The organism is Gemmiger gallinarum (assembly GCF_014982805.1).
Classification (GTDB): Bacteria; Bacillota; Clostridia; order Oscillospirales; family Ruminococcaceae; genus Gemmiger; species Gemmiger gallinarum.
The window spans coordinates 401,128-457,413 of record NZ_JADCKC010000003.1; the positions used below are offsets into that span (position 1 = coordinate 401,128).

The window sequence follows — 56,286 nt, forward strand, 5'->3', positions numbered from 1 at the left end:
TTTTCTGGCTGGCGGCGCCGTACTGCAGCACCATCTGGCTGTTGGTGATATCGATCTTCTCGGCAAAGTCGTCCACCATCTTCTGCTCTTCGGGGGAAAGCGGGGTATCCTCCACCTTGACCGGGGTAGGCTTTTTGGCCTCCTCCACCACCTTTTCGTCGGCGGCAGGGTCCAGAGTGAGAGAGGGAGCCGCAGGCGCAGCGTCCAGCGTCAGGCTGGGCGCGGCCTGGGTATCGAAATCAAAATCCTTGTCATTCATGCTGATGTCCGTCCTTTCCTGTATTCAGACTCCCGGCGGCTTGTCACCGGTTCACTGGGCAAGATTCTGGCTTTTCAAAATATGATCCAGCACCTCAATGTCGGTGCTGATGTCCATGGCTTCGGCGGAATAAAGGCTGTCCAGCTGGTTTTCAAAGGCTGTGGCCATGGTGGCGGCGTTTTCCCGGACTTCCTTCTGGATCTGGTCCGCATTGTCGCCGCGGATGCCGCCCTGTTCCATCCGGGCATAGGCTCCCATGATCTTGACCACCTCGGGCAGATAATACCGGGCAAAGCGGTCGATCTGGGGGGCCTTGTCGGGGGCGGCCTCCACCGCCTTGAGGATGCCCCGGCCCGCCCGCTCCATGCGGTCCATCTCGTTGGAGAGCTGCGCGTCGGGGATGGCATCGTTGAGGGCATGGAGGGCATCCAGATTTTTCTCGATGCCTGCCAGCATGGCGTCCACATCCTCACTGCCGGTGGCGTAGGGGATCTCCCGGTATTGGATGCGGTCAGGGCACAGCCTGGCCGACACCAGATACACCGCCAGGCTCAGGACCGCCGTGGCTGCCAGCCCCCAGAGGGAGTAGACTGGAAACAGCAGCGCCCCCACCGGCCAGGCCAAAGCCGCCAGCCACAGAGGGAGAACCGGCTTTTTGCGAATCTCCTGCAATTTGCTCATGGGCATCCTCCCAGCAAAAGCTTATTTCTTACATTATATAACATGACACCGTGCCATGCAAACACAAAAACGTTCACAGCCAGGGGAAGAGGGCGGCTCCCCAGGCCTCGGTCAGGCGGGGCATGGTACAGGCCGCGTTGGCCGGGCTGGTGGAGGGCAGGCAGAGGGCTGCCATGCCGGTGTCCTTCTCCAGCCAGCGGGCATACAGCCGGGCGGAGGTCCCGCCGTTGCAGACGATCTGTTCCACTCCCAGCCGCCGGGCCAGTTCGGGCACGGCGTTGGGCTCCACATCCCGGATGGAGGCATCCGACGCCCCCACAATGGTGCAGCACCGCACCACATCCCACACCGCCAGCCCGTGGTCCACGATCATGGCCCGCTTGGCTTCCAGGTCCTGCCAGGCCGGCACCGGGCTGCGGGTCAGGGCGGCCATCAGCGGCCAGAAGCGGTTCTGGGGGTGGCCGTAATAGAAGCCCTGTTCCCGGCTCTTGGGGCTGGGGAAACTGCCCAGGATCAGCACCCGGGCACGGTCCCCGCACAGCGGCGGCAGGCCGGGACCCACGGGGCGGGGCTCAGTGTTTTTCATGGTCGAAAGCCTCCGGCCACAATTCCCGGCAGAGCTGGGCCACGCCGCATTCGGCGGCGGGAGGGCAGGTGCGGTCGGCGGCACGCAGGGCAAGCTCGCTGCCGCCCTCCACGCAGACACCCAGGCCCGCCCGGGTCAGGATCCGGCAGTCGTTGGAGCCGTCCCCCACCGACACCACCTGGGCCGGGTCGATGCCTGCCGCCGTGCAGATCACATCCAGCCCCAGGGCCTTGTCCTGCTCGGGGGTCAGAATATCGCAGCCGTCGTCATCGCCGTAAAACAGGAAGCGCAGGCCCAGATAGCCGTACTTTTTCTGGAAATCCGCCACCGCCTCATGAGGCAGCCGGCCAAAGGCCGAAAAAGGCATACTCTCCAGATGCCGGTCCTGGTCCTCTCCGTCCCTGGCGTAGACGATGCCGCCCATTCCGGCTTCCCGCTCCCGCTGGAGGTCATAGTTGACATAGACATAGGGTCCGTCGTCAAAATTGAAGCCCAGCATATATTCGTAGTCCTCAAAAAAGTCCACCAGCGCATACATCTGCTCACTGGTCATGGCCAGGGTGCTCAGCGGCGTGCCCGCAGCATCCAGTACCTGGGCTCCCGCGGCGCAGATCCAGTAGTCGGGCCGGATGCGCCCCAGCATCTTGTCCGGAATGCCCATGCGGCAGCGTCCCGTGGCGATGGCCACCTTGACCCCCGCCCGCTGCACGGCCCGCACGGCCTCCACATTCTCCCGCGGGACCACCCGCTCCCGTCCCGGGCGCAAGGTCCCGTCAATATCCAACGTCAAAAGGCGATACGGCATATCGCTCTGTCCCCCTGTATCCTTCAGTATTCCCTGTTTGTTCTGCTGCGCCCGCGGGCGCCGTTGCGAGTATTATAGCAAAGCTTCGCCCAAAATAAAAGCCGGGGAGCCGCCGGGCAGGCATGGCGGCAAGCTGCGCGGCATATTTTGGCCTGTGGGTGTTTTTTGGGGAAGGGGTGTTGTGTCATGCGGGACAGTCTGGACTTGTCGGTCCGGCGGGTCAGCCGCCGGGGAAGGCTGCGCAAAAAGGTGTTCATCGGCACGGCGGCGGTGGTCTGCGCGGCGCTGGCTGCTGCGGCGACGCTGCGCTTTGGACCGGGGGCGGTGGCCTGGCTGGCCGCATTGCCCCAGCAGGCGGACGAGTTCATCGGGTCCCGCCTGCTGCCCCGCTACACCGGCAGACTGGAAGCTCTCCAGGCCGAGAACGCCGCTCTGCGCGCCGAGCTGGCCGAGACCAGCAGCCTGCAGGCGGAGAACGCGGCGCTGCGCACGCTGCTGCAAAGCCCCCGGGCCGCCGCCCTGCAGGGAGCACAGCCCATGCAGGTGGCCGAACGCTGGCTGGACGGCTTTGCCCTGGCGGGCAGCGCCGAGCCCGGCAGCGCCGTGCTGGACCCTTACGGCCGGTTTGCGGGGCGGATCGCGAACAGTGACGAACAGACTTCCCCGGGCATCCTTCAGGTGGCAAGTGCCGAGGGCACCCCCTGTCTGGCGGGGGGCTACTGCGGCGTGCTGACGGTGGAAGGCGGTCAGTGGTATCTGGACGGCCTGCCCCGGCACTGCGGCCTTGCGGTGGATACGGTGGTGACCACGGCGGACGGCTACTGGGTAGGGCGCCTGGCCGCCGTCCCCACAGAGGATGAGACGGGGCTGTGCGCCCGGGCGCTGCTGGACGATGTGGCGGAAGAAAGCAGCTCAGTCTATTTTGCGATACAATGAGAATTCTTCACGTCTTGCTTTACAAAAGGCAGGCTGCGGCGTATACTGTTAGGCAGAATGACCGGCCGGGAGGGTGAGCAATGAACAAGCGCGGCGGAAAAGGCAGAGTGACGGCACTGCTGGTACTGTGTACGGTGGTGTTCGGTCTGTTTCTGGCGCGGCTGGCCTGGATGCAGTTTGTCCAGGCCGATTACTACGCCCAGCGGGTGGCCGAGGCCTCGACGACACGGTACAGCTATACCGTACCGGCGGCCCGGGGGGACATTGTGGACCGTGACGGCGTTGTGCTGGCACAGGATACCCCCGTGTGGGATGTCTACCTGCGGTATCCGGGCCCGCCGGGCAGCGACATCACCCACACGGCAGAACGGACGTTAGAGATACTGGAGCTTACAGGCGGCGAGGATGTGGAAACACAGCTCGCCGCCTTTTGTTCTGAGGTTTCCGCAGGGGAGTTTCTGCTGGCGTCGGGCATCGGCGCGGCCAGAGCAGCCCTCCTGTACGATGCAGGGCTTATCCAGAGCGGTGCGCTGCGCCTGGTCCCCCGTGGGGAGCGCATCTGGCCGGAGGGCACTCTGCTGCCCCACGCCCTGGGCACAGTGGGGCCCATCACCGCCGAGCAGTGGGAAACTCTGTCCGGCACCGGCATCGCCATGAATGCCCACATCGGCCAGAGCGGGCTGGAAGCTGCCTACGAGTCGCTGCTTCACGGCACCGACGGCCGGGTCCGGGTCACCGCCGGGGAGGAGGGCGCCGTCTCCGAGGAGGAGACCGACGCCCCCCAGCCGGGGGCTACTCTGGTGCTGGCCCTGGATGCAGAATTCCAGTGCACCGTCCAGACCGCCCTGAACGAGTATCTCCACACTCTGCAGACTACCAAGGCCGCCGGGTCGGGGCGGGAGGCCAACGCCGGGGCTGTGGTGGTGGTGGATACCAACACCGGCGGCATCCTGGCCGCCGCCAACTCTCCCTCCTATGATCTTTCCACCTACCGCACCGACTACGCCGCCCTGGCCGCCGATACCGCTGCGCCGCTGCTGGACCGGGTGGCCCAGGGACTCTATGCGCCGGGCTCCGCCTTCAAGCCTGCCGTGGCAGCCGCCGCCCTGTCCTCGGGACTTATCACTCCGTCGGACACGGTGCGCTGTACCGGAACCTACCGCTATTATTCCGACTATCAGCCCGGCTGCCTGCAGATCAGCCACAGCGGCGCCATCAGCCTTGTGCAGGCGCTCAAGTACAGCTGCAACATTTATTTTTATGATGTGGGACGGCGCCTGGGGGTGGATGCCTTCTCCCAGGCCGCCCAGCATCTGGGCCTGGCCGCCGACACCGGGGTGGAGACTGCCCAGGCGGCGGGCAGCCTGACCTGGACCACCGACGACAACTACCGGGAAGGCCTGACCTTGCAGGCGGCCATCGGCCAGGGCAACACCGCCGTCACGCCATTGCAGCTGGCCTCCTATGCGGCGTCCCTGGCCAACAACGGCACCCGGCTGCGGCTGCACTATGCCGACCACGCCCTGGACGGCACCACCGGTCAGGTGGTGTGGCAGGCGGAACCCGAAGTGCTGGACACCATGCCCGGGGGCGAGGCCGTCTTTGGGCCCATCCGGGAGGGCATGGTCCAGATGTCCCAGACGCTGGGCGCTCTGCGGGGGCTTTCCATCCCGGTGGCCTGCAAAACCGGCAGTCCCCAGCGCCCCGACACCATGCCCGGAGGCACCCACTACACCAACTCGGTGCTCATCGCCTATGCCCCCGCCGATGACCCGCAGATCGCCGTGGCCATCGTGCTGGAATACGGCGGAGGCGGCGCCAACGCCTCTCCCCTGCTGCGCACCGTGCTGGATGCCTGGCTGGCCTTGTAAGACAATATCATTCTTATTTGCTGTTAACACTTCTCTCTGTTTTGTTCCGTTTTTGCCGCTGCCGTGCGTTGTAACTTATTTGTAAATCTGTGTGTTTTTTATAGAAAAATCTGTTGCCCCTCCCGGAATACTGTGCTAAAATAATAAATGGGATAGTTTAGCCGCATTGTACCTTGCGTCAGGCGGCAATTCCGGCTGTTCCGCTTTTCTAAGGAGCATCGAGTGAAGACACAAACCATCATGGCCTGTTCCGGCAAGGGCGGTACCGGCAAAAGCACGGTATCGGTTTTGGTGGGCGCACGGCTGGCCTCGCTGGGCAAACGGGTCCTGCTGATCGAGCTGGACTCGGGCCTGCGCAGCGTGGACATCATCGCCGGTGTGTACGGGCGGACTGTCTACGACATTGAAGACGTTTTGTGCGGGCGCTGCGACGGCGACAAGGCCGTTGTGCAAAGTCCGCTGTATCCGGGGCTCTCGGTGATCAGCGCCCCCTATGAGGGCGGCATTGTGCGCACGGCGCCTTTGTCCCGGCTGACCGCCGCCATGTCGCCGTATTTTGATTTCATCCTCTTTGATACCGCCGCCGGCATGGGTCCGGCGTTCGAGGCGGGGGCGGCCATCTGCTCCCGCGCTTTGGTGGTACTTACGCCCGATCCCGTGGCTCTGCGCGACGGCCGCATCGTGGCCGACCGCCTGATTGCCGACGGCCACCCCCAGGATGCCCTGCGGCTGGTCATCAACCGGCTGATGCCGGATTCCTTCGGCAAGCATGCCCCTGTGTATGATCTGGACGAGTGCATCGACACGGTGGGCATCCAGCTGCTGGGCGTCCTGCCCGAAAGCCGGGAGCTTCAGCGCTGCGCCATGCTGGGCGAGGCTCTGCCCGAGGACTGCATGGCCTCCCTGGTGGGTTCCGCCATGGCAGGGCGGCTGCTGGGGCAGCGGATACCGCTGCTGGTCTGACCGTTGACCGCGGTCAGGACTGCATACATTTGAGTACCGTAACAGTAACAGATATATCGCCGGGCGGGTACGTCCCCCCGGAGGAAGTGGGGTCTTACATGACGATTGCGTTGGTCGCACATGACACCAAAAAAGAGCTGATGATCCAGTTTTGCATTGCATACTGCCAGATTCTCAGTCACCATCACCTGATTGCGACAAGCACTACCGGCCGCCTGGTTGCCGAGGCGACCGGCCTGAATATCCAGCGGTTTTTGCCGGGCGGACACGGCGGCGACCAGCAGATCATCTCCCGCATCGCCTGCGACGAGGTGGACATGCTGCTGTTCTTCCGCGATCCCATCTCGGCCAAGCCCACTGAGCCCAACGAGATGAATCTGCTGCGCATCTGCGACGTGCACAACATTCCCGTGGCCACCAACATCGCCACCGCTGAGGTGCTGATCCACGGGCTGGAAAATGGCGACCTGGACTGGCGCACCATCCTCAACCCGCAGGGCCGCTGACCGGCTTTCTGCGGCATTTTGCAGTTCCCGGGCCAAACTGCGCCCCTTCGGCTCCCGCTGCTCATGGGAAAACGCCCCCACCGTTCTCCCATACTGTGCCGCGGTGCCGGACACTTTCCGTCAGTAAAAGAACCTCCGGCGATCCCTCGCCGGAGGTTCTTTTTTGTCTGTACGCCGCAAAAATCAGCAGACCGGTCCCATCAGCTGCACCTGGGGAAGAAGCTGCTCCACCGTCTCACGGTCCGGGGGACGGGTGCCCCGGGTGGTCACCGCCCCCGCCGACACCGCCATGGCCAGGCGAAGGCAATCCTCCACCGGCAGCTCTTCCTCCACACCGCAGGCAATGGCCGCCACCATGGCATCCCCCGCCCCCACGCTGGAGCGGGGCGTCACAGGCAGGGCCGGCGCACGCCAGACCCGCTCCCCCTGCACAAAGCAGGCGCCCTCCCCGCCCATGGAGATGCAGACAAGGCCAATGCCCCGCCCCGCCAGAGTACGTCCCAGCCGGATGAGCTCCTCCCCCGCCGGGATGTGGTCCAGACCAAAATACTGCCCCAGTTCAAAGGCGTTGGGCTTGATGATGTCCGGCGTCGCCTCCAGAGCCCGGGCAAACAGAGGACCGTCGGCATCCACAAAGACTTTTGCCCCCTTTTGCCGCAGCCGCAGGGTCAGGTCACGGTAGAGTTCCGGCGGCACTCCGGGTCCCACGCTGCCCGCCAGCACAAACAGAGTGCCGGGAGCGGCATAACCTTCCAGCTTTCGGGCCAGAGCTTCCAGATCGGCCGTGGAAAGGCGGGGTCCCTGCTCGTTGAGTTCGGTCAGCGCCCCGCCCGGTTCCACCAGCTTGAGGTTGGTGCGGGTCTCCCCGGGAACGGTGAGAAAGTCCGGCCGGATCCCCCCGCCGGGCCAGTTTTGCAGCGTCTGCCCGATGCTCAGCCCGGTCTGCCCGGCCAGAAAGCCGCAGGCCACGCTCTGCCGTCCCAGCGCCGCAATGGTCTTGGACACATTGATGCCCTTGCCTCCCACATCGCTAACCACGCCGGCCAGCCGGTTGAGTGCATGGGGCCGCAGGCAATCGATCTCCGCCGTCTTGTCCATGGCCGGATTTACCGTCACCGTCACGATCATATGGTTTTTCCCCGCTCTCCAAATTTGCCCCGGCCTGCTCTGGGCAGAAACCGGGGCATTTTCTTGTTTTGTTTTATTGTACCGCACAGGACGCTCCGGGGCAAGCGTCAAAGGCTCACCGCTGCCACATGGTATGGAGCAGACCGGGGACTGCATCCCCGTCAATGATGTCCCGGGCGGCGGCGCCCTCGCCCTCGGTCTTTGTGGCAGCATTCACCTGCTCCCACTCGTCCCAGCGGACGTAGCAGACCGCCTCCGTCCCGTCCAGCAGATCGTTGAACAGCATGGCCTCTTCCCCGTCGCTCCAGCCGTCCTGGAACAGGCTGGACCACAGGTCCACATACAGGGTGAACAGAACGATCTCCTTCTCCTCCCCGCCGGTGCGCAGGGTGCGGTAGGACGCCGTAAGGCCCGTCCAGCACTTGCCGTCCTGCATGGTAACGCGGAGGGAATTGTCCTCCTCCAGCGTCACGGCGGCGATGTCTTCGGTGGGGATGGTCAGCTGCACTCCCATGGCATACTTGCGGAAGCCCAGCACTGCGGCGGCCAGCACCACCACCGCGGCAAGGCCCACCAGCAGAGCGGGCAGCACCCGCTTTCTGCGCAGGTCGCTTCGGACTTTGTGCAGAGCCGCTGCCGAAGCCTGCGCCTTTTCCGCCTGCAGCTGGGTCTCGGCCCCGGTGTCGGCGTCCATCCCGCCCAGCGCCGCCCGGCAGTTTTCACAACCATCCAGATGTTCCCGCACGTCGGCGGCGGTTTGCTCCCCGCAGACCCCGTCATGGTAGAGGGGCAGCAGATCCTGTACCAGATAACACGGCATTTTCATGTCAGTTCCTCCCTTAACTTGGCCCGGGCACGATGGTAGGTCACCCGCGCCCAGCTCTCGGTCTTGTCGAACAGGCCGGCAATGTCGGCAAAGCTCAGCTCACCGTACACCCGCAGCCAGAATACCTCCCGGTAGGGGTCGGGCAGCCGGTGCAGCGCCCGGTGGATCCGCAAAGCCGCGTCCCGGTCCTCCAGCGCCGCGCCCACGGGCTGTGCCGGATCGGAGGGCTCGGGGGCGGCGTCGTCAGGCAGTTCCCGGGCGTGTCTCCGCTTTGCGTCGATGAGGGCATTCTTGGCGATGCGGCAGAGCCAGACATTCACCGGGCATCTGCCGTCAAAGCGGTCCAAAGCTTTCAGCGCCTTGAAAAAGGTCTCCTGGGTCAGCTCAGCAGCCAGGTGCTCGTCCTGGCAGAGCGTCATGAGATAGGCATACACCGCCCGGTAGTATCGGGTATACAGACTCTCGAAATCCTCCACGCACCCACCTCACTTTCCTTTGTTTTGTCCGCCGGAATCCCGGCGGGAAAGCCGCTTTCATCCAACAGACGGCCGAGATGCCCTTTCGTTACAAGAAAATCCGTGTTTTTTCAAAAAAAGGCGGCCCCGCCGGAGATGGTTCCAGCAGAGCCGTCTTGTCATTGCATGTTCGCAGGTTCAGACTGCCCGACAGCGATTATTCCGCCTCGGAAAACTGGTCCTTGCCGACGCCGCACAGCGGGCAGACCCAGGTATCGGGGACATCTTCCCACTTGGTGCCGGCTGCGACGCCGTTATCGGGATCGCCGGCTGCCTCGTCGTAGATGTAGCCGCAGATATCGCAGACATAACGCTTCATGGTAAAATACCTCTCTTTATTTTGAATTTTATATTACAGGACCGGCACACCCTAGGGTGGGGCGATCTCAGTAATTCATCAGTTCCTTGACCGTGCCGGACATGGAAAACAGTTTGGCCGACAGATGGTCCAGATATACAATGCCCAGCTTGTTGCCGGTCTCCTCATTGTACAGATCGGCCAGCTGAGGCATCTCACGGAAGGCGGCAGCCTGTGCCTCGGGGGTGTTGTCGAAGTTGGCAGTGCCCTGCACCCGCAGCCATTCGCCGCGGTCATTGGCCGCACAGATCTCCAGGTTGGTGTTGTCCAGCAGCTGCTTGTACGCCGCCTTGTGCTTGCCGATGGCCAGGCATAGATAGCCGTTATACCACATGGCAAATCCCAGCGGGCGGACTCTGGGCAGATAGCCGTCCACCGTGGCCAGATAAAACACCGGATTTTCCTTCAGAAACTTCATGATCTCATTCATGCTATGTACCCCCTTCTTTTCCCAGGCTTCCGCCATGTGCTTATTTCAGCGTGGCAAGCGCTTTCTTCAGGCGGTCGGCCGCCTCCACCGTCTTGGCCGCGTCGCCGAAGGCAGTCAGGCGGAAGTAGCCCTCACCGCAGGGGCCGAAGCCGGAACCCGGCGTGCCCACCACGTTGGCGGTCTCCAACAGCCAGTCAAAGAAATCCCAGCTCTTCATGCCGGCGGGGCAGCGCATCCAGACGTAGGGGCTGTTCTTGCCGCCGCAGTACCAGACGCCCGCCTCATCCAGGGCAGCGGCGATGACCGCTGCATTGTTGCGGTAGTAGTCCAGGTTGTGCTGGATCTCCTTCATGCCTTCCTCAGTAAAGACGGCCTCGGCGCCGCGCTGCACAATGTAAGGCACGCCGTTGAACTTGGTGGTCTGACGGCGCAACCACATCTTGTTCAGGCTCTGACCCTCCTGCTCAATGGCAAAGGGCACCACGGTGTAGCCGCAGCGGGTGCCGGTGAAGCCTGCAATCTTGGAGAAGCTGCAGACTTCCACCGCCACTTCCTTGGCACCTTCCACCTCGTAGATGCTGCGGGCGCAGCCTTCCTCGCTGACAAAGCACTCATAGGCGGCGTCGTACAGGATGATCGCATGATGCTCCCTGGCCCACTTGACCCACTGGGCCAGCTGGGCGGTGGTGTAGGCAGCGCCGGTGGGGTTGTTGGGGCTGCACAGATAGACGATGTCGGCGTCGGTGGCATCATCGGGCATGGGCAGGAAGTTATTCTCGGCGTTGGCGGCCATGTAGCGGATAGTGCGGCCCGCCATGACGTTGTCGTCCACGTAGACCGGGTAGACCGGGTCGGGAACCAGCACCGTGTTGTTCACGTCAAACAGGTCCAGCAGGTTGCCCAGATCGCTCTTGGCGCCGTCGGAGACGAAAATCTCCCCCAGCTCCAGCCCGACGCCGCGGCTCTCATAATACTTGCGGATGGCTTCCCGCAGAAAGTCATAGCCCTGCTCGGGGCCGTAGCCGCGGAAGGTCTCCTTGTTTCCCATCTCGTCCACCGCCTTGTGCAGTGCCTCGATGACCGGCTTGGCCAGGGGCAGGGTCACGTCGCCGATGCCCAGACGGATGATGTCCTTGTCGGGGTGGGCGGCCTGGTAATCCGCCACCTTGTGTGAAATGGTACTGAAGAGATAGCTCTCGTTCAGCTCGGAATAATGCTTGTTCAGTCGCATACTGGTATCTCCCCTCCCGGCGGCCGGGGCCGCCGTAAACATAAGCAGTTCTGGTTTGATTATAGCACAGTTGCCCCGCCGGGAAAAGTCCCGCCGGTTCAAAACTGTGCCAGCAGCCGGAGCAGAAGGTCGAGGTTGCGCTCGGTCAATTCCAGGATCAGCAGGTCACAGCCGGGATCGGCGGCTTTCTCAGGGGTCAGGCTGTCCTCCGCCGTCAGCCGCCAGCTGGCGGCAAACCGCTGCTGCAGATAGGGCATGTAATACTCGCTGAAGCTGTCCCCCAGCACCCCCACCGTGCGGGGGTCCTGCTCATACAATTCCCCATAATTTTCCGCCGTCCAGGTGGTCTCGGCGGGCATGATGGTGTAGAGGGCCGAGACGTTGGCCAGGTCGCCGGTCTGGGTGCCGGTCTCCACAAATTCATAAGCGCTGAAGTCGACTGCATCCATTCCCGCCGCCTGCAGCACGCCGTCCAGCCCCAGCACGGCGCCCATGCCGTTCCAGTGGGTATCGGTTTTGAAGTAGAGCAGCCGGTCGGGGTCGGCCAGGGCCTCGGCCCGGATGGCCTCATACTGCCAGCTCACCGGAGTGGCAGAGTTCTCCCTCAGATAAGCCACAAAGCGGTCGGTGCGGTTTTCAGTGTTGACGATGGGATAGGCGTCGGGCATGTACTCCTGATAGACCCGGTCCTTGGACGGGGTGATGTCCAGCACCAGAGTGCAGCCGTGTTCCGCCAGGGTGGCCGCCAGCCGGTCCAGAGAGGCAGCCGCCGCGGCCAGGGTCTCCTCACTGTCGAAGGTCTCGGGCAGGCCCTGATAGTTGGCCACCGGGCGGGCGGCATCGGGGCCGTCCTTGTAGAAGAGCCAGCCGTCGCTGCCCGCCAGCACCTGGTCGCTCTCGCTCTTGCCGAAGAGCAGATAGTTCAGGTTGGCATTGAGGGAGACCAGCTGATACCGGAAGGGGGAATTGTCGGCCAGGAAGTTGTCCAGCTGGTCGGGCAGCTGGGCAAGGGGGCTTTGCAGCACCTGGGGCAGGCCGGTGAGCAGGCGGTTTTCGTGGTTATCCCCCGAAAGCTGCTTGCTGAAAATATTGAAGATGAGAAAGCTCAGCCCCAGCACCCCGCAGAAGAGGGCGATCCATATTTTTTTAAGCATGCCGCCCTCCTTAGAATTGGGTGTAGATGAAGGCCTGATAGTTGCCCGCCGTCACCTGCACGATGCTGAAAAAGAGCAGCACCGCCAGCAATGCCACGGTGAGGGGGCGGGGATTGCGGCCGTCGCGCGCCCAGCTGCGCAGCCGGGGGAAGAGGACCTGCAGCGGCCCGCAAAGCAGCACCGCCGCAGCAAAGAGCAGCCATTCCTTGGGTCCCACAAAGGGGGCCAGGGTCATGCCGGCATCTCCTGCCTGCAGGGTAATGATTCCCCACAGGGTTGCCAATGCCTGGCGCAGGCCGTTTGCCCCGAAAAAGACAAAACCGATCCACACCGCCGCCACCAGATAGACGTGGCTGACCCAGGCGGGCAGCTTTTCCAAACGTTTGGCAAGGCCCAGACGCTCGATACAGGCAAGGATGCCGTGCCAAACGCCGAAGGCCACATACTGCCAGGCCGCCCCGTGCCAGATGCCGGTGCAGAGAAACACCACAAAGAGGTTGAGACAGGTGCGTCCCATACTGCACCGGCTGCCCCCCATGGGGAAGTAGAGATATCGCCGGAACCAGGCGCCCAGGGTCATGTGCCACCGCCGCCAGAACTCTCCTACCGTGCGGGAGAGGTAGGGGTAGTCGAAGTTTTCGGGCATGGTAAGGCCGAACATCTCTCCCAGACCCACAGCCATATCGCTGTAGCCGGAGAAATCATAGTAGAGCTGAAAGAAAAAAGCTGTTGCCCCGGCAAACAATACAGGGGCAGGCATGGTCTGGGCGGGGGCAGAGGTCACCGCTCCATAGACCGAGCCCAGAGGGTCGGCCAGCAGGGCCTTTTTGGCAAGGCCCAGGGTGAACCGCTGGATGCCATGGCAGAAGCGGGCGGCATCCACCCGGCGCGCAGGGCCACGGGGGTCGAGGGCCGCCTCCTGGTCGCTCCAGCGCAGGATGGGCCCCGAGCTTACGTGGGCAAAGAAGGCCATGTAGAGGAAGAAACGCAGGGGATTGCGGGTGGGGACGATATCCCCCCGGGCGGCGTCCACACAGTAGCTGATGCCCTGAAAGGTATAGAAGCTGATGCCCAGGGGCATGGCCACCGATAAAACCGGCAGGGTCCCGGGCAGCAGGGCGTCGATGTTCTGGGTGACAAAGCCCGCATACTTGAAAAATCCCAGGGCCGCCAGGTTGCAGACCACCGCCGCTGCCAGCAGCGCCCGCTTTTGGGCCGCCCGCTCAAGCAGCAGGCCCGCCGCCCAGTTGAAGGCGGAGAAGGCCAGCAGGATCGCCGCGCCCCGCCAGCCCGCCCACAGGATGAACACCAGGCTGAACACCGCCAGCACGGCGTTGCGCCCCCGGGGCGGCAGCAGGTAGTAAAATGCCCAGGCCAGGGGCAGAAAGGCAAAGAGAAACTGGACCGAGGAAAAACTCATGGGTCACTCCCGTTGTGTCAGAAAGAGACGGGGCGGAATCAATCCACCTCCACCTCACCGGTGAAGGCCGTCTCGGCGGGGCCGGACAGCAGCACATGGTCGTCGCTGCGGACGGTAATGTTCAGCTTGCCGCCCAGCAGCTCCACCTCCACGGGCACATCCCGGGGGCAGACGCCACGCAGCACCATGGCGGACACCGAGGCACAGGCGCCGGTGCCGCAGGCCATGGTCTCGCCGCTGCCCCGCTCCCACACCCGCATTTTCAGGTGGGTGGCGTCCCGGACATAGATGAACTCGGTGTTGACCCCCTCGGGGAAAAGCTTGTTCTTTTCAAAGTCGGGGCCGATGGCAGCCAGGTCCATGCCGGTGGGCAGGTTTTCATCCGGCCACTCCACCACGCAGTGGGGGTTGCCCATGCTGACGCCGGCGGCGTCCCAGCTGCGGCCTGCCGCCTCTACCGTCATGTGGACCAGGGGGCCCTCCCCCACACCCACGGCGGGCAGGTCGGCTGCCATGGCCGAGAAGCAGCCCATCTCAGCCTGCCACTGGCCTTCCCCCAGGCGGCGCAGCGTCTTGCGCCCTGCCAGGGTGTCGATCTCCAGCGAGTCCTTCTCCGCCCCGTGGGTGTAGAGGAACTCGGCCACGCAGCGCACACCGTTGCCGCACATCTTGCCCTCGGAACCGTCGGCATTGAACATCCGCATGGTGGCGTCCGCCCCGGGGGTAGAGGGCGGGCAGATGCAGATGATGCCGTCCGCCCCCACCGAGAAGTGCCGCCGGGACAGCTTTACCGACCAGTCCGCCACATGCTCGGGCAGGCCGGTCTGCCGACAGTCCAGATAGATATAATCATTGCCGCATCCGTGCATTTTGGTAAAGGAAATACGCATTGGGTTGCCTCCTGTATTCGCATCGGGGCGCCGTGAATGAGACGCCTGTGGTCATGAGATACTGACCTTATTATAGCGTGTGTCCTACCCCGAGACAAGAAAAAACCGCTTTGGACGGCAGAGGCACAAAAAGTTCCTCTCCCCCGCCCGGCCAGCCCTTGACAAGCGGGTATGGATACGCTATAAAATTTAGTAGCAATCATCTTAAAAGATGAGAATATGCCGCGCCCGCGGCGTGGCGGACGGACAAAAGGAGAATGCACGAATGGAATCCGAGGTTTTTGAGCGCATCCGCGAGTATCTGGCCGACCAGCTTGACGTTGACCCCGAAAAGATCACTCCCGACAGTGACATTGTGGAAGATTTCGGCGCAGACAGTCTGGACGTCGTGGACATGATCACCACCCTGTCCGATGAGTTCGGCGTTGACATCCCCGATGAGGAGATTGAGAATTTCCACACCGTGGGCGACGTCGTTCAGTACGTTGAGGATCGGATCTGAAACGGATTCCCCTGCGGCGTAAGACGCTTGCAGGGGCCTTTTTGTTATATCTGCACAGTCTGCCTTGCCGGGCATTGTGCATCATCATGTGAGGAGTTTTGAATCATGGCAAAGGACAAGAAGAAACTGGTCGAGGCGATCACTGCGCAGGAGGTCGACTTTGCCCAGTGGTACACCGACATCTGCAAGAAGGCTGAGCTGGTGGAGTATTCCAGCGTCAAGGGCTTCACGGTACTGCGCCCCTACGGCTACGCCATCTGGGAGAACATCCAGCAGGACCTGGACGCCCGCTTCAAGGCCACCGGCCACGAGAACGTGGCCATGCCCATGCTGATCCCCGAGAGCCTGCTCAAGAAGGAGGGCGAGCTGGTCAACGGCTTTGCCCCCGAAGTCGCCTGGGTCACCACCGGCGGCTCCGAGCCTCTGGAGGAGCGCCTGGCGGTGCGTCCCACCAGCGAGACCATGTTCTGCGATCACTTTGCCCGTGTGCTGCAGAGCTACCGCGATCTGCCTATGCTGTACAACCAGTGGTGCAGCGTCGTCCGCTGGGAAAAGACCACCCGGCCCTTCCTGCGCACCCGCGAGTTCTGGTGGCAGGAAGGCCACACCATCCACGAGACCCAGGCCGAGGCCGAGGCTGAGACCGAGCAGCAGCTGAACTGCTACGCCGATTTCTGCGAGCACGACCTGTGCATCCCCGTCATCAAGGGCCGCAAGACCGACAAGGAAAAGTTTGCCGGCGCTGAGGCCACCTACACCATCGAGGCCATGATGAAGGACGGCAAGGCCCTGCAGAGCGGCACCAGCCATTACTTCGGCGACAAGTTCAGCCGCGCCTACGACGTGACCTTCACCGGCCGGGACAACACCCTGCAGTATCCCTTCCAGACTTCCTGGGGCTGCACCACCCGCCTCATCGGTGCCATCATCATGACCCACGGCGACGACGACGGCCTGATCCTGCCCCCGGCCATCGCCCCCATCCAGGTGGTCATCGTTCCCGTTGCCGCCCACAAGCCCGGCGTGCTGGAGAAGGCTCAGGAGCTGGCCGAGAGCCTGAAGTCCGTGGCCCGCGTCAAGCTGGACGACAGCGACAAGGCCCCCGGCTGGAAGTTCAGCCAGTGGGAGATGAAGGGCGTGCCTCTGCGCATTGAGGTCGGCCCCCGTGATCTGGAGCAGGGCCAGTGCGTGCTGGTCCGCCGGGACAACCGGGAGAAGCAGTTCGTCAAGCTGGAGGACCTGCCCACCGCCATCCCCGCCGCTCTGGAGGCCCTGGCCAAGGCGCTGTACGACCGCGCTCTGGAAAACCGCGAGGCCCGCACCTTTGCCGCCACCACCATGGACGAGGTGCAGGAGCTGGTCAAGACCAAGACCGGCTTCATCAAGACCATGTGGTGCGGCGATGTTGCCTGCGAGGAGGCCATGAAGGAGAAGGCCGGTCTTTCCAGCCGCTGCATGCCCTTTGCCCAGGAACATCTCTCCGATGTCTGCCCCGTCTGCGGCAAGCCTGCCAAAACCATGGTAGTCTGGGGCATCGCCTACTGATCGACGCCGGTTTGTCCGCCCCGGCTGCCTGAACTGCCGTGAAGCGGCGGACTGTTGTGAATGCCTTATCCGGCGCACCGGCAGGGAGTGTTTCCTTCCGGTGCGCCGTTGTTTTTACCGGGATATCAACCCCCGCGGAGGATGTAAAAATCATGATCGTCTTTCTGGCCTTTGTGCTGTATCTGCTGGGCATGGTGCTGGCCGCCGTAGGCAGCCGTCTGGCAGGGCGCTGCGCCACCTGGTGCTTCGCCCTGTGCGGCTTTCCTCTGTGGGTGGTCAGCGCCACGGTGGCCTGCCTCTGCATCGCCCTGCCCCAGCTGATGCTGGCCTTTCTGGCATCGGGACTGTCGGTCACCTCTCTGGCGGTGGGCACTGCTCTGGCCGGTGCCGTGGCCGATGTGGGTCTGGTACTGGCCGTCTGCCTGCTGCGCCGCCAGAGCGTCATCGTTGACCGGGGCGAACTCATCCGCAAGTGCCTGATCCTGCTTTTCGCCTGTGTGGTGCTACTGGTCTTTGTGCGGGACGGCCTGCTCAGCTACACTGGCGTGGGGCTGCTCATGGCCCTCTTCGTCCTCTTTGTCATGGAGAACATTGTCTATCAGCACCGCATGATTTACGAGGAGGAGATGGACCTCATCACCACCCGGGACCCTGCCGCCATTTCCGCCCTCCGTCTGCGGGACGACGGCACCGTCCGCTTTCCCGCCATGAGCGTCAAAAACTCCCTGCGCAATCTGGGCGGGGTGCTGCTGGGCATGGCCGTGCTGGTGGTGGGTGCCTATTCCCTGCTGTATGCCTCGGTGGTGTTTGCCAACCTGACAGGCACCATTCAGGCCCTGTGGGCGGCCACACTGCTCTCCCTGGGGTTTTCCCTGCCTCTGCTGGCCGAGGCCTTCCACCACCCTCTGGGCTCGGCCTGGAAGCGTTTTGCCGAGCGATGCCGCATCTATCCCGACAGCAGCTTTCCCATGAACCTGCTCAACGCTGCCATCCTCAACATCACTCTGGTGCTGCCCCTGGCCAGCCTGATGTACCGCAGGCGTCTGCCCGTGGGCGAGCAGTTCCGCACCTACGAGGTCCCCGCCTGTATCGTTATGGCGCTTTTGCTGCTGCTGCCCGCTCTGTTCAAGCGCAGGCTGTACCGCTGGCAGGGCGCCGCCTGCCTGACTGTCTATTTCTGCTATCTGGCCGCGGTGCTGTTTGCGCCTCTGGCAGGTGCCTGATCCGTTTACCCCCTGACTGTACAAAAAGAAATTTCAAAAGCCCTCCTCCCCTGTTTCAGCAGGAGAGGAGGGCTTTCTGTATCGTCAGATGTTTCTTTTTTGTCTGAGGTGGACCTTACCGGTCGAAGGTGGTGGACATGGTGGTGGACCAGCTCTCCCCCTGCTTCAGGCTTGCAGCACAGGGGCGGGACTCCCATTCCAGAGGGCCGTTTGCCTCGCCGGTCAGGCTCTGCCACGGCTCAATGCAGACAAAGCGCAGCGGCTTGATGGGCTTGGACCAGATCAGCACATAGGGATAGCCCTCGATGTCGCAGCTGACGCGGCGGCCGGTGTCCTTCTCCACAATGGCCAGGGACTTGCTGCGCAGGTTGACCATGCAGTGGCTGTCGTTGTCAAAGAGGTCGTCGGTCAGGGGGATGCGGCGGGTATTGCGGGCCAGATAATAATAGTGGTTGCCTTCCAGCAGGCCGTCAGGCAGAGCACTGACGCACAGGGGGGACTCGATCTCATCAAAGCGGAACTCGTAGTCCTCGGTGGTGTGCTTGTCGTCGAAGGGGATGACAAAGCCGGGATGGAAGCCGATGCCGAAGCGCAGCATGGGCTCCACGGGGTTTTCCACCGTCAGCTTGTGGTGGACGGTGCGCTCCTCCAGCGTGAAGGTGGAGCGCAGCACAAAGGCATAGGGCCAGATGGGCAGGGTCTGGCTGTCGGCGTGGAGCTCAAACTCCAGCACGTCGTCGGTGTGGCGGACCAAAGTGTGCTCCACATCGCGGGCAAAACCATGCTGTGGACCCTGGTACTCCAGTCCCTTGGCGATCATCTTGCCGCCGGTCAGCTTGCCGGTGTAGGGGAACAGAATAGGCGCGCGGCGCGGCCAGACTTCCGGGTCGCCGTTCCAGAGCATCTCGGCTCCGGTATGCTTGTTGACGACGCTGTACACCTCGGCGCCCTTACTCTCAACCGTCAGACGGATAAACTCATTTTCAATGGAATACTGCATGGGATGACCTCCTCGGCTCGTTTTGTTTCCCCGGTGGCAGGTTCCGCCCGGCTGCGGGCGGTTTTCTCACCGGCAGACTGCTTCAATATAGTTTCAGTATAACGCAAAAAGAGAGAAATGCAAAGTGGGATATCTTTTCCCCCGCCAGGGAGATTTGCAAAACTGTCACAAAATGTTCAAAAAATCCACATCTTCCAAATATTGACATTTTTGTCAAGAAATCGTATACTATCCACAAGAAGTTGGGCCTTTTACGTCGAAACACCTGCATATTTGGCGATATATCGAAAGCCCAATCCGCCGCATTGAGGGAAAGGAAGGCCACTGACATGAAATCTACCGGTATCATCCGCAACACCGATAATCTGGGGCGCATCGTACTGCCCAAGGAGCTGCGCAAGAGCTTCGGCATCGGGACCGACACGCCCCTTGAAATCTTTACCGAGGGCAACGCCATCATTCTGCGCAAGTACCGTCCCGCCGGAAGCTGTGATTTCTGCGGGGAGGTCACTTCCGACACGGTGGAGTTCCGCGGCCAGCACATCTGCGCCGCCTGCCGCCGGGCCATCAGCATGCTGTAAGCATAAGCAAAACCGCACGGCGGACACCCCTTTCCGGTGCGTCCGCCGTGCGGCATAAAAGTGTAAAATGGTTGTTCTCCGCCCTGTCAGCGCTGCAGGCCGCGGACGACCTCCTCGCTGTTCTTGATGAGGTTGAGCAGGCTGGTGGCATGACGGGGATAATCGGAGGTCAGGCTAGCGGTGGTCATGTCCAGCTGGGAAGCCGCCCGGGCTGCCTGGGCACCGTCCTCCCCCGAAAGCTGGGCCAGAAGATCGCCCTCCGCCGCATGCATGGCGGCATCGGTATAGCCCTGCCAGCGGGCCCGGCTGACCCGGAACATGCTGGCCACATTTTTGGGCGATGCCTGATACAGATGCCGGAACATCCGGTACACCGCCAGCATCAGATAGTTGCTCACCGATGTGACCAGTTCCTTGTCCTTGCAGACGGCCAGCTTGTCAAACAGGATATCCAGGGAGTTCTCGATCAGCTTTTTGTACATGACGGGCAGCACACTGCCGCGGTAGACACTGTCGGCGGAGACTGCGGTGTCCGGCAGATCCTCCACACGGATGGTCTGGCCGCTGCGCTCGGCACTGCGGCCCAGGAGATAATCACACGACACGCCGTAATAGTCCGCGACCTGCACCACAAATTCCAGGCCGCATTCCCGGATTCCCTTTTCGTAATGGGAAAGCTGGGCCTGGGAAATTCCCAGGTCCTGTGCCGCCTGTTTCTGCGTGATTCCGCGTTCTTTCCGCAGCAATGTAATGATGCGATTGAACTCCATCGCCATGATTTCCTGCCGTCCTTGCCCGGGCATGCCCTGTGCGGCGCCCTCCGCAAGGGCGCAGTGGGGCCATGCCCGAATTTGTTCTACGTGCTGTACATTATATCTTTGCAAAAACATTTTGTAAATACAAAATCCGCCAAGTTTTGACGGCTGTTTTTGACATTTTGACGGTCGGCCAAAAAACGGGACAAGATATAGACACATGTGTGGCGGTTTATGTGCAAATATTGTACCCGGAAAAATTATCCAGCAAAACAGCTTTTTATTTTGTAACCAAATTGTAATAAAATATTTGACATTCCACGGCATTTCAGCGTATCCTTTCAAGCTGATGCCGCCGCTTTACTGCAAGGAGGAAGGTTCTTTTGAAATACTATAAACTGCATCTGATCCGCCACGGCCTGACGGCCGGCAACCTGGACGGCCGCTACATCGGCAGCGGCACCGACCTGCCCCTGTGCGATGAGGGCCGTGCCCAGCTTGAGGACCTCAAACGTCAGTTTGCCTATCCCCAGGTGCCGCTGGTGTTCTCCTCCCCCATGCTCCGCGCCACGCAGACGGCGGAGATCCTCTTTCCCGGTGTGAAGGTAATTTCTCTGGACGGTTTGCGGGAGATGGCCTTCGGCGTGTTTGAAAACCGGCCCCTCAACGAGCTGGTCAAGGACCCCGCCTTTGCCAGGTGGATGGACCCCACCAGCCACGATGTGCCGGAGGGCGCCGAGGACCGGGCAGCCTTCTACCGTCGCACCGGCGAGATGCTCATGAAGCTGTTTGAGTATATGTTCAAAACCCACACCGAGGAGGCCGCCTGCATCACCCACGGCGGCGTCATCATGAGCATGCTGGCCCAGCACGCCCTGCCCCAGCGCAAGCCGGAGGAGTGGATGACCGATCCCGGCGCCGGGTACTCGGTGCGCTGCGATGCCGAAATGTGGATGCGTGACAAGCTGGTGGAAGCCTTTGACGTGGTACCGGAAGGCTATCTGGACGGCGTGGAGGAGGAGGAAGGCTGAGCACTCTTCCCCGCCCCTTGCGCAAAAACAGCAACAAAAAAAGAGCCTCCCGCCCCGGATGGTATCCCGGAGTGGAAGGCTCTTTTGGTTTTTATACGCTGTGGAACGTCACGGTCGGAAAGATATTCGGCCTCAGCCCTCGCCGCCCTCGGCGGCGCTGGGGTCGCTCTCCGGCTGCATCTGGGCGGCCAGCTCGGCCTGATAGGCATCGTAGTCCTGCTTGGCCTGGGCCGCGGCCTCGTCGCTGATGCCCGATTCCAGCAGGGCGGGCTTTTCCGGCAGGGTCTGCTCAGTGCCGTCCTCGGCAACCACACGCAGAGCCTGGCCGTAATAGCCGCCCCAGATGCCGATGAAGCTCTTGCCCCGGTTGACCGTCAGGCTGTTGCCCTCGGTATCGGTGAGCACAAGGGGCGCCGTGGCATCGCCCTTGGTCCAGCGGATCTCCTGCCAGCCGCCCTTTGTCAGGTAAAGGCCGGTACCGCCGGACAGATCATACTGCCGGGTATAGCCGTCGTCCTTGACACCGGAGGAGGCATACAGCACAAACACATTGGCGAAGGCTGCCTGCTCCCCTGCGTCGGCGTCCATGGCCTGGGAGCCGTCGGTGTTGGTCTTGAAGTAGACTCCATCGTCCACCGAGTAGTAAAAGCCCTCGGTGTCGCCGTCCGAGAAGGTGATGTGCAGCTCGGTGGCATTGCGGGTCTCGGGGTCCTCCCGGTTGCCGAAGTCAAACAGCTGGAGCGTCTCTCCCTCGGCGGAAGTTCCGTACAGGTCCAGCCCCGCCTTGATAAGGTCCCCGGTGGTGTACCAGCAGTTTTCCTCCCGGTAGCCGCTGGCCTGACGGTCGGCATCAAAGGCGAAGGCCGCCGTGCCGGTATGGTAGCCGTCAATGTCCTGATAGCTCAGCACATTGAGCAGGTTATAGGCATAGACATTTTTGTCGATGTGCACCGGAATGGCGTTGAGGGGCAGGGCAAACTGCAGCATCAGATCCCGGCCGGGCGCCACCGGCCCCGCCTTGCTGATCTGATCCACACTGGAAAACACCGCCAGCATGCCCGCGGTGCTGCCCTCGGTCACACCCTCGATCACCAGGTCGGCACGGGCAATGCCCCATTGGGGCAGAGTACCGTCCCCGGTGCGGATCTGCACCGCTACCGGGCGCTTGCCCCGCAAGGCACCGTCGGGGTCCTCCTGGCCGGTCAGCGGATTGATGCCCGGTTCCGGCGTGGGAGTGGGTTCCGGAGTGGCGGTGGGGGTGACAGTGGGCTGGACCGGGGCAGGCGTGGATTCAGGCGCAGTATTCAGGTAACTGCACCCCGCCAGGCTGAGCGCAAGGGTTGCCGCCATCAAAGCGGCCGGAAATCGTTTCATGGCAAACTACCTCATTTGGGTTTTGGGCAGGGCTTCTTTTCGACAGAATTGGCCTCTGCCCGGAAAATGCAAAAAGGGGAACCCGCCAAAGACCAGCTGTGCGGGCTGTGGCGGTTCCCTTTTTTGTGTTAAAATGCGGAATCAGTCAACGTAATCGCCGACGGAATCGGTAGCGCCCTCACCGGCTTCCACCGCTTCCTCATCCACGACCTGCTCGGTGGTGGCGGCATCGCTCTTGCTCAGATCGTAATCGGCCAGGGTGCCGGTCTGCAGGTTGACGGCCTCGTCCACGTCCACAACAGCGACGTAGCTCTTGCCGATGTTGACGGGCAGCTGCTCATCGCTGCACTGGCCGTCCTCAGTCAGGTAGTACAGGCGCAGAGCCTCCAGCGGGGTGCCCTTCTGCCAGTAGATCTTCTCGATCTTGCCGCCGTAGCAGTAATAGCCGATGCCGCCGTTGCCGTACTCCACGTCCTGAATGTCGTGGCTGTCGCCGGGGTAGGCTTCAAAATCGGTGTAGAGGATGACCAGGTTGGTGAAGGCCAGCTGCTCGTCGTACTCTTCATCGATGGTATCCCGCCAGGAACCGTCGGTGGAATAGTACTGCTGCATCTTGTAGGTGGTGGTGGCCTCATCGTACAGGAAGCGGGTCTTGTAGCTGGCGCTGTGAGTGATGGCCACATACTCGCCGTCCTGGACCACCGGGCCGTACTTGTCGCTGTAGGCGCTATCCGGGCTGTTGGTCAGATCACGGACGGGGTTCTCGTCCCGGTAATCCACAAAGTTGAAGAAGGTGGAATTATAGGTGCGGTTCATGTCCACATCCATATCAGAGATATACTTGGCAATGTTCTCGCCGCTGGTGTACATGGTGTGCTCTTTGCTCAGACCGTTGCCGTAGCTCAGACCCTGCCAGTTGACACGGTCGTAGTCGCGGTAGCCGTTGGCGGCGTCGGTGTTGTTGAGCAGGCCGTACTCGTAGTTCTTGGCGTACTCGGTCATGAAGACGCTCTCGCCCTCATGGATATACAGCGCCTGCCAGGGCAGGATCAGCTGGAAGAACTGGTCACGGCCGGAGCGGACGGGTCCGATCTCCTCAATATCATTGTAGTCGTTGAAGACCGGCATGAAGCGGGTGATGCCGCCCTCGACCTTGATCTCGAACAGCATCTGCGCCTTGGACAGTCCCCGCTGGGGACGGGCCACCGTGATGTTGTTGACCATGACCGCGGTGATGCGCTGGCCTTCGGGATAATCGTCGCCCTTGGGCTCGCCGGTCAGGACGTTGGCCTCGTAGGGTTCCGGGGTCGGCGTGGGCTCGGCGACTTCTTCCTGCTGGGTCGGCTGGGATTCCGGCTCAGAGGTCGTCTCGGTCTTTTTGCACGCGGAGAACAGCATGGTGCATGCCGCCAAAACCGCCAGGATACTTACGAAATTACGCTTCATGGACAGTCCTCTCTTCTTTCTGGATACATAAATTTGCGGCCCCGCACGCCGGGAGCCCCTGTAACCGTGCTGTCATTATTTTCTTTATTCTACTTGCTTTGGGCGGATTTGTAAAGCCGGAACAGGGATTTTTACAAGCATTTCCACCGTGTGTCAGGGCTGCGGCAAAGATTCAGGCCTTTGGGGCGGACTTGGCTCCGGAGAGTTTTCCCCGCTGCAGCAGACGGCAAGCCCCGGTGAGCCCCCGGCAGGCCAGCATGGCAAGGCCAAACCACCCGATAACGGGAAACAATCCCCCCACCAGGCGTTCAAAGGGCAGGGCGGAACAGAGCCATCCCGCCAAAGCCAGGCAGACCATCCTTTTCCGGCCGCCCCGGCGTCCCGTACACAGCCCGAAAAGCAGCGGCGCGGCAGTGGTGTAGACCCCCGCCAGCAGCACCGGCAGCGCCGCCCAGACCGCCCGGGGCCACATTCTTCCCGCCAGGGCCACCGCGGGAGCCGGACTGAGCATAACAGCGGGAAACCGGGTCAGTCCTCCCTGCAGAACCAGCAGAGCCGCTCCAAACATGGTGCAGGCCAGCAGCGAGATCCGGCGGGCGGAGGACTTCCCTCTTACAGTCTGCCCCATCGCCTGCAAAAACGGCACCAGCAGGTAAAAATTGTACCCGGCATAGACCAGCGCCGCCATCCACCAGCTTCGGGCCGGAGGTGCCAGAGCCGGCACAGATTCCCCGTTCGGGCCGCACAGCAGGGCGGCAAGCCCCGTTCCCCCGGCAAAGAGGGCGATGAGCGGCCCCAGTTTTCCCAGCAATGTCGTCATGCGGGTCAGACCGCCCAGCGCGGTAGCCAGGGTCGCCGCCAGCATCAGGGTGCGGCCCAGCCAGGAGGGCAGGCCAGCAGCCGTCTCCAGCAGCGCCCCCGCTCCCGACAGCATAACCGCATACACCCCGAATAAAAACACCGGTGCGGCCCGCTGCAGCAGCCATCCCGCCGGATGGCCGCACCACCGCACAAACACCGGGCCGCCGGGGGCATCCCGGAGCAGCCAGCTGCACCCGGCCGCCAGCACCAGGCAGGCGAGCCCCGCTCCCAGCGCCCCCCGCAGTCCGCCGTAAACGGCAAAGAACTGTACCACTTCCTGACCGCTGGCAAAGCCCGCCCCGATAAGGCAGGCGACAATGGCCCCCGCCCGGCCCACTGTGCTGTACCGCTCCACAGGACCGCCCCCTTTCCTGACACAAACCTATGCGCGGCGGGCCGGTCAGATACCCCCGGCAGACAGCGCAAAAGGCGGCCCGCCCCGTGCAGGGGCGGACCGCCTTGTCAGATTGAACTGTTACGCCTTGGGGAAGGTCACCCGGATGGTGGTTCCAGTGCCCACCTGACTCTTGAGGTCGATGCGGGCGCCGTGCAGCATGGCAATGTGCTTGACAATGGCCAGACCGAGACCGGTGCCTCCGGTGGCCTTGCTGCGGCTCTTGTCCACGCGGTAAAAGCGCTCAAATACCCGGGCCTGGGCATCCTGGGGGATGCCGATGCCGTTGTCCTCCACCGCTACATAGGGACAGCCGTCCCCGTCGGTGCCGCTGTACAGGCAGACATGGCCGCCCGGACGGTTATACCGGATGGCATTGTCGCACAGGTTGGTCACCAGCTCGGACAGCAGATCCCTGCTGCCCATAAGGCTGGCGGGTTCCGTCTTGTATTGCAGCGTCACATAGGCCTTGCGGGCGTTCATGGTCATGTTGACGCAGGTGTCCCGGGTAACGGCCGCCAGGTCCACCGGCTCCGGCTCAAAGGATTTTTCCTTGCAGTCCCGCATGCCGTCCAGCTCGGACAGCTGAAGGATATCGGTGACCAGGGTGATCATGCGGCTGGCTTCCTTGTGGATGCGCTGGGCAAACACCGGCACATCCTCCGCCTTGGCCATGCCGTTCTCCATCAGCTCGGCATAGCCGGAAATGCTGGTCAGCGGGGTCTTGAGCTCGTGGCTGACGTTGGCGGTGAATTCCCGCCGGATGGCCTCGTTGTCCTCCCTCAGTTTGCGGTCGGACTGGATTGTGTGGGCCAGCGGGACCAGCTCCTCATAGGGGACCTCCGCCTCAATGGTGTCGATGTGCTCTGCCATGTGGATGATGGGCCGCACCAGCGCCCGGGTCAGCACCCAGGCCAGCAGGCCGCCCAGCGCCAGTACCAGCACCACACCCAGAATCAGCAAGGGCAGCGCCCGGTTATAGGCCGACCACAGATCCCCCGTCTCGTCCGCCAGGCGCAGGACATTGCCGTCGGCCAGGCGAATGGCATAATAGTGTGTTTCATATCCCAGCGTACGGCTGTGACGGGTATCCGCACCGGAACCGCTGTCCAGCGCCTGCCGGACTTCGGGACGGTCCAGATGGTTTTCCATGTCGGCGGTGCCGGTGCTGTCGTACAGCACATTGCCGTCGGGATCAATGAGGGTCAGGCGCAGGGAGTCGCCCTCATCCAGATAGCTGTCCAGGGAACCGCCGCCCTGGATCTGATAGCCCTGGGCAATGGCCGCTGCCGTACGCTCCAGGTCACGGTCCAGCTGTTTGCCGAATGCCTGCTGGAACAAAAGCGCCGTGCCCAGCGCCGTCAGTGTGACGCAGATCAGCCCCACCAGCACAATGGCCAGCCGGATGCGCCGGGCCATACTCTCAGGTTGTTTCATCGCCGGCCTCCGGGTCACGGCTGGACAGCTTGTAGCCCACTTTGCGCACCGTGCGGATCACGTCCCCCGCCGCACCCAGTTTCTGGCGCAGGGTACGCACATGCATGTCGATGGTGCGGGATTCCAGCAGGTCGTCGGTGTCCCAGACCGCCTTCATGATCCGCTCCCGGGCGAGGACCTCCCCCGGATGCTCCAGAAAATAGTGCAGCAGCGAGTATTCCTTGAAGGTCAGTTCCACCGGAACCCCCGCAGCTGTCACCGTGCGGGACAGATCGTTCATGACGATCTGGTCATAGCGCAGCACCCCCGCAGCCGCCGGAGCGTCCGCAGCCGCACGGCGCAGCACCGCCTTGACCCGGCTGATGAATTCCAGCACGCCGAAGGGCTTGCTGATATAATCGTCGGCGCCGTGATCCAGGCCGCGCACCACATCGATCTCGCTGGTCTTGGCCGTCACCATAATGACAGGAATGGTGCGGGTGGCCGCATCCTCCCGCAGGCGGGACAGAATGGCATAGCCGTCCTCGTCGGGCAGCATAACATCCAGGATCACCAGCTCGGGCAGACGGCCATGCACCGCGTTCCAAAAGCTCTTGCCGTCGGCAAAGCCCTGGACCTCAAAGTCGTTGGTCTGCAGGGCGTACTGCTCCAGCTCCCGTATGCTGGCGTCGTCCTCCACAATATAGATCATTCAATGATTCTCCCTTCCTGCGGACCGCAGCGGGCAGTGTCAGTCCGCAGCGTCTCCCGCACCCGCGGCAGCCGGCGCCGGGGTATTCTCCTCCGGCGCAAAGGTGTAACGGCCGCGGTAACGCTCGTAACGATGTTCAAATTTCTCGCTGGCGCCGCTCTTGACATAGTTCAAATACTCGTGGGTGTCAAACTTGTCCTCAGCCACCTCGATCATGGCCACCGCAATGTTGGAGCAGTGGTCGGCAATGCGCTCGTAGTTGGTCAGCAGATCATCCAGCACAAAGCCGTACTCGATGGTGCAGACCCCCGCCTGCAGACGGGCAATATGACGGGTCTTGACCTCCCGGACCAGACCGTCCACCACCTGCTCCAGCGGCTCAATCTTGGCGGCGGCATAGCAGTCGCCTTTCTGGAAATCATCCACCGTGCGGTTGACGATGTCCTGCACGGCAGCTTCCAGCACATTCAGGTCCTCGATGGCCTCATGGCTGAACTGGACATTCTTGTCCCGGATCTCCCGGGCAGTCTCGATCAGATTGACCGAATGGTCGGAGATCCTCTCGAAATCGCCGATGGTGTGCAGCAGCGTGTTGATGGCACGGTTGTCCTCCCGGGAGAGAGCTTTGCCCGACAGCTTGACCAAGTAGGTGCCCAGCACATCCTCGTAATGGTCGACAGCTTCCTCCTTGCGCATCACCTCGTCGGCAATGGCGTCATCCCACTTGCGGGTGGTGGACATGGCCTGCAGCAGGGCGGTACGGCAGATCTCCGCCATATCGCCGCCGGTCAGCACAGCGCGGCCCACCGCCACAGACGGGGTGGAGAGCAGACGCTCGTCCAGCAAAGTGGTCTGCTCGGGGGAGGCATCCTTGCCGTCGGGGACGGTGAGGATGGCCAGACGCTCCAGCACACGGTTGAAGGGCAGCAATGCCGCCGTGGTGACCACATTGAAGGTGGTGTGAATGATGGCAATGCCGAAGGTAGAGGCCGTCTCATGATAGAACGGGAACTGGAAGATGGCATTGAGAATATAGAAACCGGTCAGGAAAATGACTGTGCCGATGACATTGAAGTACAGATGCACAAAGGCAGTACGGCGGGCGTTCTTGTTGGCGCCGGCCGATGCGATCATGGCGGTGACAGTGGTACCGATATTCTGGCCCATGATGATGGGCAGCGCCGAACTGTAGGAGACGGCGCCCGTCATGCACAGCGCCTGGAGGATACCCACAGAGGCAGAGCTGGACTGGATGACGGCGGTGAGCAGTGCACCCACCAGCACACCCAGCACAGGATTGGAGAAGGCCAGGAACAGGTCGGCAAACCAGGGCTCCTCGGCCAGAGGAGACATGGAGGAGGACATGAGGTCCATGCCGGTCATGAGAATGGCAAAGCCCAGGAAGATGGTGCCGACGGACTTTTTGCGCTCATTGCCGAAGAGGTACATGGCAGCGCCCACAAAGCCCAGCAGAGGTGCCCAGGCGTTGGGGGAAAGCATCTGGATGAAGAAGCTGTCGCCCTGCAGGCCGGTGAGGGAAAGCAGCCAGGAGGTGACGGTGGTGCCGATGTTGGCGCCCATAATCACGCCGATGGCCTGGTGCAGCTGCATGAGGCCGGAGTTGACAAAGCCCACCGCCATGACGGTGGTGGCGCTGGACGACTGGATGACAGCCGTCACAACCAGGCCCAGCAAAAGGCCTCGCACAGGGGACGCAGTCATTTTGCTCAGGATGCCCTGCAGCTTGCCGCCGGCAATCTGCTCGAGGGATTTGCCCATGACGTCCATGCCGTACAGGAACAAGGCAAGGCCGCCCAGCAGTGTAAAGACGTTGAACACGCTCATACCTAGGTACACTTCCATTCTCTCTTATTTTCCAATTTTCGACGCCGCCGTGCGGCGAGGCGGTTTCAAAAACCGCAAGATACCGTTATCTATTATAATGGAGAATCGACCTGCAACGACACCAAAACGCCGTAAAGTATTTGTAAAATCTGTGTAAAGTCGCCCCCGCAGCGCTGTTTTTGCCCACATCCGGGCCGCTTTTGCCCTCTTGCCGCCGCGATGCATTGCAAAAACACCGGCCTCGTGTTACCATAGCCACAAAACTTTGATGGAGAGAAAGGGGGACTCGCACCATGAACCGACTGCTGCCCGCCCTGCTGGCGGCCCTGCTGCTGGCAGGCTGTACCGCAGCCCCCAAGACGCCGGTGCCTTCCTCTGCCCCTTCCTCCGGGACTGCCGGGGCCGAGGCGCAGACCTCCCCCGCACCGGAACCCACGCCCTCCCCCACACCGCTGCCCGCCAACTGGCACCGCATCCAGCCTGCGCAGGACGGCACCGTGACCCTGGCCTTTACCGGGGATGTCAACTTTGCCGATGACTGGTACATCATGGAGCGCTACCGGTCCAGCGGGCGGAGCAGCTTTGCCGACAACTTCTCCCCCGATCTGCTGGAGCTCATGCGCGGAGCAGACATTCTGCTGTGCAACAACGAATTCTGCCTGTCCGACCGGGGAACTCCCATGCCGGGCAAGCTGTACACCTTCCGGGCCTCCCCCTTTGACGCCGTCTACTGGTACGACATGGGGGCCGACCTGGTCTCGCTGGCCAACAACCACTGTGCCGACTACGGTACCGACGCCTTTCTGGACACGCTGGATGTGCTCAAGGACGCGGGCATTCCCTACATCGGGGCGGGACGGGACCTGGCCGAGGCCCAGCAGGCCCAGTACTTTGTGGTCGGGGACCGTACCATCGCCTTTGTGGGCGCCACCCGGGCGGAAAAATATATTCTGACTCCCCAGGCCGCTCAGGATTCCCCGGGGGTGCTTTACACCTACGACCCGGAGGAGACGCTGGAGGCCATCCGCACGGCAGCGGACAACGCCGACTTTGTGGTGGTCTATGTACACTGGGGCACCGAAGGCTCCACCACCCTGGAACAGGCCCAGACCGACCTGGCCACCGCCTACGCCGAGGCGGGCGCCGACCTGATCGTAGGTTCCCACCCCCACATTCTGCAGGGGGCGGGCTGGCGGGGAGATGTGCCGGTCTTTTACAGTCTGGGCAACTTCTGGTTCAACATGGAGACCGAGGACACGGCTCTGCTCTGCGTTACCCTGGAGGCGGACGACAGCCTGACCTGCCGTCTGCGCCCCTGCCTGCAGTCGGGCGGCATCACCTCCCTGATGACCGACCCCGACGACATCGCCTCGGTGCTGGACGGTCTCAGCGCCGTAATGGAGAGCGGCAGCTTTGCCCCCGACGGCACCCTGCTGCCCCAGGACGACTGATTTCCTCCCCTCCTGCCCTTCATCCATGCCGCAGCAAAAAAGCTCCGCCCCGCCCACGGTTCTTTCCGTCGGGCAGGGGCGGATCTTTTCTTTTGTCGGTCAGCCGTAGGGCGCTTCCTCCCGCCAGCGGGCGAGGCGCTCCACCGTCTCGTCATCCTCTACCCAGCCTTCGGTCTCGCTGGGGCGGGCGTTGGGAGCATAGCTCTGCTGTACCCCCGGCACTTTCCCCTGGAGAAAAGCCCGGGCCGACTGCTGGCGGGAGGGCACCGTCCGGTGGAGATACCTTCCCGAGCCGCCTGCAGTATTCTGCGGGGATGGGGCGGCGAAGTGTGCTTCATTTTCGGGCTGCCGGGAAAAATGGGAAGATGGGGATCGTTTCATGGTGGCTGCCTCCTTTTCTGCCGCCGAAAAAGGCGGCGGATGTGTTGCTTTCAGTGTGCGCAGCCGGGCCGCCGTTATACCCAAATCCGGCAAAATATGCTATACTGATAGATGCGCCTGCCGGGTTTGTCCCGCGCCGGGGGACCATCCGGCTGCTGCCGCCAAAGGAGAACTGTTGCCATGGAACTGAACATTAAACGGGTCGTCTATCACATTCTGGATACCGGGGCCTCCGAGCCTCTGCTCTCCGACCGAGAGACCGATCTGGACGCCGACCTGACCGAATATTTTATGACCTGCCTGGAAAAGGCCTTTGCCGCCGACGATGGCCGCATGTGCGAGTTTTTGCCCGACTCCGCCTTTGCCCAGGAGCTTGCCTCCAATCAGGACTTTATCGATCTGTCTCGCCGCATTGCGGGGGTCATCTTTGAGCAGATGCTGCAGTACCCCTCCATCCCCGCGGGCGATCTGGCGGTGGTGGACTTCACCGTAAGCAGCGTGCCTTATCTGGGTGTGCTCAAGCTCAATTACCGTCCCGGCTACACCCACCAGACCCGCACCCTGGGCAACGCTCAGTACTCCGGCATGACCCCCCAGCGCACCCTGCTGCCCGGCACCCCCAAGGCCGACGAGGCCGCCCTCATCGACCTGGCCGCCATGCGCATCCGCCTCATTGAGAAGCGCTACGAGATGGACGGCAAGAAGGACTATTACCTGTCCGGGCGGGTGTTCGGCTGTGTCCAGGCCATGCCCGAGAAAGCCAAGCTCAAGGCAGTGTGCGAGACCGCTGCCGCCGCTGTGCGGGAAGCCTATCCCGAGCCGGAATCTCTGGACGATGTGCCCCCCTTTGACGGCGGCACCGAGACGGCGGTGGACCTGATGGTCTGCAACCAGGCGGTGGACAACACCATTGCTGTGGAAGATGTGCGAGCCCGCATGCGGGAGTGCTATCCCCTGGCTGCCCCCAAATTTGAGCAGGCCTTGGCCGAGACCGGCGTGGCGGAGGACGACCGCGTCACCGTCTCCCCCGCCCGCATGCGCAAAATGTCCAGCCGCAGCTTCCGCACCGAGAGCGGCATCGAGATCAAGATCCCCGCCGAGCTGTGCAGCAGCGACGAGGCGGTGGAGTTTATCCACACCGCCACCGGCGGCCTGTCCCTGCTCATCAAGGACGTGCTGGTGTAATCCTTTCCCAACAGCGGGCCCCCGGGCGGATGTTTCGCAGGGCCCCGGGCAAAAACAAAACAAAAACCGGTCCGGCAATGCTGCCGGACCGGTTTTGTTTGTCTGTGAAGTGCTTACATCAGGCGCTGATCGGCGGTGAGGTTGAGCTCGTTCTCGTCGGAGGAGTCCTCGGCGCTCACCTTGACCATCAGAGTGCCGCGGGCGGAGTTGCCGTCCCGGTCAATGGCCGTGATGTTGATGAGGAAGCTGTCGATGCCCAGTGCCACCGACTCGGCGTCGATGTGGACGGTGTAGGTGTCGTCGGCGCCCTCCTCACCCAGCAGGCTCTGGGCAAACTGGTTGCCGTCGGCCCAGGCCGAGTAGGTGACCATGGTGACCTGATCGTCCGAATCCTTGGCGGTGGACTCAATGTCAAAGCCTTCCTCGGTCAGGTTGATGGCGTTGATGTTGGACAGGGTGGGCACCGTGCCCGAGTAGCTGCCCAGCGTAGTCTCACCGGAGGAAACCAGCATGGTCTGCTTGATGTTCAGGCGGCCGCCGAAGTCATCGTCAGCGGTGAGCAGGAAGGTATACTGGCCGGCCGTCAGGCTCTCGAAGGAAAGCTGATCGGACAGGGCTGCCAGATCGTAGGTGGGCTCACCGGGCTCAGCGGTGGCGGCCTGGACAATGTTGCCGCTTTCGGTCATCACCGTCAGGCTGACACGGGTGATGTTGCCCGGGGAGGTGATGGTGCCGGAAGGCGTAAAGCTTTCACCGGTGTGCAGGCGGCTGGGATAGGAGGCCGCCGTGGCGGTCAGGGCAGGGCCCAGGCCGCTGGAACGGTTGATGTCGCTGGCCACGAACCAGTAGGACGCAGCGTTGGGGATGGAGATGGTGGCCGAGGAGACCGGAATGCGGCCTGCCGGCGCTGCGGTGGAGGGATCGGCACAGTAAAAGGTGCCGCCGGTGTAATCGGTGACCAGAATGGCATGGGGAACGCTGCGGTTATATACCACAATGCCCTCGGGGTGCTCCTTGAGCAGGGAGATCAGCTGATCTTCCACACTTTCGTCCTTCTCAAAGTAGGCGTGCTGGACCTCGATCCCCAGCATGGAGAAGTCATGGGAGAGTCCTACATAGCTCCACGCCACACGGCGCAGGCTGGACTCGGTGATGGAGTCCCAGTTGTCGAGACCATCTAAGTAAGCACGGCGGCGCATCATCATGGCTGCCGACGCCAGCGTGCAGGTGGAGCTTGTCTGCTGCTTTGCGTAAAATTCAGTGATTGAACGCAGGTCTTCAGCAAAGGTGGCCGGTATTGCGGCAAACATCAGGCATATTGCCAGAAACAATGCAAGCAGTCGTTTGTGTGCAAGCAATCGTTTGTGCATGGGCGGCGGTACTTCCTTTCGTAAGAACTGTTGCTGCGGCACATTCCGCAGCGATCCCTCGTCGGGTTAACGCAATTTATAGTTTACAACTTATTTACAGTCCTGTCAATTCGACAACCTGCCGTTTTCATCGGCCAGATTTTGGCACGGGACCAACATTTTGCGCCGTCATGCAGCTTTTCCCCCATCCGCTTTTCACCCTCAAAGCGGGAAATTTCACATCTGTATCCCGCCGGGCCTGTCCCTTTTTTCAAGCGCGGCAGGCGCCGCAGACCCTGCTTTCCGGTGTCTGCGGCGCCCTGGTTCGGCGGCCGGTACTCAGCCCTTATGCGGGCAACCGTTTGCTTTTCTGTCCCGTCTTCCGGCCATCCTTACAGACCGAACAGATCGTTCCAGGTCCGGCGGCCGATCACCCCGTCCTCGTTCAGCCCTTCCACTGTCTGGTAGGCCTGAACGGCTTCCCTGGTCTTTTCACCAAAGTCACCGTCCGCTTCCAGAGAAAGCACCAGAGCCTGCAGCTTCTGCTGGGCGCTCTTGACGGTGGCACCGCTCTGACCCATGCGGAGGGGGATGCCCGGGTAGATGTTGTCCGGCGCGGACTGGTCCGCTGCCGCCTGATACAGCCCGTCCCAGGTTTCCGGCCCCACCTCGCCGTCGCTGTGAAGTCCCGCCACCATCTGGAAGGTCTTGACTGCCATGGCGGTGGCGCTGCCGTAACGGCCATCCACCTTCACCGGACGGATGGCCGTCCACCGGCGGCGGACGCTGTTGAGCCAGGTCTGCACCAGGGCCACGTCCGGCCCACGGGAACCGCTGCGTAAAAGTTTGCCCCAATACGGAGGCTGCGCTGTGCTGGGCATGAAAAGTCAGCTCCTTTCCCCAAAATGGATGGCACGGCAGCAGCCCGGTGCGGGTCCGCTGCCGTGCCATTCCAGCACAGTGTATGCGCGAAGGTCCGTTACTGATACAGGGGGAAGCGCTCCACCAGACCGGCAACCCGGTCGGCGACCTCGGCTTTCTTGCCCTCAAAGTCAAAGATGCAGTCGGCGATGCAGTCGGCAATGACTTTCATCTCGTCGGGGCCCATGCCGCGGGTGGTCACAGCGGGGGTGCCCACACGGACGCCGCTGGTCACAAAGGGGCTGCGCTTTTCGCCGGGGACGGTGTTCTTGTTAGCGGTGATGTGCACCTCGTCCAGGTTGTGCTCCAGCTCCTTGCCGGTGCAGTCCACGTCGGACAGGTCGATGAGCATGAGGTGGTTGTCGGTGCCGCCGGAGACCAGCTTGACGCCCCGGTCGGTGAGGGCGGCGGCCATGGCCTGGGCATTTTCCACAATGCGGCGGGCGTAGTCCTTGAACTCAGGCCTGAGGGCCTCCCCGAAGCAGACTGCCTTGGCGGCGATGATGTGCTCCAGCGGGCCGCCCTGGGTGCCCGGGAAGATGGCGGAGTTGATGCGCTTGATCAGATACTCGTTGTTGGTCAGGATCAGGCCACCGCGGGGGCCCCGCAGCGTCTTGTGGGTGGTGGTGGTGACCACGTCGGCGTAAGGCACCGGATTCTGGTGCTGGCCGCCCGCCACCAGGCCGGCAATGTGGGCCATATCCACCATGAGCATGGCGCCGTAGCCGTGGGCAATCTCGGCCAGACGGGCAAAGTCGATGGCCCGGGGATAGGCGGAAGCGCCTGCCACCAGCAGCTTGGGGCGGACCTTGTTCACCTGCTTGGCAAGGGCGTCATAGTCAATGTAGCCGTTGTCATCCACGCCGTAGGCCACGAAGTTGTAGTTCTTGCCGCTCATATTGACGGGAGAGCCGTGGGTCAGGTGACCGCCCTGGGACAGGTCCATGCCCATGACGGTATCCCCCACGTTGAGCAGCGCAAAGTAGACGGCCAGGTTGGCCTGGGCGCCCGAATGGGGCTGGACGTTGGCGTACTTGGCGCCGAACAGCTCACAGGCACGGGCAATGGCGATGTTTTCCACCTCGTCCACGTACTGGCAGCCGCCGTAGTAACGGTGCGCGGGATAGCCCTCGGCATACTTGTTGGTCAGCACGCTGCCCATGGCGGCCATGACCGCCGGGGAGACAATGTTCTCGCTGGCAATCAGCTCGATGTTCTGGCGCTGGCGGCCAAGCTCCCGTCCCATGGCGGCGGCAACCTCGGGGTCGCTGCCGGCCACAAAGCCGATGGTGTCCATCATGTCCTGATACATACTTTCGTCGCTCCTCTCATATGGTTCCAGAATTTCAAAAGCGGGGCCCCGCCCCGCAGGGTAACAACAGGATTACAGCGCCCCCTTGGTGGACAGCACCCCCTGGATGCGGGGGTCAGGCCTGGTGGCCGCGTCCAGCGCCTTGGCAAAGGCCTTAAACATGGCCTCCAGCTTGTGGTGGTCGTTGGCGCCGTACAACACCTTGAGGTGCAGGTTCATGGCGGCGGAATAGCTCACCGCGTAAAAGAATTCCCGGGCCATCTGGGTGTCCATGCCGCCGCAGGCCGGGGTATCAAAGGCGGCGTCGTAGACAAAATAGGGGCGCCCGCCCAGGTCTATTGCACACAGAGCCAGGGTCTCATCCATGGGCAGCAGGCTGCTGCCATAGCGGGCAATGCCGGCCTTGTCCCCCAAAGCCTGGCGCAGGGCCGTGCCCAGCACGATGCCCACATCCTCGATGGTGTGGTGGCAGTCCACCTCCAGATCCCCATTGCAGTGCAGGGTCAGGTCAAACAGGCCGTGGCGGGCAAAGCCGTTGAGCATGTGGTCGAAAAAACCGATGCCGGTCTGGATATCGGTCTTGCCGGAGCCATCCAGCTCCAGTGTCAGGGTAATATCGGTCTCCCGCGTTTTGCGCGTGACGGTGGCTTTGCGTGACATGTCAGTCCCCTTTCCGGCACACAGGAGATCCCGGGCCGCCATAAAAATGTACGGTTTAACTATACCACCCCCAAACCCCCGGCGTCAACCGCACTTTGCCGGTCCGTTTTTGCCGTAACAGCTTCAAAAAGCGGGCTTTGGGGGATGAATGGCCCCGGGCGGCGGACAGCTGCGGACGGACACGGATTTTTCCAATAGAGTTTACGAATTCGCAACAACTTTTGTTGCTGTGCGCGGTACAATATTTGATGCAAAGATACAAAATCTTTGCCATGCGGTCCGGTTCGCCGCGGCCGTGTTTTCCTGTTTGAAAGGACATGCAGGTATGAGCAAAATCATCGGAATCGACCTCGGCACCACAAACAGCTGTGTCGCGGTCATTGAGGGCGGCAAGCCTGTGGTCATCCCCAACGCAGAGGGGCAGCGCACCACACCGTCGGTAGTGGCTTTTGCCAAAAACGGCGAGCGTCTGGTGGGCGAGCCTGCCAAGCGCCAGGCGGTGACCAATGCCTGCCGGACTCTCAGCAGCGTCAAGCGCAGCATGGGAGAGGACACCCGCTTTTCCATCGACGGGCGGCAGTATTCTCCCCAGGAGATCAGCGCCCTGATCCTGCAGAAGCTCAAAACCGACGCCGAAGCCTATCTGGGCGAACCCGTCACCGAGGCCGTCATCACCGTGCCGGCCTACTTCAACGATGCCCAGCGTCAGGCCACCAAGGATGCCGGACGCATCGCCGGGCTCAATGTCCGCCGCATCATCAACGAGCCCACCGCCGCTGCCCTGGCTTATGGTCTGGACAACGGCCGCACTCAGAAGGTCATGGTCTACGACCTGGGCGGCGGCACCTTTGACGTATCCCTCATCCAAATCGGGGACGGGGTGGTACAGGTGCTGGCCACCTGCGGCGACAACCATCTGGGCGGCGACGACTTTGACGCCCGGGTGGTCGCCTGGCTGACCGAACAGTTCCGCGCCGAGCATGGCATTGATCTCTCCTGCGACACTGTGGCCATGCAGCGCATCCGGGAGGAGGCCGAGAAGGCCAAGAAGGAGCTTTCCAGCGCCACCGTCACCGAGATCAACCTGCCATTCATCACCACGAGCGCCGAGGGCCCGCTCCATCTGCTGGCCACCCTGACCCGTGCCAAATTTGACGAGCTCACCGCTGATCTGGTGGAGCGCACCGCCCTGCCGGTGAAAAACGCCCTGTGCGACGCCGGACTGGCCGCCAACGACCTGGACCAGGTATTGCTGGTGGGCGGGTCCACCCGCATCCCCGCCGTGCAGGCCAAGGTCATGCGGATGATCGATCTGGAGCCGTCCAAGACCCTCAACCCCGACGAGTGCGTGGCGCTGGGCGCTGCGGTGCAGGCGGGACGGCTGGGCGGCGAGATATTGTCCGGCGGGCAGGATCTGCTGCTGTTGGATGTCACCCCTCTCACCCTGTCCATTGAGACGGTGGGCGGAGTGGCCACCCACCTCATCGACCGCAACTCGGCCATTCCCACCCGGTTCTCCAAAATCTTCACCACGGCGGCGCCCTTCCAGAGCACCGTGGAGATCAAGGTGCTTCAGGGCGAGCGGGAATTTGCCCGGGACAACAAGCTGCTGGGCACCTTTACCCTGCGGGGCATCAAGCGCGCCTGGGCGGGCGTACCCCAGATCGAGGTCACCTTTGACATCGACGCCAACGGTATTGTCAAGGTCAGCGCCCGGGACCTGGACACCGGCAAGGAACAGAGCATCACCATTTCTGGCAGCTCCAACCTCAGCGAGGAGGAGATCCGCCGGGCCATGAACGATGCCGCCATGTATGCCGGGCAAGACCAGGCCCGCAAGGCCGCCATCGAGGCGGTCAATGCCGGGGAGTCCGCTGTCTACCGGGTCAACACCGCCCTGGGCTCCAAGACGGGCAAGGCCCTGGACCGGGAGTCCAAGAGCCGCATTAAGGATGCCGAGCGCCAGCTGGAACGCACCCTGAAGCACAAGAAGCCCGAAAAGATGACCCCCGACGACACCGCCCGGATCAACGCCGCCCGGGAGGCGCTGGAAGCCGCCGCGGCCCAGCTGCTCTCCGCCTGGGAGGCGCAGCAGAGTGCTCAGCCGCAAAAATAACCGTAAACTTCAAACTGTCGTCTGACCCGTGTTCCCTTGCCGTCTGATGCGGCGGGAGCACGGGTCCTTCGCAGGTTTGTCCCCCTTTCCCTGCGTGCTGCGGTGCCGTTCAAACCGGCTTTTTGCGCAGGGATGGGTATATTTGTTTTGTCTGGAGGTATGTTGTATGCCGGAACTTCCCAAGAATTCTGTTCTGCTGCTGGAGGGCGGCTCCTTCCGCGGCTGCTACACCAGCGGCGCGCTGGACGTTCTGATGGAAAAGGACATCTATTTCCCCGCTGTGGCTGCCGTATCGGCGGGTGGACTCAATGCCGTCAACTATCTGGCCCGTCAGCCGGGGCGCAGTGCCCGCATCAACCTGTGCTACCGTCATGATCCCCGCTATATGGGCCCCCTGGCGGTGCTGCGCAATCGGGGTGTGGTGGGCTTCCGCTATCTCTTCGGCAGCCTGGCCGAGAAGGAGCCCTTCGATTACGAAACCTTCAACGCCAGCACCCAGCGTCTGGTCTCGGTGGTCACCAACGTCAACACCGGCCGCCCCGAATACTTTGAAAAAGGTCATTGCTCTGACTTTATCCGCGCGGTGATCGCCTCGGCCTCCATGCCGCTGTGCAGCCTGCCCGTCAAGATCGACGGCAAACCCTATCTGGACGGCGGCTGTTCCTGCTCCATTCCCCTGGACTGGGCCCTGGAACAGGGCTTCGAGCACATCGTCGTTGTGGCCACCCAGGCCAAGGGCTACCGTAAACCGGTGACCTCCCAGCGGATGGTGGACCTGTACAGCGACTTTTACGCCTCTCATCCCCGGTTTTTCGCCTCCCTGCTGACCATGGATCTGCGCTACAACGCCCTGATGGACCGGATGGACCAGCTGGAAGCCGAGGGCCGCATCTTTGTGCTGCGTCCCGGCCGTCCCGTGGATGTGGGCCGCTTTGAGGGGGATACCAACAAGCTGCTGACCCTCATCAACGAAGGCCGGGAGGAAGCCCGGGAGGCTCTGCCCGCTATGGGTCGCTATCTGGGAGTGGAGCTGTAAGCTTCATGCCCCGCGGGCATGGCATAGCGGTCAAAACAGGTATTTTACATTGCCGGGCGGCGGGTCTACAATACAGTCAGAAGAAATCATTCCGGCTGTCAAGGAGGCCTGCACCATGGCAAACAAGATCGAGTACGAGGTCTTTCCCCGGGGCGGCGAAAACACCGCCTACGCCCGGTATTTCACCGGCACATCCTATCTGAACATGCTTACCACCCAGGGCGTGTCCATCGGCAACGTGACCTTTAAGCCCGGCTGCCGCAACAACTGGCACATTCACCATGCAAAAAGCGGCGGCGGCCAGATCCTGCTGGTCACCGGCGGCCGGGGCTGGTATCAGGAGTGGGGCCAGCCCGCCCGGGAGCTGCACACCGGCGACGTGGTGGTCATCCCCGCCGGGGTCAAGCACTGGCACGGCGCTGCCCGGGACAGCTGGTTTGTCCATCTGGCCGTGGAGGTTCCCGGGGAGGAGACCTCCAACGAGTGGCTGGAACCGGTGGACGATGAACAGTACGGTGCACTCGACTGAGTTTTTCCCTTTTTCCTTACAGCAAGCTGAAATCACGGCGGGATCGCCCGGCAGGGCGGTTCCGCCGTTTTGTGTTACTGCGGTGGCAGTCCAGGCGGGCAGGCAGCAGCTTTCACAAAAGTTTCGTTTTCCCATGCAGCAGGTTGACCAAGAGTCCTGTTTCATAGTCAATGCGGCTGCCGAAGGCCGCAGCGGCGGCATCTGCGGGGCAGAAGCCTTCCCCGCTCCATAATCAGTCTCCGGGGGCCGGCAGCCAAAATGCACGATATTCCGAGTATTTGTGCGCATCTGTGCCGGGAAGAAAATTCCTGTTCCCGGGCAGGGTGCGCGTTGCGGTTTTCGGCAAAAGCGTATATAATAGAATAAATGCTGCCATGGGCAGAGAGGAGGCGTCGGCATGCCGCAGCAGCGCTGTGCCGGCGGGGTGAGCTTTACCCTCACCCGCCGCCGGGTGAAAAATCTCAACCTGCGGGTGCGGGCCGACGGCAGTGTGGCTGTCAGTGCGCCGTCCTCCATGCCGGTGGGCGTCATCGATGCCTTTGTGGCCCGGCGGGCCGCCTGGGTGCTCCGTACCCAGGACCGGTTTGCCCGCCGCCGTGCCGCAGAGGCCGCTCAGCCTCTGCCCGACAGGGGGGAGGCTCTGGCCGGTATGCGCGCCCTGTGTGAGGCCTGGTGGCCGTATTTTGCCGGCCGCTGCCCCGGCCCCATGCCTGCCGTGCGGGTGCGCGACATGCACACCCGCTGGGGCAGCTGCAGCCTGCGCACCCGGACCACTCCCCCGCCTTCTGGGCGAAGGTCGCCCGTCTGCTGCCCGACTACGCCGCGCGGCGCGCCATGCTGCGCACCGGAGAGACCCGATAGGGAGGGAACATTTTGCCCGACAACAAACGATATTCCACGCTGATGAACAATACCATTCTGTTTGCCATCAGCAATTTCAGTTCCAAGCTGCTCAGCCTCATCAGCCAGCCGTATCTGAGCTATGTGCTGGATGGCCCCGATGTCATGGGCGTCACCAAGCTCATGCAGCAGGTGGCCAATCTGCTCATCCCGGTGGTCAGCCTGGGCGTCAGCTATGCGGTCATCCGCTTCGGCCTGGACAAAGCGGTGGACAAAAGCTCGGTCTTTGTCAACGGCCTGGCCACCATCGGGGTGGGCTTTGCGGGCATGGTGCTGTGCTGGCCCCTGGTGGTCATGATCCCCAATGCCGGGGAGTATATGGCGCTGCTCTATCTCTGCGTCCTCATGAGCTGTCTGCGCACCCTGTGCACCCAGTTCATCCGCGCCCGCATGCTCAACCGGCTGGTGGCCATCGACGGCGTGCTTACCATGGCCGAGCTGCTGGCCGGCTATGTCATCTTCCTTAATGTGCTGAACCTGGGCGCCGTGGGTTACCTGCTGGCCATGGCCATGAGCGATGCTTTGTCCACCGTCTTCGTCTTTCTCGCAGGCGGATGCGCCAAATATCTGGATTTCCGGAAATTCAGCGCCAAACTGTGGAAGTCCATGCTGCGCTACTGCGTGCCCATGATCCCGGCCTCCATCAGCTTCTGGGTCATCAACGCCTCCGACATGTTCTTTGTCCAGTATATGTGCGACGGCATGGACGGCAGGTCGGGCAACGCCTGGGCGGGACTTCTGTCCACTGGCTACTACCTGCCCCAGATCCTGACCATTGTGGGACAGATCTTCTACGAAGCCTGGCAGCTCTCCGCCGTCAGCGAGGAGACCGACCGGCAGGCTTTCTTCTCCAAGGTGTTCCGGGTCTATGCCAGCGTGCTGTTCTGCTGCGCTGCCGGTATCGTCTGGCTCTGCCGTCCCCTCATGCTGGTCTTCCAGCAGAGCTACTTCGATGCCTGGCAGTTCGTGCCCTTCCTGGTACTGGGCTCCATGTGCACCTGCCTCAACCAGTTCACCAACAGCGTTTACGTGGTCTTCAAGCGCTCCTTCAGCTCGCTGTACACCATGCTGGCCGGCGCCATCCTCAACGTGGTGCTCAACTACTTCTTCATCCGGATGTTCGGCCCCGTGGGCGCGGCTGCGGCCAGCTTTTTGTCCCTCTTCCTCGTCTTCATCCTGCGCGCCTACTCCACCCGGGGACTGCTGGAAATCGACTTCCGCCCCGCCTGGATGGCCCTGAATCTGGGCATCGTCCTGGCAGAGATCGTCCTCCTCTTCCTCTTCCCGGAAGAGTCCTTCTGGCTCTGCCTCATTCCCACCGTGGCGGTCATCGCCATCAACTTCCGGGATGTGTGGCAGATGTTCATGATGGTGGTGGGGCGTTTCCTGCCCCGCCTGGCCAAAGGGCGCAAGTAAGGGTTTCCCTTTCCGGGCAGACTCCCGTCCATCAAAAATCCCCCGTTGGGTCCCTCCGCAAAGGCGGAGGTTTCCCATACGGGGGATTTTTTTGGTCAGATGGGCTTTTTCAGAGGCGAGGCATGTTTCTCTGGCCAGAGTGTACAAATTGTATTATTTTCATTTATAATACAGTATTTGCCATTTGCTTTCCTTTTGTCAGGTCGGTACCCGGTCCTGCACAGAGGGGCTTCGATCAAATGAAGTAAAATCCCCAGCCGGGCAGCCAGAGAGTGCTGGCCGCCCACCAGGAGGGCACCGGCAATCCCGAAAGCACCGGGTAAAACCAGACAAACAGCACCGCCGACGCCGCGCACAGGCCGATGGCAATGCCTTTGGCCCTGCGGCGGTTCTTCATATCCGCCAGCACCACACCGATGGCGGCCAGGCAGAACATGGAACTGGGGAAATAGTGATACAGGAAGGTACACCGGGCCACAAATACCCAGGGCACCAGCTGTGCCGCGTAAAGGATGAGCACGGCGCCCCCCCTGCGGCTTCCCCGGCCGGAGAGCTGCCGCCAGGCGAGGGTCAGGATGCTGACCAGCCCCGCCAGCCAGAGCACCGGCCCGCCCATGCCCGCAATACTGCCCCGCATATCGGCAGACAGGGCGCTGTTCTGATAGTACCACACCGGGCGCAGGTCCAGCAGCCAGGTATACCAGCGGCTCTCGAAGGGATGGGTGGCATCCAGGGTGGAGTGGTACTCGTACATATAGACCTGGCAGTTCCACCAGTCCCCGATACCAAAGGAGGGGTCCTTCCAGCAGTAGGGCAGATAGGCCCCCAGATAGATGACGAAGGGCAGCAGCACATAGAACAGCACGCCGCCCCAGGCCGCAGTGACGAACTCCTGCCGGAAGTTGGCCGGTTTGCGCCGCCACCGGGCGTAGAGCACCCCGAAATAGAGGATGGCCAGGCCCACCCCCGCATAGATGCCGGTCCACTTGGCCGCGCAGCCGCAGCCGAAGGCCACCCCGCCCAGAGCCATGGGCAGCAGGGCGTTGTCGATGCCCTTTTCCAGGGCGGTCTGGGCGTACCACACCATGCAGTGGGCGCCCAGCAGGATAAAGAAGGTTCCGTATATATCGATGGTGGCGATGCGGCTCTGGGAGAATCGCATGAAGTCCAGGGCCAGAATACAGGCCGCCGCGGCCGCCACCCAGGGCTTGCGGGTCAGGCGGCGGACAAAGCACCAGGCCAGAGGCACCAGCAGCACCCCGAACAGGGTGCCCGCAAACCGCCAGCCGAAGCCGGTCATGCCGAAGATGGCGATGCCCAGCATGATGAAGTCCTTGCCCAGGGGTGGATGGGTGGTCTCGTAGACGGTCATTTTATGGAGCATCTCGTAGCCGGTGCGGCCGTGGTAGATCTCGTCAAAGTACATGCTGTTGAGCTGGCTGATGGTCTCGGGGACGGCGTCCGGCTCATCGAAGAGGCCTTCCCCGCCGGTGACGGGCAGGGCGCTGCCGTCGGCCCCCCGCAGGGACAGCTCAAACACCTGGCCGCCGGTGAGTTCCGCCGTCCAATGGGTGCCGGTGGAGGCAGGCAGGGCCACCGTCTGCCAGGTGAACACCGCCCCCAGGGTATCGCTGTAGACGATATTGCCCGCCTCATCGGTGATGGTCAGGGTGGAGCCCGAATGGACGCCGGGGTAGATCCACAGGGTAGCCGGTTCCAGGTCGGAGTCGATGGTGAATTCCACCGTCTGCGCTCCCTGCTGTGCGTCCAGAGGATGCTGGGGCGCGGTCATGTCGCCCAGATAGACAAAGTTCACCACCGCCGTGGCCAGGGTCAGAAGCCCCAGTCCCAGCAGTTCCCGGCGGGTCCAGGCAGGCTGTGCCGCCGGGCTTTTCCGTGCCCTGTCAATGCCCGGCTGCCGGGAAATCGTCTGTCCCCGCCGGACCAGGGGCACCGTTGCCCCGTAAACCACAATATCATACACCGCCACCAGCAGCAGAATGCAGCAGACAGTCTCGGCCAGCCCCGCCGCACGGGTCAGCAGGGCGCTGGTGGCGCTGGTCAGCCAGGCATCGTCAGTGTCGTTCTGGGAGTAGACTGCCGACAGATTGACAAGGGCGGTGAAGCTCAGCCCCGCCCCGGCCCCCAGCAGCCGCCGGTCATTCCAGCGGGCGGCGGCCAGCAAAGTCAGCAGCACCCCGGGCACCAGGTAGCGCTCGTGCATGCTGTGGGCAAAAGTGAAGACGCCCACCAGATACCCCGCCGACAGCAGCAGCGGCGAAAACCGCTCTGCCCGCAGGGAAACCACCGCTGCGGCGATCAGCGCCACCGTGAGCAGGACAATGTGGAGATTGCCCAGCGTCTGCCAGGTGACCGGGCCAAAGACCGTGGTGTCCAGCGAGACCCAGTTGCCCCCCAGCGCCGCAAACCAGTTGAAGGCGTTGACGGTGGCATAGGGATAGCTGGAGGCGGTGCCCAGGTACTTCTCCCACAGGGAGGGCAGCAGGTCGGTCACCCCAAAGAAGGGCAGTCCCGCCGCCATAGGCACCGCCAGGGCGATGAGGGCGGACGCCGCCGTCCGGCCCAGCGCCCGCAGCCGACCAAGAACGTCGCTCTCCCGGGTAATGCCCGCCAGAAAGCAGAGGGCCAGCACAGGGCCCGCAATGAAAGCCTGGGGCTTGATGGCCAGGGCCACGCCGTACAAAAGCGCACTCTGCAGCCAGCGGCGGTCCTCCAGCAGAACAAAGCAGGCGATGAGCGGCAGGCTGAAGGCCCCGTCCACCTGCTTCCACACCGCCGTGTCAAACAGCATCATGGGGCAGAAGGCGGCAAACAGTGTCAGCCGCCGGACGGCCGGGGCGTTTTTCAGGTACCGCTCCGCCGTGGAAAAGATCAGCGCCGCGCAGCCGCAGTCGCACAGGGCGGGGACCAGGGCCAGCAGCATTCGGCCCAGGGCGCCGTCCCAGGCAATGCCGAACCCATCCCGCACCGCCGCCACCAGCCCCAGCACGTACATATAGCCGGGGGGATAGTCGGCAAAATAATCCTCGCTGTAAAAATTGGCGGGGCCCTCCGATGCCAGCTTTGCCCCCCAGGCGGTGAAGCAGTTCACGTCGTAGCTGTACCCCTCGGTGGCGGCGGCCATGAGCAGGCGCAGCACCAGCGCCGCCAGCAGCACAAGGTACAGCGCCCGGCGGCGGTTCTTTCGGACGGCGACGGTCTCGGGCATAGGCCTCTCCTTTCAGGTTCGGGAAGAAACGGGATAGACCATGTCCGTCCCTTGCTTCCCGGTATGGTGATATGAGCAGAAAAGCGGCAGCCGCCCTGCGGACAGGGAGCACACTCCGGGTTCCGGAGCAGGTCCCGCCCCATGGCGGCTGCCGCTTGGGTCACAGGCGGTGTCCCCATAGGCGCACCGCTCTGTGCGACGGTCCGCACAGAATGCAGACCCTTGATTCACAATTCAGTTCTGTGGCAGGGAAATACAGGCAGCCCTCAACTGCTTTGTTCTGCACTCCCCTTCCCTGCGTCCTTCCGGACAACAGACAGGCCGCGTCTTACAGACGGTCCACCTTGGGGCCCTGGGCGGTGTCGGTGACAGCCCAGCCCATCTCGGTCAGCTGCGCGCGGATAGCGTCGGCGCGGGCCCAGTCCTTGGCCTTCTTGGCGGCGGCGCGCTCCTCCACCAGTGCCATGACATCGGCGGGGACATCGCTCTTCTTGCGGTTGTAGAGCAGGCCCAGCACGTCGGTCAACTCGTCAAAGGCCGAGGCTGCCTGTTCCAGCGCGGCGCGGGAGGCACCGTCGGACAGGGTGTTGATCTCCTTGACAAAGTCGAAGATGGCGGCCAGGGCGTCGGGGGTGTTGAGGTCGTCGTCCATGGCAGTGATGAACTTCTGCTTTGCCTGCTCTGCCTTGGCCACCAGCTCGTCGCTGTCGCCGTGGGCGTGCTGGATGGCAAAGTCCAGGTTGTCCCGGCAGGTGTAGAGGCGCTCCAGAGAGTTCTTGCAGCTCTCGATGAGCTCGACGGTATAGTTGAGAGGCATGCGGTAGCCCGCCGTCAGCATGAAGTAGCGGATGGGCTCGTAGCCGTATTTGTCGGCGATCTCCCGCACGGTGAAGAAGTTGTTGGCGCTCTTGGACATCTTCTGGTTGTTGATGTTCAAAAAGCCGTTGTGCATCCAGTAGCGGCTGAAGGTGCAGCCGTTGGCGCACTCCGACTGGGCGATCTCGTTTTCATGATGAGGGAAGATCAGGTCCTGACCGCCGCAGTGCAGGTCGATGGTCTTGCCCAGATGCTTGCGGGCCATAGCGCTGCACTCGATGTGCCAGCCGGGGCGGCCGTGGCCCCAGGGGCTTTCCCAGTAGGGCTCGCCGGGCTTGGCGGCCTTCCAGACAGCGAAATCGGCGGGGTCCTCCTTGAGGTCGTCGTCCATCTGGCTGCGCAGGGTGCGGTTGCCGCTCTCCAGGTCATCCAGATTCAGATGGCTCAGCTTGCCGTAGCCGGGGTCGGACTTGACCCGGAAATAGACATCGCCGTTGCGGGCCGCATAGGCGTGGCCGGAAGCCACCAGGTCCTTGACGATCTTGATGATCTCGCCGATGTGCTCGGTGGCGCGGGGACGGACGGTGGGTTCCTTGACGTTCAGGCCCTCGGAATCCTTGATGTACTCGGCCTCGAACTTGCGGGCCACCTCCTGCATGGAGGTGCCTTCCTGCTGGCCCTTGGCGATGAGCTTGTCGTCGATGTCGGTGATGTTGGAGACATAGTACACCTTGTTGCCCCGGTATTCCAGATACCGGCGCAGGGTGTCAAAGACGATCATGGGGCGGGCGTTGCCGATGTGGATGTAGTTGTACACCGTGGGGCCGCAGACATAGATGCGGTATTCGCCGGGCACGGCGGGGACAAACTCTTCCTTCTGGCGGGTCATGGTATTAAAAATCTGCATGGCGGAACTTCCTTCCTGTTTCGCAGCATTATGCGATGAACACTTGTATTATACCCGCATGGCGGGCGCCTTGCAACAAAATTACTTCGCCTGCATAAAACAGCTGCGGTTCTGCCACAGATAGATGCCGCCGGACAGCACCGTGACCACCGCCACCAGCCAGCACAGCGCCTGGGTGATAAGGCCGAAGGCCATGATGTCGGTAGCATCCATGAAGGAGGGCGCAATGTAGTAGTAGATGATGGTGAGCATCTGCAAAACCGTCTTGACCTTGCCCCACATGTTGGCGGCAATGACGGTACCGGACTCGGCGGCGATCATGCGCACCCCCGCCACGGCGAACTCCCGGAACAGGATGACGGCCAGCACCACGGGGTGGCACAGTCCGTCCACCACCATGTAGATGAAGGCGGCGGTGGTCAGCATCTTGTCGGCCAGGGGGTCCATGAACTTGCCGAAGTCGGTGACCAGGTTGTTTTTGCGGGCCAGGTAGCCGTCCAGGAAATCGGTGAAGCTGGCAACGGCAAAGATGATGCCGGCCACCAGCTGGGCGGTGGGATTGTAGTCAGACGTGCCGATGCGGCCGAAGGCGGCGAACACCATAAAGACAGGCACCAGAATCACGCGCAGCAGCGTCAGTTTGTTGGGCAGGTTCATTGTTTATTCCTCCACCTTGTTTTCCACATAACCGTACAGGTCGTAGGTATCGCTGTCGGTCACGGTCACATTGTAAAAGACGCCGGTCTCCAGAGGCACATCCCCGGGGGTCAGCACACAACCGTCGATCTCGGGGCAGTCGCCCTTGGAGCGCAGCAGGTACATGCCGCTCTCCTCGTCGATGCCGTCGCAGACGCATTCCAGCGTCTGGCCCACCCGCTCGGCCTGCCTGCGGGCACTGATCTCCGCCTGAATCTCCATGATATGGTCGGCCCGGCGCTGTTTGGTCTCCTCGTCCAGCTGTTTTTCCATGCGGGCGGCCACGGTGTTCTCCTCGGGGGAGTAGGCAAAGCAGCCCAGGCGGTCAAACTCCACCGTGCGCACAAAGTCGCACAGTTCGGAATACTGCTCCTCGGTCTCCCCGGGGAAGCCGGCAATCAGGGTGGTGCGCAGGGTCAGGTCAGGGATGGCCGCCCGCAGCCGGGCAATGGCGTCCTCGATTTCCCTGCGGCCGCCCCGGCGGTTCATGCCCCGCAGAATCTCGTCGTTGCAGTGCTGGATGGGCAAGTCCAGATAAGGCACCACCTTATCGTTGCGCTGCATGGCGGCGATGAACTCGTCGGTGATGCGCTCGGGGTAGGCGTAGAGCACCCGAATCCAGCGCAGGCCCTCAATGGCGTTGAGCTGGTCCAGCAGCTCGCAGACCGCGCCGGGCTTGCCCCAGTCTTCGCCGTAGGCGGTGGGGTCCTGGGCCACCACAATGAGCTCTTTGACCCCTTCCTCCGCCAGCCATTTGGCCTCGGCCACGCAGTCCTCCAGCGGGCGGCTGCGCAGCGGGCCGCGGATCAGCGGAATAGCGCAGTAATGGCAGCGGTTGTTGCAGCCCTCGGCGATCTTTAGGTAGGCGTAGTGCCGCGGGGTGGAGATGACCCGGCGGCCGCCCAGAGGCATGTCGGTCTTGGGGCCGTAGCTCTCGATCTGGCCGGCGCCGTCGGAGCAGACCCGGCGCAGGATCTCGGGCAGGGCCTTGTTGGAGCCGATGCCCACAACCGCATCCACCTCCGGCATCTCCCGGGCGATCTCGCCCTTGTAGCGCTCGGCCAGGCAGCCGGTCACAATGACCTTGAGGCCGGGGTTCTGCTGTTTGTAGCCGCAGGCCAGAAGGATGTTCTCGATGGCCTCCTCCTTGGCGGACTGGATAAAGCCGCAGGTGTTGACGATGATGGCATCCGCCTCGGCGGGGTCGGCCACCGTCTCATGGCCGTCGGCCAGCAGGGCACGGCAGAAAACGTCGGCGTCCACCTGATTTTTGGGGCAGCCGAGGGATACAATGGCGATTTTCATGGGCAGTTATTCCTATTCTTTCGGTTGTTTGGTATGTAGCAAGCCGGAAGATCCGGCTCACGGCAGGTCGGAGTATTCGTCCTCCCCGGCGTCGGCAGCTTCCAGCGCAGCCCGGATGACGGCGTAGGAAAATCCCCGCCTAGCCAGGGCCGCCATAACCTGGGGGCGTTTGCCCTCGGCCAGCTTGCGGGCGTACTGACGCTCCACCAGGGCACAGGCGGCGGCCAGCTCGGGGTCGGGCCCCTCCTCAGGGGCGTAGAGCTCCTCCAGCACCCGGGTCACTGTCTCCCGGTCAATGCCCTTGGCGGAAAGGTCCTGCTCCACCTCCCGGCGGCTCTTGCGCTTGCGCATGAGCTCGGCAGCCCGGCGGCGGGCAAAGTCGGCGTCGTTCAAGAGGCCCAGCTCCTCCGCTTTTGCCACGGCAGCCGCGGCACTGTGGGGGTCGAACTTGCGGCAGAGTTTCTGGTACAGCTCCCCCGCCGCATGGTCCCGCAGAGCCAGAATGTCCAGCGCCCGGTCCACCGCCTTGCGGGTGTCGCTCCGGCGGCGCAGTTCCTCCAGCCGGGAGGGCTCGATCTCGTCCTCCTCATGCAGGTCGGCGTCGGCAAAGGTCTCAGGGTCCAGGGAGAAGGCAAACTCCCCGTCCACAAACAGGGCAAGCCTCCCCCGTTTGGTCTCTTTGACGGCGGTGATCTGGGGCATCAGTCATCCACCATGATGTCCAGGTCCACCTCGCTGCCCGTGGTCTTGGGGGCGGCGGGGGCTTCGGCAGGCGCCTCGGCGGGTGTGACGGGCTTGACCACCTCAACGGGCTTGACAGCCCCCTTCTTGCCGGCGGCCAGAAGACGGTCTGCATTTTCACGGACGATCTTCTCGATCTCGGCGGCGGTCTCGGGGTGTTCCTTCAGGTAGTTCTTGGCGTTGTCGCGGCCCTGGCCCAGGCGAATATCGCCGTAGTTGAACCAGGCACCGCTCTTCTGCACCACGCCCAGCTTGACGCCCAGGTCGATGAGCTCGCCGGTCTTGGAAATACCCTCGCCGAACATGATGTCGAACTCGGCCTCCTTGAAAGGCGGGGCCACCTTGTTCTTGACGATCTTGGCCCGGGTGCGGTTACCGATGAAGTTGCCGTTGGAGTCCTTGAGGCCCTCAATGCGGCGGACATCGATACGGACCGAGGAGTAATATTTCAGAGCGCGGCCGCCGGTGGTGACTTCGGGGTTGCCGTAGACCACGCCGACTTTCTCGCGCAGCTGGTTGATGAAGATGCAGACGGTGTTGGTCTTGCCGATGATGCCGGTGAGTTTGCGCAGAGCCTGGCTCATCAGGCGGGCCTGCAGACCCACGTGGGAGTCGCCCATCTCACCCTCGATCTCGGCCTTGGGGACCATGGCGGCCACCGAGTCCACAACCACTGCGTCGATGGCGCCGGAACGGACCAAGGCCTCACAAATCTCCATGGCCTGCTCGCCAGTGTCCGGCTGGCTGACCAGCAGGCTGTCGATATCCACGCCCAGGGCGCGGGCATAGGCGGGGTCCAGAGCGTGCTCCACGTCGATGAAGGCCACCTCTCCCCCGGCTTTCTGGGCCTCGGCCAGCACATGCAGGGCCAGGGTGGTTTTACCGGAAGATTCGGGGCCGTAGACCTCAATGACACGGCCGCGGGGCATACCGCCCACACCCAGCGCCAGATCCAGACCCAGGCTGCCGGTGGAAATGCTGTCCACCTGCATGGCCACGTTGGCGCCCAGCTTCATCACCGCGCCCTTGCCAAACTGTTTTTCGATCTGGGCCAGCGCCGTCTCCAGCGCTGCCTTTTTATCGCCGCCCGGCACAACGCGCTTGGCCGGGGTCGCTGTCTTTTTTTCCGCCATGTTGCTCTCCTTTATCTCATGCCGCAAACCCGCGCGGCTGCTGCTTGTGGCCGCAGATCACCCGCCTGCGGCATCTGTATCCTATTATATACGGATTCCGTGCAAATTACAACCATAAGTTGTCAATTTGAGAGAAATCCCCTCTCATTTTGTCTCCGGCTTTTGCAGGCACACCGCCCGCGGGTTGCCGCCGTAATCCTTGCGGCAGCTCACATTGCACCAGCCCGCGGCTTTGCCGATGGCCTCCACCGCTTCCTGCTGCTGCCAGCCGATCTCAAACACCAGCCAGCCGCCGGGCCGTACCCGGGGCAAGACCGCCCGGGCCAGAAGCCGGTAAAACGCCAGGCCGTCCGCCCCGCCGTCCAGGGCCATGGCGGGCTCTCTGGCCGTCTCAGGCTGGAGGGCTTTCATTTCCTCCCCCGTCAGATAAGGCGGGTTGGACACGATGAGGTCCAGGCTGTCCCGGGGCTGGGCTTCCAGCCAGGCAGCGGCATCGTCCAGCACGGCTTCCACCGACAGGCCCCGGGCTTTCAGGGCGGTGACGGCGTTTTCTTTAAGGTAGGCGAAGGCCTCGGGGCTCTTTTCCACGCAGACTACCTGTGCTCCCGGCACAAAGCGCTTGACGCCCAAACCCAGGCAGCCGGTACCTGCGCAGAGGTCCGCCACCCGGGGGGCGGGCTTTCCCGCCCGGCGCAGCAGGTCGATGGCCGTCTCGCAGACCACCTCGGTGTCCGCCCGGGGACAGAGCACCCCGGGGCCCACCTTGAGGGTAAAGTCAAGAAAGTCCCACTCCCCCGCAATGTACTGCAAAGGTTCCCGGGCGGCCCGGCGGCGGGTCAGGGTCTCCAGCCTTTCGGCTGCTTCCGGGGAGAGGGGGGCATCGTCCAGCCGGGCATCCCGGCCGGTGGCCAGGGTGTAGAGCACTCCGGCGTCATAGCCAGCATCGGGACAGCCGGCGGCCTGCAGGCAGCCTGTGACCTGCCGCACTGCCGCCCGGGGGGCAAGCCCCGTCAGGCTTACCATGCGCCGTCCTCGGGACGGTCGGGCAGGACCGGGGTCACCGCCGCGATGGCCACCTCGATCATGGAGTCGTCCGGCTCAAAGGTGGTGAGGCGCTGGAGCCACAGCCCCGGCTGGGAGACTGCCCGGGCCAGCAGCGAGTTGGACCGGCCCGCCCACTTGATGACCTCGTAGCTGACGGCCACCAGCACGGGCAGCAGGGCCAGCTTGTAGACCACCCGCAGGGCGGTGCTCTCCCAGGGGAGGATGGCATACAGCACAATGCCGATGAGGATGACCAGGAAGAGGAAGCTGGTGCCGCACCGGGGATGGAACCGGCTGTGGCGGCGGATGTTCTCCACCGTGAGCTCCTCCCCCGCCTCATAGCAGGCGATGGTCTTGTGCTCGGCGCCGTGGTACTCGAACATGCGGTGGACTTCCTTCATGCGGGAGCAGAGGAACATATAGGAGAGGAAAATGATGAGCTTGAGGACGCTTTCCAGAATGACCCGGGGCCAGCGGCCCAGCTCCACCACCTTGCCCAGGGCCCCCGTGAGGAAGGTGGGCAGGAAAGTGAAGAGGAAGATGGCCAGAATCACCCCGGCAAAGGCGGAGATGCCCATGAGGACGTTCTGGAAGGCGGGGCCGGTGTGCTCGTCCAGCCATTTGTCCAGCTTGGACTCGGACTCCTCCTGCTCCTCCTCGGTCATGGCGATGTCCGCCGAGTGCATGAGATACTTGTAGCCGTTGTAGAGGTTATCCACCATGTTGCAAATGCCCCGCAGCAGCGGGACTTTATTGTACCAGTGACTGCACACATCGGAGCAGCTCAGGTCAATGGTGCCGTCGGGACGGCGCACGGCGCAGCAGATCTTTTTGGGGCCGCGCATCATGATGCCTTCCATCAATGCCTGGCCGCCCACACTGGTGCGGAATTTTTCGGTAGGACGTTTTTCCAAATCCATAGGTGATTGTACTCCTGTAAAGTTGCAATGTCAGGCCTGCGCGCCGCTGTCCGGGGTCTGTTCCGGCAGATGCAGAGGATCGTGCAGGTGTTCCTGTCCGGCGCGGTAAAGGGGCAGCGTCACGCTGACCGTGGTGCCCTCCCCCAGTTTGCTGGCAATGTCCAGGGTGCCGCCCAGGGCGGCGACGATCTCATCCACCACAGCCAGGCCGATGCCGGAGCCCCGCACCGAGTTCTTGCCCTTGAAAAACTTGAGGCGGACCTTTTCCAGGTCCTCCGGCGAGATGCCCCGGCCCTGATCCCGAATGGATGCGGTGACCGTCTCGGGGGTGCTGGACAGAACGATGGTGATGGCCCCGCCGGGCCGGGAATACTTGATGGCATTGTCCAGAATGTTGACGAACACCTGCCGCAGCCGGGCCGGGTCGGCCCAGACGGGGTAAGGTTCGGGGGGCTCCTCATAGATCAGGCGGATGCCCTCCTTCTGCATGCGGGCCTCCACAAAGAGGGCGGCGTCGGTGGCCTCGGCCACCAGGTCCAGCACCTGGCAGTCCAGCTTGATGCCGTTCTGCATGCGGGAGAAGTCCAGCAGATCCTCCACCATCGCATACAGCCGGTCAGTCTCGGCGCTGATGACCGCGATGCCCCGGCGATAGATCTCGTCGTCGGGGGCAGCCCGGGTGGCGATAGTCTCCACCCAGCCCTTAATGCTGGTCAGCGGGGTGCGCAGCTCGTGACTCACCGAGGAGATGAAGTCGTTTTTCATTCGTTCGGTCTCGGCCAGGGCCTCGGCCATCTGGTTGATGGTCTGGCAGAGGCGGCCGATCTCGTCGTTATAGCGGGATTCGGGCAGGCGGACGGTGAGGTCTCCCTTGGCAATGCGAGTGGCGATGGTCTCCACCTGAGCCACCGGGCGGACGATGGACCGCACAAAGAAGAGACCGCTCCAGGCGGAAACGCCCAGCACCACCAGGGCGATGCCCAGGGAGAAGGCCACATACTGCATCAGGCGGCGGTCCACCAGGGTCAGGCTGGTGACCATGCGCATGGCCGCGATTCCCTCCGCCGCGTGGGGGACCAGGGCGGTGACCGCCATGACCTTTTCCCCCTCCGACGTGCGGAAGGTGGACACCCCGATGCCGCTGGACCCTGTCATGGCATCGTAGAAGTCGGTGCCGCCCAGCAGTTCCCGCGAAAAGGTGCCGCTGGAGGTGGCAATGACGGTACCGGAAGCATCCAGAAGCATGAACTCAAATTTATCTTTTTCATCAAACAGTTCCACCGTGCGGCGCAAAGCCAGGCCGCGGCTGGCGGAGGCGTCACTCTCGTCCCCCGCCGTGCCCGTAGCGCTGAGCTGGCCCTCGATGGTGGAGAACCGGCTGAGCACCGCCTGCCGCACGCCGCCGTACAGGTCCTGATAGGTGGAGTAGAGAAACAGTGCCTCCGCCACAATGACCAGAATGGCGGTGATCAGCAGGCTGCCCCGCAGCCAGCGCGCCGTAATGCTGGTGAAACCGGCGTTTCGTTTTGCCATGCGACCCTCCGTGGTCCGGTCAGGCGTTCCATCGGTATCCGTAGCCCCAGACCGTCAGGATGTGCTGAGGGTTGCTGGGCTCGTCCTCCACCTTCATGCGCAGGCGGCGGATATTCACGTCCACGATCTTGACATCCCCGAAGTAGCCCTTGCCCCAGACGCCTTCCAGGATCTTTTCCCGCACCAGAGCAGTGCCGGGGTTCTTGAAGAAGAGCTGCATGATCTGAAACTCCACCTGGGTCAGGTCGATGGGACGGCCGGCCTTGTAGAGTACCCGGCTCTTCTCATCCAGCACAAAGGGCCCGCTGACCAGCTGGTCGGGCTCGGCCACCCGGCCGTCGGGGGCACTGCGGCGCACCCGGCGGACCAGCGCTTCCACCCGGGCAATGAGCTCGGACACCGAGAAGGGCTTGGTGATATAGTCGTCGGCGCCGATGGACAGGCCGCGGATCTTGTCCTGCTCCTGCCCCTTGGCCGACACGATGATGATGCCGATATCAGGGTCGTCCCGCCGGATGGTCTCGCACAAAGACAGCCCGTCCATGCCGGGCAGCATGATGTCCAGAAGGGCGGCGTCACAGGGTTCCCCTGCGTGAAGCTGTTCCAATGCACGCTCGGCGCTGGGGGCTTCCACCACCTCCCAGCCTGCCAGCTTGAGATTGAGGGCTACCATCTCCCGGATGCTTGCTTCGTCCTCCACTACCAGGATGCGTTTCATTTAGGTCTCCTTTCCGGTCATACAGACCGCGGTCTGCGGTCCGATCCTATCTGAAAATCCGGTGTATCCGGTCATTCAAACAACACAACGCCCTTCTGCAGGTCGTCCACACTCAGGCCGTAATAGCTGCGCACCGAGCGGAACTGCAGCTGCTGGTTGCCGATGGTGGCGATGCGGCTGTAGTTTTCACTGCTGACCTCCGAAGGGTCCACCACCCGCAGTTCGCAGTAGATGGAAGTGCCCTCGGCGTTGCAGATGAGCCACCCGGTGCCCGACCCGTTGGAGCGGATCAGAATGTTGCCGTGCATGGATTCCGGCAGGGGCAGAAAATAGCGGTATTCCGAGTCATAGACGCCGAAGCAGTTGCTGCCGCCCTCGCTGTCGGCATAGTCCCGCCAAAGCAGGAACTTGAACCGGCTGTCCAGGGGAGATAGCAGTTCGCCTCCGTCGTTGAGTTCCATGGGAATGTCAATGGTATCGTTTCCGTCAATGTCGGTGCTGACCAGCGCCGTGTCGTAGCGCAGCGTCTGGCGGGAGAGATCCCCGGCGCCGGGCGGGTCATAGCTGGTAAGGAAGCCGGTCTCCGCGTCGTAGACGATGATGCTGGTGGCGATGCTGTTCTGGGCGGTGCTTGTCCACCCGTCCATGATAAGCCAGGGGTTGCCGTCCCCGTCGGAACCGGCATGGAGAGCGGCACAGCCGGTATAGCGGCCCGCGCCCACCTTGGTGGTCTGCGCCGAGCGG

The 56,286-nt window shown here is 62.7% G+C and carries 53 protein-coding genes (2 of these 53 cut by a window edge); 16 read left to right on the forward strand and 37 right to left on the reverse strand.

Annotated features, from left to right (window positions below):
- The 4 genes from INF35_RS11055 to INF35_RS11070 all read right to left on the reverse strand — a co-directional run.
- A protein-coding gene (locus tag INF35_RS11055) for a toxic anion resistance protein (RefSeq protein WP_193502416.1) crosses the window boundary here: on the reverse strand, positions 1–259 show its 5' portion. The gene continues 923 nt to the left of window position 1, outside the view; only the first 259 of its 1,182 coding nucleotides appear in the window; the start codon lies at positions 257–259; the stop codon falls past the left edge of the window.
- A gap of 51 nt (positions 260–310) precedes the next feature.
- On the reverse strand, positions 311–940 hold the full coding sequence (locus tag INF35_RS11060) for a 5-bromo-4-chloroindolyl phosphate hydrolysis family protein (RefSeq protein WP_193502418.1): 630 nt from the start codon (positions 938–940) through the stop codon (positions 311–313).
- A gap of 73 nt (positions 941–1,013) precedes the next feature.
- The gene (locus INF35_RS11065; RefSeq protein WP_193502420.1) at positions 1,014–1,526 is read right to left on the reverse strand and encodes a DNA-deoxyinosine glycosylase; all 513 of its coding nucleotides are present in this window, start codon (positions 1,524–1,526) and stop codon (positions 1,014–1,016) included.
- Positions 1,513–2,331 (reverse strand): HAD family hydrolase, encoded by an 819-nt coding sequence (locus INF35_RS11070; RefSeq protein WP_193502422.1) that lies wholly within the window; start codon positions 2,329–2,331, stop codon positions 1,513–1,515. The genes INF35_RS11065 and INF35_RS11070 overlap by 14 nt, the downstream gene beginning before the upstream one ends.
- Positions 2,332–2,517: 186 nt before the next feature.
- Between INF35_RS11070 and INF35_RS11075 the strand changes: the two genes are divergently transcribed.
- The 4 genes from INF35_RS11075 (at position 2,518) to mgsA (ending at position 6,607) form a co-directional block, all read left to right on the forward strand.
- Positions 2,518–3,267 (forward strand): hypothetical protein, encoded by a 750-nt coding sequence (locus tag INF35_RS11075; RefSeq protein WP_193502425.1) that lies wholly within the window; start codon positions 2,518–2,520, stop codon positions 3,265–3,267.
- A gap of 80 nt (positions 3,268–3,347) precedes the next feature.
- Positions 3,348–5,138 (forward strand): peptidoglycan D,D-transpeptidase FtsI family protein, encoded by a 1,791-nt coding sequence (locus tag INF35_RS11080; protein ID WP_193502427.1) that lies wholly within the window; start codon positions 3,348–3,350, stop codon positions 5,136–5,138.
- Positions 5,139–5,360: 222 nt separating this feature from the next.
- Complete coding sequence (locus INF35_RS11085; protein WP_328740795.1) at positions 5,361–6,101, forward strand: nucleotide-binding protein; 741 nt, start codon at positions 5,361–5,363, stop codon at positions 6,099–6,101.
- Between the two features lie 98 nt (positions 6,102–6,199).
- Positions 6,200–6,607: a methylglyoxal synthase gene (gene mgsA / locus INF35_RS11090; protein WP_193502429.1), complete on the forward strand. Its 408-nt coding sequence runs from the start codon at positions 6,200–6,202 to the stop codon at positions 6,605–6,607.
- A gap of 183 nt (positions 6,608–6,790) precedes the next feature.
- Here mgsA and pfkB read toward each other — a convergent pair whose 3' ends face one another.
- The 9 genes from pfkB to dapF all read right to left on the reverse strand — a co-directional run bounded on the left by pfkB (position 6,791) and on the right by dapF (position 14,559).
- Positions 6,791–7,735, reverse strand: coding sequence for a 1-phosphofructokinase (pfkB, locus tag INF35_RS11095; RefSeq protein WP_193502431.1), 945 nt, complete (start codon positions 7,733–7,735; stop codon positions 6,791–6,793).
- Positions 7,736–7,850: 115 nt separating this feature from the next.
- Positions 7,851–8,561 (reverse strand): zf-HC2 domain-containing protein, encoded by a 711-nt coding sequence (locus INF35_RS11100; protein WP_193502433.1) that lies wholly within the window; start codon positions 8,559–8,561, stop codon positions 7,851–7,853.
- Positions 8,558–9,037: an RNA polymerase sigma factor gene (locus tag INF35_RS11105; RefSeq protein WP_193502435.1), complete on the reverse strand. Its 480-nt coding sequence runs from the start codon at positions 9,035–9,037 to the stop codon at positions 8,558–8,560. The genes INF35_RS11100 and INF35_RS11105 overlap by 4 nt, the downstream gene beginning before the upstream one ends.
- 196 nt (positions 9,038–9,233) lie before the next feature.
- The gene (rd, locus tag INF35_RS11110; protein ID WP_193502437.1) at positions 9,234–9,395 is read right to left on the reverse strand and encodes a rubredoxin; all 162 of its coding nucleotides are present in this window, start codon (positions 9,393–9,395) and stop codon (positions 9,234–9,236) included.
- Between the two features lie 67 nt (positions 9,396–9,462).
- Positions 9,463–9,864: a pyridoxamine 5'-phosphate oxidase family protein gene (locus INF35_RS11115; RefSeq protein ID WP_193502439.1), complete on the reverse strand. Its 402-nt coding sequence runs from the start codon at positions 9,862–9,864 to the stop codon at positions 9,463–9,465.
- A 40-nt stretch (positions 9,865–9,904) separates the two neighbouring features.
- A complete protein-coding gene (locus tag INF35_RS11120; protein WP_193502441.1) occupies positions 9,905–11,095 on the reverse strand; it encodes an LL-diaminopimelate aminotransferase in 1,191 nt (396 codons plus the stop codon).
- Between the two features lie 98 nt (positions 11,096–11,193).
- On the reverse strand, positions 11,194–12,249 hold the full coding sequence (locus INF35_RS11125) for an alginate O-acetyltransferase AlgX-related protein (protein WP_193502442.1): 1,056 nt from the start codon (positions 12,247–12,249) through the stop codon (positions 11,194–11,196).
- A 10-nt stretch (positions 12,250–12,259) separates the two neighbouring features.
- On the reverse strand, positions 12,260–13,669 hold the full coding sequence (locus tag INF35_RS11130) for an MBOAT family O-acyltransferase (protein ID WP_193502444.1): 1,410 nt from the start codon (positions 13,667–13,669) through the stop codon (positions 12,260–12,262).
- A 38-nt stretch (positions 13,670–13,707) separates the two neighbouring features.
- Positions 13,708–14,559, reverse strand: a complete 852-nt coding sequence (dapF, locus tag INF35_RS11135) for a diaminopimelate epimerase (protein WP_193502446.1) — start codon at positions 14,557–14,559, stop codon at positions 13,708–13,710.
- A gap of 265 nt (positions 14,560–14,824) precedes the next feature.
- On the opposite strand from dapF, the gene acpP reads away from it, so the two are divergent.
- The 3 genes from acpP to INF35_RS11150 all read left to right on the forward strand — a co-directional run bounded on the left by acpP (position 14,825) and on the right by INF35_RS11150 (position 17,829).
- Positions 14,825–15,061 (forward strand): acyl carrier protein, encoded by a 237-nt coding sequence (acpP, locus tag INF35_RS11140; protein WP_193502448.1) that lies wholly within the window; start codon positions 14,825–14,827, stop codon positions 15,059–15,061.
- A gap of 105 nt (positions 15,062–15,166) precedes the next feature.
- Entirely contained in the window at positions 15,167–16,606 is a 1,440-nt protein-coding gene (proS, locus tag INF35_RS11145; protein WP_193502450.1) for a proline--tRNA ligase, read from the forward strand.
- A gap of 152 nt (positions 16,607–16,758) precedes the next feature.
- A complete protein-coding gene (locus INF35_RS11150; RefSeq protein ID WP_193502452.1) occupies positions 16,759–17,829 on the forward strand; it encodes a sodium:calcium antiporter in 1,071 nt (356 codons plus the stop codon).
- Between the two features lie 115 nt (positions 17,830–17,944).
- Here the strand turns inward: INF35_RS11150 and INF35_RS11155 are convergent, their stop codons facing one another.
- The gene (locus tag INF35_RS11155; RefSeq protein ID WP_193502454.1) at positions 17,945–18,829 is read right to left on the reverse strand and encodes an aldose 1-epimerase family protein; all 885 of its coding nucleotides are present in this window, start codon (positions 18,827–18,829) and stop codon (positions 17,945–17,947) included.
- Between the two features lie 329 nt (positions 18,830–19,158).
- Between INF35_RS11155 and INF35_RS11160 the strand changes: the two genes are divergently transcribed.
- Positions 19,159–19,410, forward strand: a complete 252-nt coding sequence (locus INF35_RS11160) for an AbrB/MazE/SpoVT family DNA-binding domain-containing protein (RefSeq protein WP_193502456.1) — start codon at positions 19,159–19,161, stop codon at positions 19,408–19,410.
- Positions 19,411–19,496: 86 nt separating this feature from the next.
- Here INF35_RS11160 and INF35_RS11165 read toward each other — a convergent pair whose 3' ends face one another.
- Positions 19,497–20,186, reverse strand: a complete 690-nt coding sequence (locus tag INF35_RS11165) for a helix-turn-helix domain-containing protein (RefSeq protein WP_235983206.1) — start codon at positions 20,184–20,186, stop codon at positions 19,497–19,499.
- A 362-nt stretch (positions 20,187–20,548) separates the two neighbouring features.
- Here INF35_RS11165 and INF35_RS11170 point away from each other — a divergent pair, with 362 nt between their 5' ends.
- Positions 20,549–21,196: a histidine phosphatase family protein gene (locus tag INF35_RS11170; RefSeq protein WP_193502458.1), complete on the forward strand. Its 648-nt coding sequence runs from the start codon at positions 20,549–20,551 to the stop codon at positions 21,194–21,196.
- A 132-nt stretch (positions 21,197–21,328) separates the two neighbouring features.
- Here the strand turns inward: INF35_RS11170 and INF35_RS11175 are convergent, their stop codons facing one another.
- From INF35_RS11175 to INF35_RS11200, 6 genes are all read right to left on the reverse strand, one after another.
- Positions 21,329–22,570 (reverse strand): DUF3048 domain-containing protein, encoded by a 1,242-nt coding sequence (locus INF35_RS11175; RefSeq protein WP_193502461.1) that lies wholly within the window; start codon positions 22,568–22,570, stop codon positions 21,329–21,331.
- A 141-nt stretch (positions 22,571–22,711) separates the two neighbouring features.
- Positions 22,712–24,016, reverse strand: a complete 1,305-nt coding sequence (locus INF35_RS11180; RefSeq protein ID WP_193502463.1) for a DUF3048 domain-containing protein — start codon at positions 24,014–24,016, stop codon at positions 22,712–22,714.
- Between the two features lie 172 nt (positions 24,017–24,188).
- Complete coding sequence (locus INF35_RS11185) at positions 24,189–25,232, reverse strand: YkvI family membrane protein (RefSeq protein WP_193502465.1); 1,044 nt, start codon at positions 25,230–25,232, stop codon at positions 24,189–24,191.
- Positions 25,233–25,352: 120 nt separating this feature from the next.
- A complete protein-coding gene (locus INF35_RS11190; RefSeq protein WP_193502467.1) occupies positions 25,353–26,708 on the reverse strand; it encodes a sensor histidine kinase in 1,356 nt (451 codons plus the stop codon).
- On the reverse strand, positions 26,695–27,399 hold the full coding sequence (locus INF35_RS11195; protein ID WP_193502469.1) for a response regulator transcription factor: 705 nt from the start codon (positions 27,397–27,399) through the stop codon (positions 26,695–26,697). Before INF35_RS11195 ends, INF35_RS11190 begins: the two co-directional genes overlap by 14 nt.
- Before the next feature lie 39 nt (positions 27,400–27,438).
- Positions 27,439–29,244: a Na/Pi cotransporter family protein gene (locus tag INF35_RS11200; protein WP_193502988.1), complete on the reverse strand. Its 1,806-nt coding sequence runs from the start codon at positions 29,242–29,244 to the stop codon at positions 27,439–27,441.
- Between the two features lie 293 nt (positions 29,245–29,537).
- Between INF35_RS11200 and INF35_RS11205 the strand changes: the two genes are divergently transcribed.
- A complete protein-coding gene (locus INF35_RS11205; RefSeq protein ID WP_193502471.1) occupies positions 29,538–30,695 on the forward strand; it encodes a CapA family protein in 1,158 nt (385 codons plus the stop codon).
- A gap of 99 nt (positions 30,696–30,794) precedes the next feature.
- On the opposite strand, the gene INF35_RS11210 is transcribed toward INF35_RS11205, so the two are convergent.
- Complete coding sequence (locus tag INF35_RS11210; RefSeq protein WP_193502473.1) at positions 30,795–31,076, reverse strand: hypothetical protein; 282 nt, start codon at positions 31,074–31,076, stop codon at positions 30,795–30,797.
- A 180-nt stretch (positions 31,077–31,256) separates the two neighbouring features.
- Between INF35_RS11210 and INF35_RS11215 the strand changes: the two genes are divergently transcribed.
- Complete coding sequence (locus tag INF35_RS11215) at positions 31,257–32,261, forward strand: nucleoid-associated protein (protein ID WP_193502475.1); 1,005 nt, start codon at positions 31,257–31,259, stop codon at positions 32,259–32,261.
- A gap of 113 nt (positions 32,262–32,374) precedes the next feature.
- On the opposite strand, the gene INF35_RS11220 is transcribed toward INF35_RS11215, so the two are convergent.
- The 4 genes from INF35_RS11220 to hisB all read right to left on the reverse strand — a co-directional run bounded on the left by INF35_RS11220 (position 32,375) and on the right by hisB (position 36,503).
- On the reverse strand, positions 32,375–33,631 hold the full coding sequence (locus tag INF35_RS11220) for a cysteine peptidase family C39 domain-containing protein (protein WP_193502477.1): 1,257 nt from the start codon (positions 33,629–33,631) through the stop codon (positions 32,375–32,377).
- Positions 33,632–34,002: 371 nt separating this feature from the next.
- Positions 34,003–34,491 (reverse strand): peptidoglycan-binding domain-containing protein, encoded by a 489-nt coding sequence (locus INF35_RS11225; RefSeq protein ID WP_193502479.1) that lies wholly within the window; start codon positions 34,489–34,491, stop codon positions 34,003–34,005.
- 98 nt (positions 34,492–34,589) lie between these two features.
- A complete protein-coding gene (gene glyA, locus INF35_RS11230; protein ID WP_193502481.1) occupies positions 34,590–35,843 on the reverse strand; it encodes a serine hydroxymethyltransferase in 1,254 nt (417 codons plus the stop codon).
- Positions 35,844–35,915: 72 nt separating this feature from the next.
- Complete coding sequence (gene hisB / locus INF35_RS11235; RefSeq protein ID WP_193502483.1) at positions 35,916–36,503, reverse strand: imidazoleglycerol-phosphate dehydratase HisB; 588 nt, start codon at positions 36,501–36,503, stop codon at positions 35,916–35,918.
- A gap of 325 nt (positions 36,504–36,828) precedes the next feature.
- On the opposite strand from hisB, the gene dnaK reads away from it, so the two are divergent.
- The 5 genes from dnaK (at position 36,829) to INF35_RS11260 (ending at position 42,500) form a co-directional block, all read left to right on the forward strand.
- On the forward strand, positions 36,829–38,619 hold the full coding sequence (gene dnaK, locus INF35_RS11240) for a molecular chaperone DnaK (protein WP_193502485.1): 1,791 nt from the start codon (positions 36,829–36,831) through the stop codon (positions 38,617–38,619).
- 166 nt (positions 38,620–38,785) lie between these two features.
- A complete protein-coding gene (locus INF35_RS11245) occupies positions 38,786–39,655 on the forward strand; it encodes a patatin-like phospholipase family protein (RefSeq protein WP_193502487.1) in 870 nt (289 codons plus the stop codon).
- A 115-nt stretch (positions 39,656–39,770) separates the two neighbouring features.
- Positions 39,771–40,184 (forward strand): cupin domain-containing protein, encoded by a 414-nt coding sequence (locus INF35_RS11250; protein WP_193502488.1) that lies wholly within the window; start codon positions 39,771–39,773, stop codon positions 40,182–40,184.
- Positions 40,185–40,581: 397 nt separating this feature from the next.
- Complete coding sequence (locus INF35_RS14080; protein ID WP_328740805.1) at positions 40,582–41,088, forward strand: YgjP-like metallopeptidase domain-containing protein; 507 nt, start codon at positions 40,582–40,584, stop codon at positions 41,086–41,088.
- On the forward strand, positions 41,058–42,500 hold the full coding sequence (locus INF35_RS11260) for a lipopolysaccharide biosynthesis protein (protein WP_235983208.1): 1,443 nt from the start codon (positions 41,058–41,060) through the stop codon (positions 42,498–42,500). The genes INF35_RS14080 and INF35_RS11260 overlap by 31 nt, the downstream gene beginning before the upstream one ends.
- 235 nt (positions 42,501–42,735) lie before the next feature.
- Here the strand turns inward: INF35_RS11260 and INF35_RS11265 are convergent, their stop codons facing one another.
- The 11 genes from INF35_RS11265 to INF35_RS11315 form a co-directional block, all read right to left on the reverse strand.
- Positions 42,736–45,729 carry a phospholipid carrier-dependent glycosyltransferase gene (locus INF35_RS11265; RefSeq protein WP_193502490.1) on the reverse strand — a complete coding sequence of 998 codons (2,994 nt, stop codon included), beginning with the start codon at positions 45,727–45,729 and terminating at the stop codon, positions 42,736–42,738.
- A 328-nt stretch (positions 45,730–46,057) separates the two neighbouring features.
- Positions 46,058–47,452: a cysteine--tRNA ligase gene (gene cysS / locus INF35_RS11270; protein WP_193502492.1), complete on the reverse strand. Its 1,395-nt coding sequence runs from the start codon at positions 47,450–47,452 to the stop codon at positions 46,058–46,060.
- An 81-nt stretch (positions 47,453–47,533) separates the two neighbouring features.
- On the reverse strand, positions 47,534–48,109 hold the full coding sequence (pgsA, locus tag INF35_RS11275; RefSeq protein ID WP_193502494.1) for a CDP-diacylglycerol--glycerol-3-phosphate 3-phosphatidyltransferase: 576 nt from the start codon (positions 48,107–48,109) through the stop codon (positions 47,534–47,536).
- Positions 48,110–48,112: 3 nt separating this feature from the next.
- Positions 48,113–49,453, reverse strand: a complete 1,341-nt coding sequence (gene rimO / locus INF35_RS11280; RefSeq protein WP_193502496.1) for a 30S ribosomal protein S12 methylthiotransferase RimO — start codon at positions 49,451–49,453, stop codon at positions 48,113–48,115.
- 57 nt (positions 49,454–49,510) lie between these two features.
- A complete protein-coding gene (locus tag INF35_RS11285) occupies positions 49,511–50,155 on the reverse strand; it encodes a regulatory protein RecX (RefSeq protein WP_193502498.1) in 645 nt (214 codons plus the stop codon).
- Positions 50,155–51,327 (reverse strand): recombinase RecA, encoded by a 1,173-nt coding sequence (recA, locus tag INF35_RS11290; RefSeq protein WP_193502500.1) that lies wholly within the window; start codon positions 51,325–51,327, stop codon positions 50,155–50,157. The genes INF35_RS11285 and recA overlap by 1 nt, the downstream gene beginning before the upstream one ends.
- A 144-nt stretch (positions 51,328–51,471) precedes the next feature.
- On the reverse strand, positions 51,472–52,350 hold the full coding sequence (gene prmC, locus INF35_RS11295; RefSeq protein ID WP_193502502.1) for a peptide chain release factor N(5)-glutamine methyltransferase: 879 nt from the start codon (positions 52,348–52,350) through the stop codon (positions 51,472–51,474).
- On the reverse strand, positions 52,344–53,291 hold the full coding sequence (locus tag INF35_RS11300; protein WP_193502504.1) for a DUF1385 domain-containing protein: 948 nt from the start codon (positions 53,289–53,291) through the stop codon (positions 52,344–52,346). Before INF35_RS11300 ends, prmC begins: the two co-directional genes overlap by 7 nt.
- A gap of 30 nt (positions 53,292–53,321) precedes the next feature.
- Positions 53,322–54,824, reverse strand: a complete 1,503-nt coding sequence (locus INF35_RS11305; RefSeq protein ID WP_193502506.1) for a sensor histidine kinase — start codon at positions 54,822–54,824, stop codon at positions 53,322–53,324.
- 19 nt (positions 54,825–54,843) lie between these two features.
- Entirely contained in the window at positions 54,844–55,542 is a 699-nt protein-coding gene (locus tag INF35_RS11310) for a response regulator transcription factor (protein WP_193502508.1), read from the reverse strand.
- A 71-nt stretch (positions 55,543–55,613) separates the two neighbouring features.
- Positions 55,614–56,286: the 3' portion of a hypothetical protein gene (locus tag INF35_RS11315; protein ID WP_193502510.1), read on the reverse strand. 626 nt of this gene lie beyond the right edge of the window; only the last 673 of its 1,299 coding nucleotides appear in the window; its start codon lies beyond the right edge, outside the window — the gene reads right to left on this strand; it ends in the stop codon at positions 55,614–55,616.

Bases quoted from the DNA above. Each gene is read 5' to 3' on its own strand.
- INF35_RS11065 (WP_193502420.1), bottom strand. From the start codon at position 1,526: ATGAAAAACACTGAGCCCCGCCCCGTGGGTCCCGGCCTGCCGCCGCTG.
- INF35_RS11225 (WP_193502479.1), bottom strand. From the start codon at position 34,491: ATGCCCAGCACAGCGCAGCCTCCGTATTGGGGCAAACTTTTACGCAGC.
- INF35_RS11190 (WP_193502467.1), bottom strand. From the start codon at position 26,708: ATGAAACAACCTGAGAGTATGGCCCGGCGCATCCGGCTGGCCATTGTG.
- INF35_RS11100 (WP_193502433.1), bottom strand. From the start codon at position 8,561: ATGAAAATGCCGTGTTATCTGGTACAGGATCTGCTGCCCCTCTACCAT.
- mgsA (WP_193502429.1), top strand. From the start codon at position 6,200: ATGACGATTGCGTTGGTCGCACATGACACCAAAAAAGAGCTGATGATC.
- INF35_RS11210 (WP_193502473.1), bottom strand. From the start codon at position 31,076: ATGAAACGATCCCCATCTTCCCATTTTTCCCGGCAGCCCGAAAATGAA.
- INF35_RS11195 (WP_193502469.1), bottom strand. From the start codon at position 27,399: ATGATCTATATTGTGGAGGACGACGCCAGCATACGGGAGCTGGAGCAG.
- prmC (WP_193502502.1), bottom strand. From the start codon at position 52,350: ATGGTAAGCCTGACGGGGCTTGCCCCCCGGGCGGCAGTGCGGCAGGTC.
- hisB (WP_193502483.1), bottom strand. From the start codon at position 36,503: ATGTCACGCAAAGCCACCGTCACGCGCAAAACGCGGGAGACCGATATT.
- INF35_RS11080 (WP_193502427.1), top strand. From the start codon at position 3,348: ATGAACAAGCGCGGCGGAAAAGGCAGAGTGACGGCACTGCTGGTACTG.
- rimO (WP_193502496.1), bottom strand. From the start codon at position 49,453: ATGAAAATCGCCATTGTATCCCTCGGCTGCCCCAAAAATCAGGTGGAC.
- INF35_RS11115 (WP_193502439.1), bottom strand. From the start codon at position 9,864: ATGAATGAGATCATGAAGTTTCTGAAGGAAAATCCGGTGTTTTATCTG.
- INF35_RS11310 (WP_193502508.1), bottom strand. From the start codon at position 55,542: ATGAAACGCATCCTGGTAGTGGAGGACGAAGCAAGCATCCGGGAGATG.
- INF35_RS11180 (WP_193502463.1), bottom strand. From the start codon at position 24,016: ATGAAGCGTAATTTCGTAAGTATCCTGGCGGTTTTGGCGGCATGCACC.
- INF35_RS14080 (WP_328740805.1), top strand. From the start codon at position 40,582: ATGCCGCAGCAGCGCTGTGCCGGCGGGGTGAGCTTTACCCTCACCCGC.
- cysS (WP_193502492.1), bottom strand. From the start codon at position 47,452: ATGCAGATTTTTAATACCATGACCCGCCAGAAGGAAGAGTTTGTCCCC.
- INF35_RS11165 (WP_235983206.1), bottom strand. From the start codon at position 20,186: ATGGCGATGGAGTTCAATCGCATCATTACATTGCTGCGGAAAGAACGC.
- pfkB (WP_193502431.1), bottom strand. From the start codon at position 7,735: ATGATCGTGACGGTGACGGTAAATCCGGCCATGGACAAGACGGCGGAG.
- acpP (WP_193502448.1), top strand. From the start codon at position 14,825: ATGGAATCCGAGGTTTTTGAGCGCATCCGCGAGTATCTGGCCGACCAG.
- rd (WP_193502437.1), bottom strand. From the start codon at position 9,395: ATGAAGCGTTATGTCTGCGATATCTGCGGCTACATCTACGACGAGGCA.
- INF35_RS11305 (WP_193502506.1), bottom strand. From the start codon at position 54,824: ATGGCAAAACGAAACGCCGGTTTCACCAGCATTACGGCGCGCTGGCTG.
- INF35_RS11220 (WP_193502477.1), bottom strand. From the start codon at position 33,631: ATGCACAAACGATTGCTTGCACACAAACGACTGCTTGCATTGTTTCTG.
- INF35_RS11265 (WP_193502490.1), bottom strand. From the start codon at position 45,729: ATGCCCGAGACCGTCGCCGTCCGAAAGAACCGCCGCCGGGCGCTGTAC.
- INF35_RS11060 (WP_193502418.1), bottom strand. From the start codon at position 940: ATGAGCAAATTGCAGGAGATTCGCAAAAAGCCGGTTCTCCCTCTGTGG.
- INF35_RS11175 (WP_193502461.1), bottom strand. From the start codon at position 22,570: ATGAAACGATTTCCGGCCGCTTTGATGGCGGCAACCCTTGCGCTCAGC.
- pgsA (WP_193502494.1), bottom strand. From the start codon at position 48,109: ATGAACCTGCCCAACAAACTGACGCTGCTGCGCGTGATTCTGGTGCCT.
- INF35_RS11245 (WP_193502487.1), top strand. From the start codon at position 38,786: ATGCCGGAACTTCCCAAGAATTCTGTTCTGCTGCTGGAGGGCGGCTCC.
- dapF (WP_193502446.1), bottom strand. From the start codon at position 14,559: ATGCGTATTTCCTTTACCAAAATGCACGGATGCGGCAATGATTATATC.
- INF35_RS11150 (WP_193502452.1), top strand. From the start codon at position 16,759: ATGATCGTCTTTCTGGCCTTTGTGCTGTATCTGCTGGGCATGGTGCTG.
- proS (WP_193502450.1), top strand. From the start codon at position 15,167: ATGGCAAAGGACAAGAAGAAACTGGTCGAGGCGATCACTGCGCAGGAG.
- INF35_RS11285 (WP_193502498.1), bottom strand. From the start codon at position 50,155: ATGCCCCAGATCACCGCCGTCAAAGAGACCAAACGGGGGAGGCTTGCC.
- dnaK (WP_193502485.1), top strand. From the start codon at position 36,829: ATGAGCAAAATCATCGGAATCGACCTCGGCACCACAAACAGCTGTGTC.
- glyA (WP_193502481.1), bottom strand. From the start codon at position 35,843: ATGTATCAGGACATGATGGACACCATCGGCTTTGTGGCCGGCAGCGAC.
- INF35_RS11070 (WP_193502422.1), bottom strand. From the start codon at position 2,331: ATGCCGTATCGCCTTTTGACGTTGGATATTGACGGGACCTTGCGCCCG.
- INF35_RS11130 (WP_193502444.1), bottom strand. From the start codon at position 13,669: ATGAGTTTTTCCTCGGTCCAGTTTCTCTTTGCCTTTCTGCCCCTGGCC.
- INF35_RS11215 (WP_193502475.1), top strand. From the start codon at position 31,257: ATGGAACTGAACATTAAACGGGTCGTCTATCACATTCTGGATACCGGG.
- INF35_RS11250 (WP_193502488.1), top strand. From the start codon at position 39,771: ATGGCAAACAAGATCGAGTACGAGGTCTTTCCCCGGGGCGGCGAAAAC.
- INF35_RS11200 (WP_193502988.1), bottom strand. From the start codon at position 29,244: ATGAGCGTGTTCAACGTCTTTACACTGCTGGGCGGCCTTGCCTTGTTC.
- INF35_RS11125 (WP_193502442.1), bottom strand. From the start codon at position 12,249: ATGCTTAAAAAAATATGGATCGCCCTCTTCTGCGGGGTGCTGGGGCTG.
- recA (WP_193502500.1), bottom strand. From the start codon at position 51,327: ATGGCGGAAAAAAAGACAGCGACCCCGGCCAAGCGCGTTGTGCCGGGC.
- INF35_RS11300 (WP_193502504.1), bottom strand. From the start codon at position 53,291: ATGGATTTGGAAAAACGTCCTACCGAAAAATTCCGCACCAGTGTGGGC.
- INF35_RS11075 (WP_193502425.1), top strand. From the start codon at position 2,518: ATGCGGGACAGTCTGGACTTGTCGGTCCGGCGGGTCAGCCGCCGGGGA.
- INF35_RS11120 (WP_193502441.1), bottom strand. From the start codon at position 11,095: ATGCGACTGAACAAGCATTATTCCGAGCTGAACGAGAGCTATCTCTTC.
- INF35_RS11160 (WP_193502456.1), top strand. From the start codon at position 19,159: ATGAAATCTACCGGTATCATCCGCAACACCGATAATCTGGGGCGCATC.
- INF35_RS11205 (WP_193502471.1), top strand. From the start codon at position 29,538: ATGAACCGACTGCTGCCCGCCCTGCTGGCGGCCCTGCTGCTGGCAGGC.
- INF35_RS11155 (WP_193502454.1), bottom strand. From the start codon at position 18,829: ATGCAGTATTCCATTGAAAATGAGTTTATCCGTCTGACGGTTGAGAGT.